The organism is Lentzea californiensis, assembly GCF_024648825.1.
GTDB classification, from domain to species: domain Bacteria; phylum Actinomycetota; class Actinomycetes; order Mycobacteriales; family Pseudonocardiaceae; genus Lentzea; species Lentzea californiensis.
This window is the reverse complement of record NZ_JANBBE010000020.1, coordinates 57672-115342: the sequence shown is the minus strand read 5'-3', so window position 1 is coordinate 115342 and position 57671 is coordinate 57672. Positions and strand designations below refer to the sequence as shown.

Genomic DNA, 57671 nt, shown 5'->3' with positions numbered 1-57671 from the left:
TCGTCGCCGAGACGGTGGTGCCGGCCCGCGCCTTCGAGAGCCAGTTGTTCATCGCCTACACCAACTGGACCGGCGGGGAACGTCGTCTGAAGTACTGCGGTCTCACCAGGGTGGTGGGACCGGACGGCCGGGTCGTCGCGATCGACGCCGAGACCTCGGACGGGCTTCTGGTGACCGATCTGGACCTGTCGCTGATCGCCGAGGTCCGCGCGGAGACCCCGTACCTCACCGACAGGCGTCCGGAGCTGTACTGAGGCTGTCCCAGGTCCTGGCCACGCCGGCGGCCACGACCTGGGACGCGTCTCAGATGACGACCGGCGCCAGCTCGTCGAAGAGGTCGCCGGGCCCGGGGTTGTCCGGGTGGGTCGCGCCGCCGAGATGACGCATCACGCCCCAGACCGCGTTCAACGCCGTTTCCACGGCGTTCTCCGCGAACCCTCCCAGCCATGAGATGTCGTCCCCAGCCATGAGGAAACCGCGGTGCTTCGCGTCGAACCCGTCCTGCATGAAGTTGGTGAACAACGCACGCTGGTACCGGTACTGCCCGGGGAGGCTGGACTTGAACGCGCCCATGAAGTTCGGCTCGGTCTCCCAGGTGACCGAGACCGGCGGCGCGACGATGTGCGAACGGATGTCGACGTCCGGGTAGATCTGGGCGAGCGACGCCAGGACCACCTCCAGCCTCTCTTCGGCGGTGAGGGTGGCGACCTTCAGGGAGTCGTCGTTCCACGTGTACGACAGGCACATCACGCCGGGTTCGTCGGGCCCGTCGTCGAACAGGTAGACGCCTCGCGGCAGCCGGTCGGTCAGCGTCATGCCCATGACGTCGCGGCCGGTCTTCTCGTCGCGGTCGCGCCAGAACGGGCGGTCGGTCAGCACGAAGAGCTTCGACGAACCCATGTAGTGGGTGCGCTCCACGGCGGTCCACAGATCGGACGGCAACAGGTCGGGGTCGCACTGGATCCGGGACAGCAGGTTCCAGCTCTGAGCCGTGAAGACGGCCACCGGGTACTCGCGCACACCACCGGACACGTCCTCGATCAGGTAGCCGGCGCCGGCGCGGCTGATCCTGCACACACCCGGCATCGGCTTCCCGTCGTGCAGTCGTGCCAGCGAGGTGCCCGAGGGCCAGTGCACGAGGTCGTCCGGCTCGTGACTCCACAACCCCGTCGGAACCTGCTGGCTGCCGCCGATGATGCGGTACTGCTTGTCACCGACCTCGGTGTAGACGACTCGCAGGACGTCGAGCACGGAATTGGTGAAGTCGGTGTCCCACCCACCGCACCCGAAGCCCACCTGGCCGAAGATCTCCCGTTGTTCGAAGGACGAGAACGCCGCCGTGGAGGTCAGGAAGCCGTAGAACGACTGGTTCTCCAGTTCGCGGACCGTGCGGTTCCACAAGGCTTTGATCACGGAGATGTCGCGGCGCTCCATCGCGCCCATCATGACCGGCAGGTCGGCCTTTTCGTGCAGCGCCTTGGACCACGCGTCGGAGACTTGCTGGAACGTCAGGGGGAGGTCCTCGGGTCCACGCGCCCAGTGCGTTTCCCCTCGCAGGTTGATGACGGTGCTGGGAGTGGCCTCGGCCAGCGGATTGGGGAACGGAACGGCTTTCAGACCCAGCTTGTTCACGTAGTGGAAGAGCGTGGCCGACGGCGAGAACCGCATCGACCCCAGTTCCGCCCTCGGTTCAGGGTGTCCCTCGAACCCGACGGTGCGCATCCGCCCGCCGAGTTCCTCGATCTCGTACACGACCGGTCGCAGTCCCAGCTTCATGAGCTCGTAGGCGGTCACCATGCCCGAGATCCCGCCGCCGATGACGGCCACCTCGGTGCCGTGCCGCTCTGCCGGCACGGCACCGAGTCCCGCCCGGTGGTTCAGCCATTCTTCGTAGACGAAGGGAAAATCCGGGGACAAACCCGCGGTCGGTGCCGGCTCGTCATCTGTGATAGTCGACGTGAATCCCATTTTGCAACCTCGATGATTCGTCGGATCTCAGCGGTGTGACGGAACTGCGGTCAGTGGTGAGCGCGCCGGAGAACGAGGCCTATCGGGAAGGACGGCGGGACTTCAGAGCGTCCTTCGGGCCGGCCGCCACTACTTCGAAGTTCTTCCTCAGGAGCCCCAGTCGGTGGATGAGGAAATCCGGGCCCGCCACGCAGATCCTGGTGAAGCCCTCTTTCACCAGCCGGTCGTGGACGTGCCCCCAGTGCACCGGGTTGACGGTGGAGGCATCGAGCATCGCGCCGACCTCGGCACCTCCGCTGACCAGCGAACCGTCCTGGTCCGAGATGATCGGCATCGTCGTCGCGGTGAACGAGAACTTCCCGAAGACCTCTTCCCGCATCCGGGCGCGCAATGGCGCCAGAACACGGGCATGCGCGGCGGGGCGCATCGTGGTCAGGGAGTAACCGCCGCGGTCGCTGATCTTCCGCTTGAACTCCGCGAGATGCTTCTCGTGCATCGTCACGAGGTGAACGCTGTCGTCGAAGTAGCCGGAGATCTCGTGCCACTCGTCGTTCTGCGACATGGCGGTCAGCACTTCGTCCAGCCGTTCCTGCGGCGTCCGCACGACCAGCTGGCTGATCAAATCCTGATGTTCATCCCGGAAGTAGTCCAGCTCGCACCGCGCCAGCTCGGCGGTGAGCCTGACGACCTCCGCGAACGGCATGGCTCCCGAATAGGCGACCGCGGCGCGCTCGCCGAAGCTGGATCCGACGCACATGTCCGGACGGAAGCCCAATGACTTCTCCATCCAGTCGGCCATCGCGACGGAGTTGACCAGGAACCCGATCTGCTGTGCCGCGCTGTACTCGTCGGGACCGGTTCGCAGCTCCTCGAGCAGCGAAAACCCGAGTGCTGCGTCCGCTTCGGCCAGCCTCCGCCGGGCGAACGGACTGACCGTCATGAACCTGCCGACATCGCCGAACTTCGACGGACCCATTCCCGGGAACACGACTGCTGTGCGGCTCATGGCGACGCCTCCAAACACATTTGGAACTACGTGGTCTCGGCCTGCGCCGCAGTGGCGAGAAGCTGTGTTTCGTGGCCAAGGGGAAATAGGAATGGATACTATGTTCGGGCGGGCACGCCGAGTAATGGAGCGCTTCCGCATCTCGGTCATCGCCAAGTAATCGCCCGCGCCCGCGGTGTCCGCGCTGCGCCGATCTGTCCGAGTGGATGGGGAGTTCTTCCCCGGTGGCCGGCGGGTGGAATCTTCACATCCCGCAGGCAATCGACCTGTGATTACGTTACTGCAGTTCTGCGTCCCGATGCGTTCGGCGGGATCGCCTTGCATTGTTGTTCGCCATCACTGACGTCCCACGGAGTAGTTGGGGAGTGCGCACTTGAGCGAGTTCGATGACCTCCGTCCTGCCACCGGCGAGGTGGTGGACCGGGGAAACGAGCTGCCCGCGGGAAACTCGGGCGAGGCGGCACACGCATTGCGCGATCTCGTCATGCGGGTGACCGCGGAAGTTCTCGCCGACATGGTGCCCGGCGCGCCACCGGTGGGCAGCGGCACCCGGTCGTTCCTCGACCTGGGGTTCGACTCACTGGCGTCGGTCGAGCTGCACGCGCGTCTCGTCGCGGCCACCGGCCTCGAACTGCCCGTGACCGTCGTCTACGACCACCCCAGCCCGATGGCACTGGCCACGCGCCTGGGAGCGGGTGACGACCATCTCGGGTCCGCGTCCGCCTTCCCGCTCGTCGAGCACGACGACGACGTGGTGATCGTGGGTGTCGGCTGCCGGTTCCCGGGACGGGTCGACTCGCCGGAAACGTTGTGGCGCCTGGTCGACGAGGGCGTCGACGCCGTGGCCGGCTTCCCCGCCGATCGCGGCTGGGACGTCGAGGGGATCTACGACGAGGACGCGGGCAAGGCGGGGAAGACCTACAGCCGGCACGGCGGGTTCCTGGACGCGGCGGGGGAGTTCGACGCCGAGTTCTTCGGGATCTCCCCGCGTGAAGCGACCGCCATGGACCCCCAGCAGCGTCTGGTGCTCGAGGTCTCCTGGGAGGCGCTGGAACGCGCGGGTGTGGACCCAAGCTCGTTGCGCGGCAGCCGTTCCGGTGTGTTCATCGGCGTGGAACCCCAGGAGTACGGTCCGCGACTGGCGGACGCTCCCGAAGGGTCCGAAGGGCATCTGCTGACGGGCAACGCGACGAGTGTTGTGTCCGGTCGCATCGCTTACGTCCTCGGCCTCGAAGGTCCCGCTCTAAGCGTGGACACCGCCTGCTCGGGCTCCCTCGTCGCACTGCACCTCGCCGCGCACTCGCTGAAGTCCGGCGAGTGCGACCTCGCGCTGGCCGGTGGCGTGGCGATCATGGCCACCCCCGGCAACTTCGTCGCATTCTCCCGTCAGCGAGGACTCGCACCCGACGGACGGTGCAAGTCCTTCGACGAGTCGGCCGACGGCACAGGCTGGGGCGAAGGCGTCGGAGTCCTTGCGCTGGAACGACTTTCCGATGCCAGGCGCAACGGCCACCCGGTGCTCGCGGTCGTGCGCGCGTCGGCCATCAACCAGGACGGCGCCTCCAACGGCCTGACCGCGCCGAACGGTCTCGCGCAGCAGCGCGTGATCCACCAGGCGCTGGCCAACGCCGGGCTCGCCGCCGCCGACGTCGACGCCGTCGAGGCCCACGGCACCGGCACCCGCCTGGGAGACCCGGTGGAGGCACAGGCGCTCCTCGCCACGTACGGCCGGGAACGCGAGGCGGACAAGCCCTTGTGGGTCGGTTCGATCAAGTCGAACATCGGCCACGCCCAGGCCGCCGCGGGCGCCGCCGGCGTGATCAAGATGATCATGGCGATGCGTCACGGCACCCTGCCGCGCTCGCTGCACCTCACCCGGCCGACGCCGCACGTGGACTGGTCGGCGGGCAACCTCTCGCTGCTCGGTGAGGCACAGCCGTGGCCGGAGACCGGCCGGCCGCGCCGTGCCGGGATCTCGTCGTTCGGCATCTCCGGCACCAACGCCCACGTGATCGTCGAAGAACCCCCGGCGGCCGAGACCGAGCTGACCGGCCACACTCCGGATCACATCGCCGTTCCCTGGGTGCTGTCAGGCAAGACGCAGGACGCCCTGCGCGCTCAGGCCGAACGGCTGAAAGCCTTCGTCTGCAACGATCCGGCGCTCAGTCCGGCCGACGTCGGCCTGTCGCTCGCCACCACCCGCGCCGCCCTCGACCACCGCGCCGCCGTCGTCGGCCGCGGTCGCGAGGAGCTGCTGGCGGGCCTCGACGCGGTGATCGACGAGACCACCCCGGCTCTCCGGGACGTCGCGGGTACCGGCCGTCTCGCCTTCCTGTTCGCGGGCCAGGGTTCTCAGCGCCGCGCGATGGGACTCGAACTGCACGAGCGCAACGAGGTCTTCGCCCGTGCGATCGACGACGCGTGCGGCTACCTGGACATCCAGCTGGACACCCCGTTGCTGGAGGTGCTGTTCGCCGAGGAGGGCAGCGAGAACGCCGCCCTGATCGACCAGACCTCCTACGCCCAGCCCGCGCTCTTCGCGATCGAGGTCGCGCTGTACCGGATGCTCGAGTCGCAGGGCCTGAAGCCCGACTACGTCAGCGGGCACTCTATCGGCGAGATCGCCGCGGCGCACGTGGCCGGGGTCCTCACCCTCGAGGACGCCGCGACCCTGGTGGCCGCCCGCGGGCGGCTGATGCAGGAGCTCGAGGTGCGCGGCGCGATGGTGTCGTTGCGCGCGACCGAAGACGAAGCGCTGAGCCTGCTGAGCGGACATGAGGACGCCGCGGGCATCGCGGCGGTCAACGGACCGCGCTCCGTCGTGCTCTCCGGCGCCGAGGACGTCGTCCTGGCGATCGCCGACCGGTGGCAGGCCCAGGGCGGCAAGGCGAAGCGCCTCAACGTCAGCCATGCCTTCCACTCACCGCTGATGCAGCCGATGCTGCACGAGTTCCGCGTGCTCCTCGAGTTCCTCTCCTTCTCCGCTCCGGCCATCCCGTTCGTCTCCACGGTCACGGGCCGCCTCGTGAGCCCCGAGGAACTGTCCACACCGGACTACTGGGTGGCACACGTCAGCGAGGCCGTGCGGTTCCACGACGCCGTGCGGGTCATCGAATCGGCTGGCGTCACGACGTGCCTGGAGCTGGGCCCCGACGGTGTGCTCTCCGCGATGGCCGCCGACTGCCTGACGGACGACGCCGACGTGCTGTTCCGGCCCGTGCTGCGCCGCGACCGCCCGGAGGAGATCGAGGCGCTCAGCGCGGTGAGCCACGCCTTCGTGCGCGGCGCGCGAGTCGACTGGGCCGCGGTGTTCCCCGCGTCCGCGACCACCGTCGAGCTGCCCACCTACGCCTTCCAGCGCGAGCACTTCTGGCTGGCCGGATCGGCCGCGGCCGACGCGGCCACGCTGGGCCTGGAGCCGTCCGACCACCCGTTGCTGGGCGCGACCGTCGCCCTGGCCGACGGGGAAGGTCGCGTGCTCACCGGACGGCTGTCCCTGGCGACACACCCGTGGCTGGCCGACCACGTCGTCTTCGGCCGCGTTGTCGTGCCAGGCGCGGTGATGCTGGACCTCGCGGTGCGGGCGGCCGAAGAAGCCGGGTGCGGCGCGGTCGAAGAGCTGACCCTGCAGGCGCCCCTGGTGCTCGCGGAGTCCGAGTCCGTGCAGTTGCAGGTGCGGTCCAGCCCCGTCGACTCCGCCGGCAGGGCCGCGATCAGCGTGCACTCCCGGCTTCCGGGGGCCGGCGAGTGGGTTCTGCACGCGTCCGGTTCGCTGGCCGTGAAGCCGTCGGCACCGCATCAGCTGTCCACGACGTCGTGGCCGCCCGCCGGAGCGCGGGAGGTCTCACTCGACGGCGTGTACGACGACTTGGCCGCCACCGGCCTGGCCTACGGCCCCGTCTTCCGCGGGTTGCACGGTGTGTGGGTCGCCGGGGACGAGGTGTTCGCCGAGGTCACCCTGCCCGAGTCGGCTGTTGTGGCCGCAGCGGAGTTCGCCGTGCACCCCGCCCTGCTCGACGCCTCGCTGCACGCGATCGGGTTCGGCGGAGCCGGTGACGACGGAGGGCGTGCACGGCTGCCGTTCTCGTGGTCCGGCGTGTCGGTGCACGCGGTCGGCGCGACGTCGCTCCGCGTGCGGATCACCGTCAAGAGCGCCGACGAGGTCAGCCTGCACGCCGTCGACCCGGCCGGTGCGCCGGTCTTCACGGTCGACTCGCTCGTGTCCCGCGCGCCGTCCGCGGCCGCGCAGAGCACTGCCCCCAGTCTGTACACGGTGGACTGGGTGTCCGTGCCCACCGACAACTCACCGGCGTGGACGACCTGGGGCGCGGTGGACGCCGTCCCCGGCGTGCTGGCGCTGTTCGTCTCGCCGGAGGACGACGGTCCGGCCGGCGCGCGTGAGGCCATCCGCACCGTGCTCGCGGCAGTGCAGGACTTCCTCGCCGACGTCCGGTACACGGACTCCCGTCTCGTCGTGGTGACCACCGGCGCGGCCGGTCCGGACGTGACCGCCGTCGCCTCCTCGGCGGTGTGCGGTCTGGTTCGCGCGGCGCAGGCCGAACACCCCGGGCGGTTCGTCCTCCTGGACGGCCCGCTGGAGTTCGTCGGTGCCGCCGCCGGGAGCGGTGAAGCTCAGCTGGCCGTGCGCGAAGGCGTGTTGCTCGCGCCCCGCGTCGTCCGCGCTCCGGCCGGCGCCGAGCGGGTCCTGCCCACCGACGGCACCGTCCTGATCACCGGTGGCACCGGTGGGCTCGGAGCGGCGCTGGCCAGGCACCTGGTCTCGGCCCACGGAGTCACGAGCCTGGTCCTGACCAGCCGCCGCGGCGCCGAGTCGCCGGGAGCCGCCGAGCTGAGCGCCGAACTCACCGAACTCGGCGCGCACGTCACGATCAGCGCGTGCGACGTGGCCGATCGAGCGGCCCTGGAATCCGTCCTCGGCGCCATCCCCGCGGATCGCCCGCTCATCGGCGTGGTGCACACCGCGGGCACACTCGCCGACGGCGTCGTCACGTCGCTCGACGAGGAGCGCATCGAGGGCGTGCTCCGCCCGAAGGTCGACGGCGCCTGGCACCTGCACGAACTGACGAGCCACCTCGACCTGTCGTTGTTCGCCCTGTACTCCTCCACGTCCGGACTCTTCGAAGGTGCCGGGCAGGGCAACTACGCCGCCGCCAACAGCTTCCTCGACGCGCTGGCGCTGCACCGCCGCGCGAACGGCCTGCCGGCCCAGTCCCTCGTGTGGGGGTTGTGGGAGCTGGGCATGGGCAGTGGTCTGAGCTCGGCGGAAGCCGATCGTGCGGCCGGGCAGGGCTTCCCGGCCCTGGCGGAGCACGAAGGCCTCGCGCTGTTCGACGCGGCGCTGGCCTCCGACCTGCCGCTCGCCGTCACGGCACGGCTCGACCTCGCCGCTCTGGAGGCACGGTCCCGCGACTCGCTCCTCCCGCCGCTGTTCGACCGGCTGGTCAGGACGAGGTCGCGGCGCGTCGCCGCCGCTGCCTCGCCGCAGGCCGGGACGAAGGCCGGCCGGAAGGCGCTGCTCGGCATGGTGCGCGCCCAGGTCGCCGCCGTGCTGGGGCACGCCTCCGCGGAGCGCGTCGACCAGGACAAGGCCTTCACCGACCTGGGCTTCGACTCGCTGACCGCGATCGAGCTGCGTAACAACCTGAGCGCCGCCGCCGGCGTGCGGCTTCCGGCCACGGTGGTCTTCGACCACCCGACGCCCGCCGCGCTCGCGACGTTCCTGCACGCCCAGCTCTCCGGCGACGAGCCCGACCCGGACGCTCCGGTCCTCACCTCGGCCGTGACGGACGAGCCGATCGCGATCGTCGGCATGGCGTGCCGCTTCCCGGGAGGTGTGGGCTCGCCGGAGGACCTGTGGAACGTCGTCGCGTCGGGCACGGACACCATCTCCGGCTTTCCGGCGAACCGCGGCTGGGACCTGGACAACCTGTTCCACCCCGACCCCGACCACCGCGGCACCTCCTACGCGACCGAGGGCGGGTTCCTGCACGACGCCGACGCGTTCGACGCCGAGTTCTTCGGCATCTCGCCGCGTGAGGCGCTGGCGATGGACCCGCAGCAGCGCCTGCTGCTGGAGGTCGTGTGGGAGTCGCTCGAGAACACCGGTCTCGACCCCCTGTCGTTGAAGGGCAGCAGGACCGGCGTCTTCGCCGGGGTCATGTACTACGACTACGCCCACAGCCTGGGGGCGATCCCCGAAGAGGTCGAGGGCTACATCGGCACCGGCACCTCGGCCAGCGTGCTGTCCGGCCGGGTGGCCTACACGCTGGGACTGGAGGGGCCGGCCGTCACGGTCGACACCGCCTGCTCGTCGTCGCTCGTCGCCCTGCACCTGGCCTCGCAGGCGTTGCGCTCAGGGGAGTGCACGCTGGCTCTCTCAGGCGGCGTCACGGTCATGGCGACGCCTGAGACCTTCGTGGACTTCTCCCGCCAGCGCGGCCTGGCCGCCGACGGGCGCAGCAAGTCCTTCGCGTCCGCCGCCGACGGGACCAGCTGGTCCGAGGGTGTGGGCGTGCTCGTGCTGGAACGGCTGTCGGACGCGCGGCGCAACGGCCACGAGGTGCTGGCGGTGGTCCGCGGTTCCGCGGTGAACCAGGACGGCGCGTCGAACGGCTTGACCGCGCCGAACGGTCCGTCGCAGCAGCGGGTGATCCGGCAGGCACTGGCCAACGCCGGTCTGTCCACTTCGGACGTGGACGCGGTGGAGGCGCACGGCACGGGCACCCGGCTCGGCGACCCGATCGAGGCGCAGGCACTGCTCAACACCTACGGCCAGGACCGTGCAGGACGGCCGCCGCTGTGGCTGGGCTCGGTCAAGTCCAACTTCGGGCACACGCAGGCCGCCGCCGGTGCCGCGGGCGTGATCAAGATGATCCTCGCCATGCGCAACGAGACGCTGCCCGCGACGTTGCACGTGGACGCTCCGACACCGCACGTCGAGTGGGACACCGGTGCGGTGTCGCTGCTGACCGAGCAGGTTCCCTGGCCCGCGGCCGACCGGCCGCGGCGGGCGGCCGTCTCCTCGTTCGGCATCTCCGGCACCAACGCGCACGTGATCCTCGAAGCTCCGGACCAAACGGACGTCCATGCCCGCGCGACGAGCGAGGACCACTCCGGCTCCCGGATCGCCTGGGTGCTGTCGGGCAGGACGCCGGAGGCGGTGCGGGAGCAGGCGCGGCGGCTGAGCGCCTTCGCCGGCGCCGGCGCGACCCTGTCCCCGGCGGATATCGGCTTCTCGCTGGCCACGACTCGCGCCGGACTGGAGGCGCGCGCCGCCGTGACCGGAGCGGACCGCCAGGAACTGCTGTCAGCCCTGGACGTTCTCGCCGACGGCGGGGCAGGCGCCGACGTGGTGGAAGGTTCTGTCCTCAGTGGACCGGTGGCGTTCCTGTTCGCCGGTCAGGGTTCGCAACGGCTGGGAATGGGACGCGGTTTGTACGACACGTACCCGGTCTTCGCGTCGGTCTTCGACGAGGTGTGCGAGCTGCTGCCGGGCGTGCGCGAGGTGGTGTTCGGCGCTGATGCAGAGGCGTTGAACCGGACCGCGGTGGCGCAACCGGCGTTGTTCGCCGTCGAGGTGGCGCTGTTCCGGCTCGTGGAGTCGTGGGGTGTCCGGCCGGAGTTCCTGGTGGGGCACTCGATCGGGGAGATCGCGGCCGCGCACGTGGCCGGTGTGCTGTCCCTGAGCGACGCGGCCCGGTTGGTCGTGGCGCGTGGACGCTTGATGCAGGAACTGCCGTCCGGCGGCGTGATGGTGGCCGTGCGGGCGAGTGAGGACGAGATCGAGGAGTTCCTGTCGGACGAGGTGTCGCCGGCCGCGGTCAACGGTGCCGGTTCGGTGGTGCTGTCCGGTGTGGAAGGTCCGGTTCTGGCGGCGGTCGAGGAGCTCACCGCGCGGGGCCGGAAGTGCACGCGGTTGTCGGTGTCGCACGCGTTCCACTCGGTGCTCATGGAGCCGATGCTGGACGAGTTCCGTGCGGTGGCGGAGTCGATCGAGTACCGCGAACCGGTGGTTCCGATGGTGTCCACGGTGACGGGTGCCCTGGCCGGGCCGGGTGAGGTCACGTCGCCGGAGTACTGGGTCCGGCACGCGCGGCAGCCCGTGCGGTTCGCCGACGCGGTGGCCGCGTGCGCGGAGCTCGGGGTGACGCGGTTCGTCGAGCTGGGCCCGGACAGCTCCTTGTCCGGACTGGGCGCGGAGAGCGCGGAGGAGGAGAGCGTCTTCATCCCGTTGCTGCGCAAGAAGCACGACGAGGTCAAGTCGTTCACCACGGCGCTCGCGCGGTTGCACGCACACGGCGTGCCCGTCGCCTGGGACGCCATGTTCCCCGGTGCCCGGCGGGTGCCGTTGCCGACGTACGCCTTCCAGCACGGGAGGTACTGGCTGAAGGCGCCGCGCACGCAGGCCGGCACGACCGGGCTCGGCCTCGCCCCCGCCGAGCACCCCCTGCTCGGTGCGGCCGTCGAGTTCGCGGAAGGGGACGGGTTCCTCTTCACCGGCTGCCTCTCCCGTGCCAGCCACGGCTGGCTCACCGACCACGTCGTGCTGGACCAGGTGATCGTCCCTGGGGCGTGCCTGGTCGAACTGGCCGTTCGCGCGGCGGACGAGGTCCGCTGCGGCACCGTGGAGGAGCTGACCCTCCAGACCCCGCTGGTGCTGCCGGAGTCGGGCGCGGTGGACATCCGGGTGCAGGTCGGTCCGGCCGCCGCGGACGACCGCCGGTCCATCAGCGTGCATTCGCGCCCGGCGAGCTCGCTCACCGGAGATCCCTGGACGCGGCACGCCACAGGCTCCCTCGTGCCCGCCGCGCCCGCATCGGACTTCGACCTCCGGGAGTGGCCCCCGGCCGGAGCCGAGCCGGTGGCGGTCACCGGCCGCTACGAGGAGCTCGCCCGCACCGGTCTCTCCTACGGCCCCGCGTTCCAGGGCTTGGCCGCCGCCTGGCGGTTGGGTGACGACGTCTTCGCCGAGGTCACGATCCCGGACGACACGAGCCACCCGGACTACGGACTGCACCCGGCACTGCTGGACGCCTCGCTGCACGCGATCGGCCTGGCCGAGGACACGCCGTTGTCGCTGCCGTTCGTGTGGAACGGCGTCACCCTGCACGCGTCCGGTGCCGGCGCACTGCGGGTCAGGCTGCGCGAGGAGAGCGGTGGCACCTGGTCGATCCGGGTGGCGGACAGCGCCGGTGAGCCGGTGATGACCGTGGAGTCCCTGGTGCTCAAGGAGATCTCCGCCGAAGGACTGCAGTCGCAACGGCAGAACGACTGGTCGTTGCGCGTGGAGTGGGCACCGGCGGTGCTCGGCGACGCCGTCGAGTGGACGGACTACGAGGCGATCGGCGGCCGGACTCCCGCGCACGTCGTCCTGCACGTGCCGGTGGACCACGACGCGGACGTGCCCGAGGCGGCGCGCAGGCTGTCCCACCGGACGCTCGGCGTCCTGCAGCGCTGGGTGGCGGACGACCGGTTCGCCGGCTCTCAGCTCGTCGTGGCGACGCAGGGCGCGGTCGCAGTCGACTCCACAGTGGACACTCCGGCGACCGCAGTCGTCTGGGGTCTCGTCCGCACCGCGCAGCAGGAGTACCCCGGCCGTTTCCTGCTCGTCGACGCCGAACCCGGCGCGGCGATCGGGCACGAGCTGATGGGCAGGCTGATCGGGTCGGGGGAACAACAGCTGGCGGTGCGCGGCGACCAGGTCTTCGCGCCCCGGATCGTGCCCGCGGCCAAGGACCGGCTGTCACCCCCGGCGGGAACGGACGCGTGGCGGCTCGGGATGTCGGGCAAGGGCACGCTCGACCACCTGGTCCTGACGCCCCACCCCGGTGTGCTGGAGCCGATCGCGCCGGGCGACGTGCGCATCGGCGTCCGTGCCGCCGGGCTGAACTTCCGCGACGTGCTGACCGTGCTCGACATGTACCCGGGAGACGCCGGGACGATCGGCAACGAGGCCGCCGGCGTGGTGCTCGAAGTCGGCTCGCAGGTGACCGACCTGCGTCCGGGCGACCGGGTGATGGGACTGGTCATCGGCGGGATCGGACCCGTCGCCGACGCCGACCGCCGGCTGGTCACCCGGATGCCGCGGGGGTGGACGTTCGAACAGGCCTCCGCGGTGCCGCTGGTGTTCCTGACGGCGTACTACGGCCTTCTCGACCTCGGCCGGCTCGAGAAGGGCCAGTCGGTCCTGATCCACGCCGCCGCGGGAGGGGTCGGCATGGCCGCGACCCAGATCGCGCACCACCTCGGTGCGGAGGTCTTCGCCACCGCGAGCACCGGCAAGCAGGACGTCCTGCGCGAGGCCGGGCTGGACGACCTGCACATCGCGTCGTCGCGTGACCTCGACTTCGAGGACGTCTTCTGCGCGGCGACCGTCGGACGCGGTGTCGACGTCGTGCTCAACGCGCTGTCGGGCGACTTCGTAGACGCGTCGCTGCGCCTGGTCACCCACGGCGGCCACTTCGTGGAGATGGGCAAGACCGACGTCCGCGACCCCGCCGAGGTGGGCGAGCGGCACCGTCACGTGACCTACCGGGCGTTCGACCTGATCGACGCCGGACCGGACCGGATCGCCGAGATCTGGGCGGAGCTGGACGCGCTGTTCGAACGCGGGGAGCTCACCCCGTTGCCCACCCGTACCTGGAACGTCTTCCAGGCGCAGGACGCGTTCCGGTTCATCAGCCAGGCCAGACACGTCGGCAAGGTGGCGCTCACCCTGCCCAGGCCGATGGACCAGGACGGAACGGTCCTGGTCACCGGCGGTACCGGTGCGCTCGGCAGCGCGGTCGCACGTCATCTCGTGGCCGAGCACGGCATCCGCCACCTCCTGCTGCTCAGCCGGCGTGGAGCGGAAGCGCCGGGCGCCGAGCAGCTGCGTGCCGAACTGGCCGGGCTCGGAGCAACCGTGACCGTCGCCGCCTGCGACACCGCCGACCGCGAGGCGCTGGGCGGCGTGCTGGACGGCATCCCGGGGGACCGGCCGCTGACCGCCGTCGTGCACACCGCCGGTGTGCTCGACGACGGACTGCTCGGATCGCTCACGCCCGCGCGGCTGGACGCGGTGCAGCGCGCGAAGGTGGACGCGGTCTGGCACCTGCACGACCTCACCCGGCACCTCGACCTGGCGCGGTTCGTCCTGTTCTCCTCGATCAGCAGCATCACCGGCACCGAGGGACAGGCCAACTACGCCGCGGCCAACGCCTTCGTCAACGCCGTCGCCGAGCACCGCCGCGGCAGCGGCCACGTCGGCCAGGCCCACGCGTGGGGCCTGTGGGAGGACGGCATGGGAGCCGCGCTGACCCAGGCCGACCTGGACGCGATGAACCAGGAGGGCTTCGGCGCACTGGCCACGGCCGAGGGCATGGCCCTGTTCGACGACGCGCTCCGCGCGGACGAGCCCCTCGCCGTCCCGGTGAAGCTCGACCGCGCCGCACTGCGCAAGTTCGCCAAGCACAACGAGATCAACCAGATCTGGCACGAGCTCGGCCGGGCCGCACCCCGCCGGGTCACCGAGGCGGCCCAGTCGTCCTCGCTGGCGGACCGGCTCGCCTCCCTGACCGAGACGGAGCAGAACGCCCTCCTGGTCGACCTCGTCCGCGGGCACGCCGCCGCCGTCCTCGGCCACAGCGACGTGGCGGCGATGGAGACGACCAAGCCGTTCACGGACATCGGCCTCGACTCGCTGACGGCGGTCGAGCTGCGCAACCGGCTCAACGCCGCCGCGGAGGTCCGGCTGTCCGCGACGGCCGTCTTCGACCACCCGACGACGGTCGCGCTCGCGGCTCACCTGAAGCAGCTGCTGGCTCCGCAGGGAGCCGCCAAGGTGTCCGCGGCCGCCGTGCTCGCCGAGCTCGACCGCCTGGAGACGAGCTTGCTCGCGGTCGACGGCGACGGCCACCTGACGATCGTGCTGCGACTCGAGGAGCTGCTGTCGACGTTCTCGGCGACGGCGGCCGGGCCGGGTGACGCCGCGGGCGGCGACCTGGCGGACGCGTCGGCCGACGAGCTCGTCGACTTCCTGGAACGAGAGTTCGGCCTGTCCTGAGGCAAGCCATTAGCACCCCCTGTCCTGGTCAACATTCCTTTTGAGGTTGTGAGATGGCGGATCAAGAAAAGCTGGTCGGCCTGCTGAAGAAGCTCACCGCGGACCTTCAGCAGACCAGGACGCGCCTGCGCCAGGCCGAGTCCCGCGACAGGGAACCGATCGCGATCGTCGGGATGGCCTGCCGCTATCCCGGTGACGTCGAGAGTCCCGAGGACCTGTGGCGACTGGTCGACGAGGAACGGGAAGGGATCTCCTCGTTCCCGACCAACCGCGGGTGGGACCTGGACGGGTTGTTCGACGCCGATCCGGAGGCCTCCGGCAGCAGCTACGCGACCACCGGTGGCTTCGTGCACACGGCGGACCAGTTCGACGCGGACTTCTTCGGCATCTCCCCGCGTGAGGCACTGGCGATGGACCCGCAGCAACGCCTGCTGCTGCAGGTCACGTGGGAGACGATCGAGCGGGCGGGCATCGCCCCCGGCTCGCTGGCCGGCACCAAGACGGGCGTGTACGCCGGCGTCTCGTCGCAGGAGTACGGGCCGCGGCTGCACGAACAGGCCCTGAACGTGGAGGGGTACCTCCTCACCGGCACCACGTGCTCCGTGCACTCCGGCCGGATCGCCTACAGCCTCGGGCTCGAAGGCCCCGCCGTCTCGGTGGACACCGCCTGCTCGTCGTCGCTCGTGGCGATGCACTTGGCCGTGCAGGCGCTGCGCAGCGGTGAGTGCGACCTCGCTCTGGCGGGTGGCGCGAACATCATGGGCGGGCCCGGCGTCTTCGTCGAGTTCTCGCGTCAGCGCGGTCTGTCGCCCGACGGGCGGTGCAAGTCGTTCGCCGAAGCCGCCGACGGCACCGGCTGGTCCGAGGGCGTCGGCATGGTGATGCTCGAAAGGCTCTCCGACGCCCGGCGCAACGGCCGCAAGGTGCTCGCGGTCGTCAGGGGTTCGGCGATCAACCAGGACGGTGCGTCGAACGGGCTCACCGCACCCAGCGGACCCGCGCAGAAGAACGTCATCGCGCAGGCGCTCGCCGACGCCCGGCTGTCGACCAGGGACGTCGACGTGGTCGAGGCGCACGGCACCGGCACCCGGCTCGGAGATCCGATCGAGGCAGAGGCGGTCCTCGCGACCTACGGGCAGGACCGCCCCGGTGACCGGCCGCTGTGGCTGGGCTCGCTGAAGTCCAACATCGGCCACACGCAGTGCGCCGCGGGCGTCGGCAGCGTCATCAAGATGGTGATGGCGTTGCAACACGACACGCTGCCCAAGACCCTGCACGTCGACACCCCGACGCCGTTCGTGGACTGGGAGTCGGGTTCCGTCGAGCTGCTGACACAGGCCCAGGCGTGGCCTCGGCACGACCAGCCGCGCCGCGCCGGCGTGTCGTCCTTCGGCATCTCGGGAACCAACGCCCACCTGATCCTCGAAGAGGTGCCCGCCGAAGTGGCCGCCGAGGACCGCTCCGGCGACCATCCGCCCGTTCCCGTCGTGCTGTCCGGGACGAACCGCGAGGCGCTGGCGGCGCAGGCCAGGCGCCTTCGGTCCACAGTGGACGCCGATCCCGCCGCGAGCCCGCTCGACATCGCGTACTCGCTCGCCACCGGCCGGACCGCGCTCGCCGAGCGGGGAGTCGTTCTCGCCGGCGACCGGCGCGGCCTCCTCGACGGCCTGGCCGTCCTCGCCGAGGGCGGCAGGAGCGACCAGGTCCTGCACGGCAGCGCGAGCAACGGCAAGACCGCCTTCCTGTTCACCGGCGGAGGGGCGCAGTACCTGGGCATGGGCCGCAGCCTGTGCGCGGCGCACCCCTCGTTCGCCGCCATCTTCGACGCCGTGGCGGGGGAGTTCGACGCCCACCTCCCACAGCCGCTGCGCGACGTGATGTTCGCGGAGGACTCCGCCCTGCTCGACCGGATCGACTACATGCTGCCCGCGTTGTTCGCCGTCGAGGTCTCGGTGGCACGGCTGCTGGAGTCCTTCGGTGTCGCCCCGGACTTCGTGGCGGGGCACTCCATCGGTGAGTTCGCCGCGGCACACGTCGCCGGCGTCTGGTCGCTGGCCGACGCCGCGCGCATCGTCGCGATCCGCGGCCGGTTGATGAACTCGCTGCCGCCGGGCGGCGCGATGGTGGCGATCCAGGCCTCGGAGGAGGAGGTCGCGCCCGAGCTGACCGGCCTGGTGGGGTTCGCGGCGCTGAACGGACCGACCTCGGTGGTGATCTCCGGTGACGAGGAGACCGCCATGGCCATCGCCCAGCGGTTCAAGGACAGGGGCCGCAAGGCCAAGAAGCTCGCTGTCAGCCACGCGTCGCACTCGGCGCTGATGGACGGCATCCTCGACGAGTTCGGCCGGGCGACCGCGGAGCTGACGTACTCCGCGCCGCGCGTCCCGATCATCTCCACCCTCACGGGCAAGCAGGTCAGCGCGGCCGAGGTGAGCGATCCGCAGTACTGGGTCCGGCACATCCGCCGGCCCGTCCGGTTCACCGACGCCGTGAGCCTGCTCGAACGGGAAGGCGTCACCCGCTACGTCGAGGTGGGGCCCAACGGAGTGCTGACCGCGGCCGCGATGGAGATCGTGGAGCGGCCGGACGCCGCCGAGTTCGTCTCGTCCCTGCGCAAGGACCACGCCGAGGACCTGGACCTGGCCACGATGGTGGCGCGGCTGCACATCAGCGGAGCGCGGATCGACTGGACCGCTTTCTTCGGCGCCACGGGGGCTCGTCGCGTCGACGTACCCACCTACGCGTTCCAGAACAGCCCGTACTGGCTCGCGAACGACGACGCTCCCGCCGACCTGACCTCGATCGGGCTGGTCTCTGCGGAGCACCCGGTGCTCGAGGCGGCGATCCTGCCCGCGGACGGCGACGGGGCGTTGTTCGCCGGACGGGTGTCGCTCTCCTCCCACACGTGGCTGGCCGACCACGCCGTCATGGGCACGGTGATCGTGCCGGGGGCGGCGCTGGTCGAGCTGGCGATCCGCGCCGGTGACGAGGTCGGGTGCCGGACGGTCGAGGAACTGACCCTGCACGCGCCGGTGCTGCTGAGCTCGGACGCTTCCCTGGCACTTCAGGTGGTCGTCGGTGACGCCGACGAGGACGGCCGCCGGCCGATCTCCGTCCACAGCCGGCCCCCCGCGGGGCAGACGTGGACCCGTCACGCGGACGGATGGCTGCGGCCCACCGCCACCACCACCGACTGGGCACCGGGGGAGTGGCCGCCCAGAGGTGCCGCTCCCGTCGCCCTTGACGGCTTCTACCCCCGCCTGGCCGACTCCGGGTTCGACTACGGTCCCGTGTTCCAGGGACTGCGGGCGGTGTGGCGGCGGGACGGCGAGATCTTCGCCGAGGTGGCCCTGCCGGACGCCGGTGCCGACGGCTTCACGATCCACCCGGCCCTGCTCGACGCGGCGCTGCACACCCTGTTCCTGGCTCCCGGCGCGGACGAGACCGCCGCACTCCCGTTCTCCTGGGGCGGCGTCTCGTTGCACGCCACCGGTGCGCGCACGCTGAGGGTGCGGCTGACGGGCGCGGACGGGAGCTCGGGAGCGCTTTCCGCGGTGGACGACGCCGGGCAGCCGGTGATCTCCGTCGAGTCGATCGCCGTCCGGCCCGTCACCGCGGAACAACTGCGCGGCTCGGACGCGCGGGAGAACCTGTACGCGGTCGAATGGCAGGGCACGCGGGCTCAGAACGCCCAGCCCTGGACGGACTACTCCGACGTGCCTGCCGACGGCGCCGTCGAAGGGCACGTCGTGTACCCGGCGCTGTCCGGCGACGACCCGGTCGACGACACCCACCGGCTCACCGCGACCGTGCTGGGCGTCCTGCACCGCTGGCTGGAGGACGACCGGTTCGCCGCGGCGACCCTGGTCGTGCGGACCAGCGGCGCGACCGATCCCGGCGCACCGTGCCCGGCCTCCGCCGCGGTGTGGGGCCTGGTCCGCTCAGCCCAGTCGGAGAACCCCGGCAGGTTCGTCCTCTTCGACGGTCCGGCCGAGGCGGTCGGCGAGGCCGTTGCCACCGGTGAGCCCCAGGTCGCCGCACGCGGTGGCGAACTGGTCGTGCCGCGTCTCGTTCCCGTGACCGCCGCCGCCGACCCGGCGACGTGGGACCCGGACGGCACCGTGCTGATCAGCGGTGGCACCGGCGACCTGGGAGCGCTGGCCGCCCGGCACCTGGTGACCGAGCACGGCGTCCGGCACCTGGTCCTGACCAGCCGCCGCGGGCTCGACGCGCCAGGAGCGGTGGAGCTGTGCGACGAACTGACGGCTCTGGGCGCACAGGTCGTCGTGGAGCGCTGCGACGCCGCCGATCGGCAGGACGTCGCCGCCGTGCTCGGCCGCATCCCGGCCGGGCACCCGCTGACCGGCGTGGTCCACGTCGCGGGTGTGCTCGACGACGGTGTCGTCACCGCGATCACCCCGGAACGACTCGAAGGAGTGCTCGTCCCGAAGGTCGACGCGGCGTGGCACCTCCACGAGCTCACGAAGGACTTGGGCCTTCAGCACTTCGTCCTGTACTCCTCGGCCGCCGGCGTCCTCGGTTCTCCCGGCCAGGGCAGCTACGCCGCGGCCAACTGCTTCCTGGACGCGCTGGCCGCCTACCGCCGCGCCCGCGGGCTCGCCGCGCGGTCACTGGCCTGGGGACCGTGGCAGCAGGAGCGGGGTCTGACGGTTCACCTCGACGAAGCCCAGACGGATCGCCTCGGCCGCGACGGCTTCGGCTCACTGGACCGCGCGGAAGGCATGCGCGCCTTCGACGCCGCACTGGCGTCGGACGAAGCACTGGCAGTCCCGGTGAAGATCGATTTCACCGTGCTGAACCGCCTGGCGCGCACCACCGAGGTCCCGGCCGTCCTGCGCGGCCTGGTGCGCACGGCCGTACGGCGCAACGCGACCTCGCGCGAGGCGCGGGACCTCTCCCTCGTCGAACGCCTGGCTGCACTGCCTGCGGCAGAACGGCAGGACACGGTCCTGGAAGCCGTGCTGGACCAGGTCGCCGACGTGCTGGGGCACAGCTCCGGAGCGCTGATCGACCCGGAACGCGCGTTCACCGAGCTGGGCTTCGACTCGCTCAGCTCCGTGAACCTGCGCAACAGGCTCAACTCGATGTTCGGCCTGCGCCTGGCCGCCACGGTCGTCTTCGACCACCCGTCGCCGCGCGCGGTCGCCGTCTTCGTCCTCTCGCTGCTGCCGGGACTCGCCGAGCCGGACGCCGAGCCGGACGACCTGGTCGCCGCCGAGGTGTCCCCCGAGGCCGGCCTGATCGACGAGATGGACGCCGACGAACTGGTGAAGCGCGTCATGGCGGCCGCCCAAGACGAGTTCGTGTCACTCACCCCTGGTTCGGAGAACTCCTGATGCCCTCCAACGAAGAACTGGTCGCAGCACTGCGGGAGTCGGTCAAGGAGAGCACCAGGCTGGCCGCGCGCAACCGGAAGCTGGCCGACGACGCCCACGCGCCGGTCGCGATCATCGGCATGGCCTGCCGGTATCCCGGCGGCGTCGACTCGCCGGAAGCGCTGTGGGACCTGGTCGCGAACGGCACCGACGCGGTGTCGGGGTTTCCGGCCGACCGCGGCTGGAACCTCGGCGAGCTGTTCCACCCCGATCCCGACCACCGCGGCACCTCGTACTCCCGCGAGGGGAGCTTCCTGCACGACGCAGGCGACTTCGACCCGGCCTTCTTCGGGATCTCGCCGCGTGAGGCGTTGGCCATGGATCCGCAGCAACGGCTCATGCTGCAGGTCAGCTGGGAGGCCGTGGAGCACGCGCGCATCGACCCGACGACGCTCAAGGGCAGCGCGACCGGAGTGTTCGCGGGGCTCATGTACAGCGACTACGGCGTCGGCGTCGGGGAGCTGCCCGAAGGCGTCGAGGGCTTCCTGGGCAACGGGACCCAGGGCAGCGTCCTGTCCGGTCGCGTGGCCTACACCCTGGGCCTGGAGGGCCCGGCGCTGACGGTCGACACCGCCTGCTCGTCGTCGCTGGTCGCCGTCCACCTGGCCGTTCAGGCGCTGCGCACGGGCGAGTGCTCGATGGCCCTCGCCGGCGGTGTGTGCGTCATGGCCGTCGCCGACACCTACGTCGAGTTCTCCCGGCAGCGCGCGCTTTCCCCGGACGGCCGCTGCAAGTCCTTCTCCGCCTCCGCCGACGGCACCGGCTTCGGCGAGGGCGCCGGAATCCTGCTGCTGGAGAAGCTCGAGGACGCCGAGCGCAACGGTCACCACGTGCTCGCGGTGATCCAGGGCTCCGCGGTCAACCAGGACGGTGCGTCCAACGGTCTCACCGCGCCCAACGGCCCGTCGCAGCAGCGCGTCATCCGTGCCGCGCTCGCCGACGCCCGGTTGCCCGCCGGCGAGGTGGACGTCATCGAGGCGCACGGCACCGGCACCGAGCTCGGCGACCCGATCGAGGCCGACGCCCTGCTGGCCACCTACGGCCAGGACCGCGAGAAGCCGTTCTGGCTCGGCTCGATCAAGTCCAACATCGGTCACACCCAGTCCGCCGCCGGAGCCGCCGGGATCATCAAGATGGTCGAGGCGCTGCGCCGCGGCGAGCTGCCGCGCACGCTGCACGTCACCGAGCGCTCGCCGGCCATCTCGTGGGACTCGGGCAACGGGCGCCTGCTCACCGAGCACCGCGACTGGCCCGCCGCCGGACACCCCCGCACCGCGGCGGTGTCGTCGTTCGGCATCAGCGGCACCAACTCCCACGTCATCCTCCGCGAGGCACCGGCGCGAACGGCCCCCGTGCGCGCCGCCGAACCGCCGCCCCGCGTCCCCTGGGTGCTCTCGGGGACCACCGCCGAGGCCGTACGCCGGCAAGCGGAGCGCCTGGCGCGCCGGGTGCCCGGTCTCGACCCCGTGGACGTCGCCTTCACCCTCGCCACCGGCCGCGCCGCGCTCGCGCACCGCGCGGTGGTCTTCGGGGAGGAGGGGCTGGCCGCGCTGGCGTCGGGTGCACCGGCGCCCGAGGTGGTCACCGGCACACGGACCACCGGAAAGGTCGCGTTCCTGTGCACCGGCCAGGGAGCGCAGCGGCTCGGCATGGGACGCGAGCTGTCCGCCTACCCGGTGTTCGCGGAGAAGCTCGCCGAGGTGGCGGCACACCTCGACAAGCACACCGGCTTCTCCCTGCTGGACGTCGTGCACGGCACCGAGCAGGAAGCCCTCGACCAGACGGCGGTGACCCAGCCCGCCCTGTTCGCGTTCGAGGTCGCGCTCGCGGAGCTCGTGACGTCGTGGGGCGTGCGGCCCGACTACCTGCTCGGCCACTCCATCGGCGAGCTGACCGCCGCGCACCTCGCGGGCGTGTGGTCGCTGGAGGACGCCGCGAGGCTGGTCGCCGCCCGCGGCAAGCTCATGCAGGCGCTGCCGGCGGGCGGCGCGATGGTCGCGGTCAGGGCCGCGGAGTCCGAGATCGAGCTGCTGCCGGGCGTGAGCATCGCGGCGGTCAACGGCCCTCGGTCGCTCGTGCTGTCGGGTGACGAGGAGACCGTCGCCGAGATGGCCGGCCGGTTCGAGCGCTCCAAGCGGCTCGCGGTGAGCCACGCCTTTCACTCGCACCTCATGGACGGCATGCTCGCCGGGTTCCGGGAGATCGCCCGTGACGTCGAGTACGCCGCGCCGCGCATCCCGCTGATCTCCAACCTCACCGGCGCGGTCGCCACCGCGGACCAGGTCACCGACCCGGAGTACTGGGTGCGGCACGTCCGCGGCACCGTCCGCTTCGCCGAGGGCATGGCCACCCTGCACGCCGCGGGTGTCCGCCGCTTCGTGGAGATCGGCCCGGACGCGGCACTGTCCGCGCTGGGCGCCGACTGCGTGCCCGATGGGCTTTTCCTGCCCGTGCAGCGCAAGAACCGCGACGAGGTCACCACCGCCGCGCAGGCGCAGGCCACCCTGTTCGCCCACGGCGTCAAGCTCGACTGGCACGGCATCTTCGCGGGCACCGGTGCCGAACCGGTCGACCTCCCGACCTACCCGTTCGAGCGGGAACGGTTCTGGCTCGCGCCCGAACCGGTCGAGCGACCGAGCGGCTGGCGCCACCGCATCCGGTGGACACCCGTCCCGGCCACGGCAGGCACGCCGGCCGGACCGTGGACCGTCGTGGCGGACCAGGACGACACCTGGGCGCAGGCCGCCGCGGAAGCACTGGGGACCACCGTCGTCAGCGCCGCCGACGCCCGCGAGGGCAACGTCCTCGCCTTTCCCTGCAACGGCAGGGCGGCCGCGGCGTTGCTGCGGGAGAACACCCGGCTGTGGTGTGCCACAAGGGGAGCGGTCGCGGTCGGCGGGCAGGAGCGTGTCGCCTCGCCCCAGCAGGCCGAGGTGTGGGGTGTCGGCCGGGTCGCGGTGATCGAGCAACCCCGTTCCTGGGGTGGCTGCGTCGACCTGCCGGAGGTTCCGGACGCCCGCTCCGTCGCACGGCTGCTGGAGGTCCTGTCCGGCGGCGAGGACGAGGTCGCGATCCGCACGTCCGGTGTGCACGCCCGGCGCCTCGTGCCAGCCGATCCCGCTGTGCCCGATTCGGGAACCTGGACCACGAGCGGTACCGCGCTGGTCACCGGTGGCACGGGTGCGCTCGGCGCGGTGATCGCCAGGCGGCTGGTCGAGGCGGGCACGCAGCGCCTGGTCCTGTTGTCCCGCCGCGGAGAGGACGCTCCCGGAGCACGGGAGCTCGCCGCGGAACTCACCGAACTCGGTGCGCGGGTGAGCATTCACGCCTGTGACGCGGCCGACCGCGAGGCGTTGGCCCCGATCGTGTCGGAGCTGGACGACCTGCGGGTCGTCGTGCACACCGCCGGAGTGCTGGACGACGGTCTGATCGCGGGTCTCACGCCGGAGAGGTTCGACGCCGTCTCCAGGCCCAAGGTCGACACCGCCCACCACCTCGCCGACCTCACCCAACACCTCGACCTGGACGCGTTCGTCCTGTACTCCTCCGTCGCCGGAGTGCTCGGCAACGGCGGCCAGGCCGCCTATGCCGCCGCCAACGCGCACCTCGACGCACTGGCCGAACAGCGCCGTTTCGACGGGTTGCCCGCCACGGCGGTGGCGTGGGGGCCGTGGGCCGAGGGCGGCATGGCCGGTGTGGTCGACGAAGGCGTGCGCCGGATGGGACTGCGGCCGATGGCTCCGCGGGCCGCCGTCGACGCGCTGTTCGAGTCGCTGGCCGCGGGCGACGTCGCGGTGACCGTGGCGGACTTCGACTGGCCCGCCTACCTGGACACCGCGCGACCGGCACCGGTCCTCGCGGAGATCCCCCGCAGGCAGGCGGAGGGTCCCGCCAATGCCGTGGGACCCGACCTGCGCGAACGGCTCGCCGGGCTCATCGAGCCCGAGCAGCGCCGGGTGCTGCTCGACCTGGTCCGCGAGGTCGTCGCCAAGGTCCTGGGACACCCGAGCGGCACGACGATCGAACCGGACCGCGCCTTCAGCGAGCTCGGTTTCGACTCGCTGACCGCGGTCGAACTGCGCAACCGCCTGGACGCGTCGGCGTCGTTGTCGGTGCCGTCGACCCTGATCTTCGACCACCCGACACCGCTGGCGCTCGCGGACTACCTGTGGGCGGAGGTGGCGGGCCCCGAGCGCGCGGCGGACGCCTTGCTGCGCGACCTCGACAGGGCCGGCGACCTGCTCGGCGGTCTCGACGCCGGCAGCGAGGCGCGCGCCGCCGTCCTGGAGCGCCTGCACGCGCTCGTCGCGGAGTTCGGCACCGCACCAACGCCTTCTCGCGGAGCTGTGGCGCGGACCGACCTCACCGAGGCGTCCGACGACGAGCTCTTCGCCTTCATCGACCAACAGCTCGGCACCTGAGCCGGCGCTCGTGATCTTGACCAATGAGTGGGGCAACAATGGATGAGAACGCCAAGCTGCGCGACTACCTGACCCGGGTCACCGGTGAGCTGCAGCGCACCCGGAACCGCCTGGCCGAGGTCGAGGACCGGGAAGCCGAGCCGATCGCGGTCGTGGGAATCGGCTGCCGCTTCCCCGGCGGCGTGCGCACACCCGAGCAGTTCTGGGACCTGCTGGTCACCGGCCGGCACGGGATCACCGAGTTCCCGGTCAACCGGGGCTGGGACGTCGACGGCCTGTTCGACCCCGACCCCGACCACCTGGGCACGAGCTACGTGCGGCTCGGCGGCTTCGTGCACGACGCCGACGAGTTCGACCCGGAGTTCTTCGGTGTCTCCCCGCGCGAAGCGGTGTCGATGGACCCGCAGCAGCGCCTGCTGCTGGAGACCTCGTGGGAGGCACTGGAGCGGGCGGGCGTCGACCCGACCTCGCTCAAGGGCAGCCGCGCCGGCGTGTTCATGGGCACGAACGGCGTGGACTACGCGCGCGACATCCCCAGGGGTGTCGAAGGAGTCGAGGGCTACCTGGGCACCGGCACCGCGGGCAGCGTCCTGTCCGGCCGGATCTCCTACGTGCTGGGGCTGGAAGGCCCGTCGGTCACCGTCGACACGGCGTGTTCGGCATCGCTGGTGACGCTGCACCTCGCGGTCCGGTCGCTGCGCGCGGGCGAGTCCGACCTGGCGCTGTCCGGCGGCGCCACGGTGATGTCGGACCCCGGCGCCTTCGTCGAGTTCTCCCGCCAGCGAGGACTGTCCCGGGACGGCCTGGTCAAGGCGTTCGCCGCCGCTTCCGACGGCACCGGGTGGGGCGAGGGCGCGGGTGTGGTCGTGCTCGAGCGGCTGTCCGACGCCCAGCGCAACGGCCACCGGGTCCTCGCGGTCATCCGCGGCACGGCGGTCAACTCCGATGGCGCGTCCAACGGCCTCACCGCGCCCAACGGCCCGTCGCAGCAGCGCGTCATCCGCGCCGCGCTCACCGACGCACACCTGTCCGCGAAGGACGTCGACGCCGTCGAGGCGCACGGCACCGGCACCACCCTCGGCGACCCCATCGAGGTGCAGGCGCTGCAGGCCACCTACGGCCGCAGCCGGGAGCCGGGCCGTCCGCTGCACCTCGGCTCGGTCAAGTCCAACATCGGTCACACGCAGGCCGCCGCCGGCGTCGCGAGCGTGATCAAGATGATCCTCGCGCTGCGCAACGGTGTGCTGCCCGCGAGCCTGCACGTCGACGCCCCCACCCCGCAGGTCGACTGGTCGTCCGGCGCGATCTCGCTGCTCACCGAGAACCGCACCTGGCCGGATGATCGCGTCCGCCGCGCGGGTGTGTCGTCGTTCGGCATCAGCGGCACCAACGCCCACGTCATCCTGGAGCAGGCACCGGAGCCGGTGGAGCTGCCCGACCGCGGGCCCGCGCCCGCGCTGATCCCCTGGGTGCTGTCCGGCAGGACCGACGCCGCTCTGCGGGCACAGGCCGAGGCGCTGCTGCCGGTCGACGAGGACCCGGCCGACATCGGCTACTCGCTGGCCGCGACGCGGGCGACCGCTCAGCGCCGCGCGGTCGTCACCGGTACCGACCTGGACTCGCTGCGCGCGGGTCTGCGCGCCGTCGCCCAGGGTGCCGGCGCGCCCGGCGTCACCACCGGCGAGGCCGTGGGCGGCCAGCTCGCCGTCATGTTCACTGGACAGGGTTCCCAGCGGCTGGGCATGGGCCGTGAGTTGTACGCGGCGTTCCCCGTTTTCGCTCAGGCGTATGACGAGATCGCGGCGTTGTTGCCCGGTGTCCGGGAGATCGACGACGCCGATGTGCTCAACCAGACGGGCAACGCCCAGCCCGCGTTGTTCGCGCTCGAGGTCGCGTTGTACCGGCTGGTCGAGTCGTGGGGTGTGCGACCGGACTTCCTGATCGGCCACTCGGTCGGTGAGCTGGCCGCGGCACACGTCGCCGGCGTCTGGTCGCTGCAGGACGCGGCGAAGCTCGTGCAGGCCCGCGGCAGGCTCATGCAGGCGCTGCCCCGCGGCGGGGGCATGGCCGCGATCCAGGCCGACGAGGAGGAGGTCAGGGCCGCGCTGCGCGACGGTGTCGACATCGCCGCGGTCAACGGTCCCGAGGCTGTCGTGATCTCGGGAGACGCGGACGCCGTCGCCGGGATGACCGCGCGGTTCGCCGCCTCCGGCCGCAAGACCAAGGCGCTCGCGGTCTCGCACGCGTTCCACTCCTCGCTGATGGACGGCATGCTCGCGGAGTTCGCCGAGGTCGCGCGCGAGGTGACATACCAGACCCCGAAGATCGCCCTGGTCTCCAACGTCACCGGTCAGCTGGCCCGCACCGAGGAGATCTGCGACCCCGGCTACTGGGTCCGGCACGTCCGCGAGGCCGTCCGGTTCGCCGACGGCGTCAGGACCCTGGCGGCGGCCGGTGTCACGCGGTACCTGGAGCTGGGTCCGGACGGCGTGCTCTCCGCCGCCGGGCAGGACTGCGCGGACGGCCGGTTCGTCGCCGCGCTGCGCCGGGACCGCGACGAGGTCGCGACGATCCTGTCCGCTCTCGCCGACCTGCACGTCCACGGCGGCCGGGTCGACTGGGCCGCGTACTTCTCCGGTGCCCGTGTGGTCGGCCTGCCCACCTACCCGTTCCAGCGCGACCGCTACTGGCTGCCCGTCACCGCGCCCGCGGGCGACGCGTCCGGGCTCGGCCTCAGCTCGCTGGACCACCCGCTGCTCGGCGCCGCCGTCTCGGTCGCCGACGCCGACGGGTTCCTGTTCACCGGCATCCTGTCCACCAGGACCCACCCGTGGCTGGCCGACCACGTCGTGATGGGAGCGGTGGTCGTGCCCGGCACGGCGCTGGTCGAACTGGCCGTGCGCGCGGCCGACGAGACAGGCCTCACCGGCATCGAGGAGCTCACCCTCCAGGCACCGCTGGTGCTGCCCGAGAACGCCGGCGTGCACGTCCAGCTGTGGGTCGGCGCGCCGGACGAGGCAGGCCGCCGCCCGCTGACCCTGCACTCGCGCCCCAGCAGCGCCGCGGTCGACGGCACGTGGACGCTGCACGCTTCCGGTTCACTGGCCGCAGCGAGCCACGGCACGTCCTGGGACCTCGCCGAGTGGCCACCGCCCGGCGCCGAGGCGGTCGGACTCGACGGCCACTACCAGGAACTCGCCGCACTGGGCCTGGACTACGGCGAGACGTTCCAAGGTCTGCGAGCGGTGTGGCGGCGGGGCGACGACACCTTCGCCGAGGTCGCGCTGCCCGACCGGGCGCGGGACCAGGCGGGCCGGTTCGGCCTGCACCCGGCGCTGCTCGACGCCGCCCTGCACTCCCTGGCACTGGGCGACGGCCAAGCACGACTGCCGTTCTCCTGGGAGGACGTGACCCTGCACGCCTCCGGTGCTGCCGACCTGCGGGTGAAGTTGTCCCCGGCGGGCACCGACGCGATCACCCTGAGGGTCGCCGACGGTGAGGGTGCGCCGATCGCCACGGTCGGTTCGCTGGCCGTGCGGCCGGTGTCGGCCGAACAGATCCGCACGTCCGCCGACCGGAACGGGCTTTACGAGCTCGCTTGGAACCCGGTCACCTCCACGGTCGCTGACGCACCCGGCTGGGTGTGGTGGGACGAGCTGGGCGAAGAAGTCCCCCCGGTCGTGGTGTACCGCGCCGGCGGCGAGGACGTGCACAAAACGGTCACCGCCACGCTCGGCGTGCTCCAGCAGTGGCTGGCCGATGAGCGGTTCGAGACCGCGAAGCTCCTCGTCCAGACCGTCGGCGCCGTCTCGACCGGAGCGGACGACGCCGTCGTCGACCCGGCCATCGCTGCCGTCTGGGGCTTGGTGCGCTCCGCGCAGTCCGAGCACCCCGACCGCTTCGCGCTGGTGGACGCCGCCGAGATCACCGACGCCGTGCTCGCGTGCGACGAGCCGCAACTGGCCGTGCGCGACGGTGAGCTCCTGGTGCCGCGCCTGGTAGCCACGGAGACCACCGGCCGCCTGGTCCCGCCCATGGGCGACTGGCGGCTCGGCATGTCGGGCAAGGGCACCGTCGACCACCTGGTGCTGGAGCCGGCTGCGGCGCAGCCGCTCGAGCCGACCGGGGTCCGCGTAGCCGTGCGCGCGGCGGGCCTGAACTTCCGGGACGTGCTGAACGTCCTGGGCATGTACCGCGGCGAGGCCGGCCTGCTCGTCAGCGAGTTCGCCGGTGTCGTGACCGAGGTGGGCGCGTCCGTGACCGACCTCGCACCCGGTGACGAGGTGATGGGCCTGGTCGCCGGTGGCGGTGGCCCATCGGCGGTCGTGGAACGTCAGATGATCACCCGCAAGCCCGCGGGGTGGACGTTCGAGCAGGCCGCGACCGTGCCGCTGGTGTTCCTCACCGCCTACTACGCGTTGTGCGACCTGGGCGAGCTGAAGGCGGGGGAGTCGATCCTGATCCACTCCGCCGCCGGCGGTGTGGGCATGGCCGCGACGCAGCTCGCGAACCACCTCGGTGCCGTCGTCCACGGCACGGCGAGCGAGAGCAAGCAGCACGTGCTGCGGGAGGCGGGCATCGCCGACGAGCGCATCGCCTCGTCCCGCACGCTCGACTTCGAGCAGCGGTTCGGCCGGGTCGACGTCGTGCTCAACGCGCTGGCGGGCGACTTCGTGGACGCGTCGCTGCGCACGGTGGCGCCGGGCGGCCGCTTCCTGGAGATGGGCAAGGCCGACGTCCGCGACGTGGCCACCCTTCGCCAGGACGTGCGCTACCAGGCGTTCGACCTGAGCGAGGCCGGGCCCGAGCGCACGGCGCAGATGTGGACCGCCCTGGTCGAGCTGTTCGACCAGGGGGTGCTCGAACCCCTCCCGGTGAAGGTGTGGGACGTGCGCCAGGCACGGGCGGCGTTCCGCTTCCTGAGCCAGGCCAAGCACATCGGCAAGGTCGCGCTGTCGATGCCGCGCGCGGCGGAGCCGGACAAGACCGTGCTGGTGACCGGTGGCACCGGAGGCCTGGGCGCCGTGGTGGCCAAGCACCTCGTCACCGGCCACGGTGTGCGCAAGCTCCTGCTCACCAGCCGCCGCGGGCTCGCCGCCCCCGGAGCGGCTGCGCTGGTCGAGGAACTCACCGCGCTGGGCGCGGAGGTGTCGGCCGTGGCCTGCGACGTGGCGGACCGCGCCGCGCTGGCCGCACTGCTCGACGGCGTCGAGCTGACCGGCGTGGTGCACGCGGCGGGCGTGCTCGACGACGGCACGATCGACTCGCTCACTCCGCAGCGGGTGGCGGGCGTGCTGGGCCCGAAGGCCGACGCCGCCCGGTACCTGCACGAGCTGACCGCGCACCACGACCTGGCCCTGTTCGTCACCTTCTCCTCGGCCGCCGGCGTGCTCGGCGCGCCGGGGCAGGGCAGCTACGCCGCCGCGAACGCCTACCTCGACGCGCTCGCCGAGCACCGGCGGGCCCTCGGCCTGGCGGGCCAGTCGATGGCGTGGGGTCTGTGGGCGGCCGGCATGGGGGAGACGCTCGGCGACGCCGACCTCGCCCGGTTGCGCAACGGCGGTACTCCCGCGCTCACCGTGCCGGAGGGGCTGGCGCTGTTCGACGCCGCGATCGCGGCCGACGCGCCCGTCGCCGTCCCGATCAAGCTGGACCTGCCCGCGCTCCGCGCCTCCGCGCGGAGCACCTCGCTGCCGGCCGTGCTCGGCGGTCTCGTGCGCACGCCGGGCAGGCGCGTCGCGCAGTCCGGTGCTGGGCGGGGCTCCTCGCTCGCGCGCCGCCTCGCCTCGCTCACCGAGGCCGAGCAGGACCACGAGCTGCTGGACCTGGTCCGCACCGAGGTCGGGATGGTGCTGGGCCACGTGACGCCGGGCGGCATCGAGCCCGGCCGCGGGTTCCTGGACCTGGGCTTCGACTCGCTGACCTCCGTCGAACTGCGCAACCGCCTGAGCTCGGCGACCGGCCTGCGGCTGCCGTCGACGGTGACCTTCGACCACCCGACCCCCGTCGCGCTGGCGGGTTTCCTGCGCGCCGAGCTGCTGGGCGAGCTGGGGGTGGCGGGCACGCCTGCCGTGCGGGCGCAGGTCGCAGCCTCCGACGACCCCATCGCGATCGTCGCCATGAGCTGCCGGTTCCCCGGCGGGGTGCGGTCGCCGGAGGACCTCTGGTCGCTGGTGGCCGAGGGCCGCGAGGGGATCTCCCCCTTCCCGGACGACCGCGGCTGGGACCTGGCGTCACTGTTCGACACCACGCCGGGCAAGCAGGGCGTCTCCAACACGAGGGTCGGTGGCTTCCTGGAGGACGCCGGTGACTTCGACCCGGAGTTCTTCCGCATCTCGCCGCGCGAGGCGCTGGCGATGGACCCGCAGCAGCGGGTGCTGCTGGAGGTCTCCTGGGAGGCGTTCGAGCGTGCCGGCCTCAAGCCGGCGGACCTGCGCGGCAGCGCGACCGGTGTGTTCGCGGGCGCCATCTACCACGACTACGCCTCGCAGCTGCGGACGATCCCCGACGACGTCGAGGGGTTCCTCGGCACCGGGACCTCGGGCTCGATGATGTCCGGGCGGATCGCCTACACCTTCGGTTTCGAGGGTCCGGCCGTGTCCGTCGACACCGCCTGCTCGTCGTCGTTGGTGGCGTTGCACATGGCGGCCCACTCGCTGCGGTCGGGCGAGTGCGAACTGGCACTCGCCGGTGGTGTGACCGTGATGTCCACCCCCGGTCCGTTCATCGACTTCAGCAAGCAGCAGGCCATGGCGCTCGACGGCCGCTGCAAGGCCTTCGCCGACGGCGCCGACGGCGTCAGCTGGGGCGAGGGCGTCGGCATGGTGTTGCTGGAACGCCTGTCGGACGCGCGCCGCAACGGCCACCCGGTGCTGGCCCTGCTCAAGGGGTCCGCGGTCAACCAGGACGGCGCGTCCAGCGGTCTGACCGCACCGAACGGTCCGTCGCAGCAACGGGTGATCCGGCAGGCACTGGCCAACGCCGGTCTGTCCACTTCGGACGTGGACGCGGTGGAGGCGCACGGCACGGGCACCCGGCTCGGCGACCCGATCGAGGCGCAGGCACTGCTCGCGACCTACGGCCAGGACCGGCGCGAGCCGTTGTGGCTGGGGTCGGTGAAGTCGAACATCGGCCACACGCAGGCAGCGGCGGGCATCGCCGGTGTCATCAAGATGGTGGAGGCGATGAACAGGGGCGTGCTGCCGCGCACCCTGCACATCGACGAGCCGTCCGGCCAGGTCGACTGGGACCGGGGCGCGATCCGGCTGCTCACCGAGCAGGTCGGCTGGCCGGAGACCGGTGCGCCGCGCCGGGCGAGCGTCTCGTCGTTCGGCTTCAGCGGGACCAACGCGCACGTCGTGCTCGAGCACGTCCCCGCGCTCACCGCCACGGAGACGCAGACGAACCCGCCCGCGGTCGTGCCGCTGGTGCTGTCGGCCCGCTCCGAGGAGGCCCTGCGCGACCAGGCGAGCAGGCTCGCCGCCGGTACGGACTCGCAGTCCCTGCTGGACATCGGCTACTCGCTCGTCACGACCCGCCAGTCGCACGAACGGCGCGCCGTCGTGGTCGGCGCCGACCACGAGAGCGTGCTCGCCGGGCTGTCGGCGTTCGCCGCCACCGGCCAGGCCGCAGGCGTGGTCACCGGTCTGGCCGCTCCCGGCAGGCTCGCGTTCCTGTTCACCGGCCAGGGTTCTCAGCGGCTGGGCATGGGCGCCGGGCTGTACGAGGCGTTCCCGGTCTTCGCTCGGGCTTACGACGAGGTGTGCGAATTCCTGCCCGGCATCAAGGGCATCACTGACGCGGACGTGCTCGGTCAGACCAGCAACGCCCAGCCCGCGATCTTCGCGCTGGAAGTGGCGCTGTTCCGCCTCGTCCGGTCGTGGGGTGTGACGCCGGACTTCCTGGCAGGGCACTCGATCGGTGAGATCGCGGCGGCGCACGTCGCCGGGGTGCTGTCGTTGCAGGACGCGGCGAAGCTGGTGTCCGCGCGGGGTCGTCTGATGCAGGCGTTGCCCGCCGGCGGTGCGATGGTCGCCGTCCAGGCGACCGAGGACGAGGTGCGGGGACACCTGTCCGACGAGGTTTCCCTGGCCGCGGTCAACGGTCCGAACGCCGTGGTGTTGTCCGGTGCGGCGTCGCCGGTTCTGGAGGTCGCCGAGAAGTTCGAGGAACTCGGCCGCCGCACCAAGCGGCTGGCGGTGTCGCACGCGTTCCACTCGGCGCTCATGGAGCCGATGCTGGACGAGTTCCGCGCGGTGGCGGAGTCGATCGAGTACCGCGAACCGACCGTTCCGATGGTGTCCACCGTGACCGGTGCCCTGGTCGGGCCGGGTGAGGTGACGTCGCCGGAGTACTGGGTCGAGCACGTGCGCAAGCCGGTGCGGTTCGCCGACGGCCTGACGACGCTGACCGGCCTGGACGTCACCCGGTTCCTGGAGATCGGTCCCGACGCCGCCCTGTCCGGGCTCGGACAGGACACCGCGGAGGCCGTGTTCGTCCCGTCCCTGCGCAGGGACCGCGACGAGACGACCTCGCTGGTGACCGCGCTGGGCACGTTGTACAGCCACGGCGTCGACGTCGGCTGGCAGGAGTACTTCGCCGGCAGCGGCGCGAAGGCCGTCGCCCTGCCGACCTACCCCTTCCGGCAGCAGCGGTTCTGGCTGCACTCCGCGCCAGGGGTGGGTGACGCCCCGAGCCTGGGTCTCGGCGCGCTGGACCACCCGCTGCTCGGCGCCACCGTCACGCTCCCGGACAGCGGGGGACTCGTGCTGACGGGCCGGCTCTCGCTGGACGCACAGCCGTGGCTGGCCGGGCACCGGGTGATGGGCACGGTCCTGCTGCCCGGCACCGCGTTCGCCGAACTGGCCGTCCGGGCGGGCGACGAGGTCGGCTGCGACACGGTCGAGGAGCTCGTCCTCCAGGCGCCACTGGTGCTCGGCACCGCGGCCCTGCAGCTCCGGGTCTCCCTCTCGGAGTCCGAAGCAGACGGTCGTCGATCGGTGACCGTCCACTCGCGACCCGAGAACGTCGACGACGAATGGACCCTGCACGCCTTCGGAACGCTGGTCCGCGGCGGCGACGAGCCGGGAGAGCCGCAGACCGTGTGGCCGCCGGAGAACGCCGCACCGGTCGACCTCGACGGCTTCTACCCGAACCTCGCCGAGGCCGGACTGGACTACGGCGGGCTGTTCCGCGGCCTGCGCGCCGCGTGGCGCCGGGGCGAGGAGACGTTCGCCGAGGTCGAGCTGCCCGCGGACACCGACGTCAGCCGGTTCGGCCTGCACCCGGCCCTGCTGGACGCCGCGTTGCACGCCGTCGGGCTCTCCGGCGGCCAGGCGAGGCTGCCGTTCTCGCTGGCCGGCCTGACGCTGCACGCGGCCGGTGCGACCGCGTTGCGGGTGCGGCTCGCTCCGGCGGGATCGGGCGCGCTGTCGCTGCGGGTCGCCGACGTGACCGGCGCGCCCGTGCTCTCGGTCGACCGGCTCGCGCTGAGGGAGATCAGCGAGGAGCAGCTGCGCCCGGTCAACTCGGCAAAGCGCGACGCCCTGTTCACCGTGGACTGGGCGCTGGTCACTCCTGGCGCTCCGGCCGATGTCCTGCCGTACGGCCAGGAGGCCGCCGCGGACGCGTTCGTCCACGCTGTTCCCGAGGGTGCGGCCGACGTCCTGACCGTGGAGGTCCTGGGGCTGCTGCAGTCGTGGCTGGCCGAGGACCGCGAGGCCAAGCTGGTCGTGCGCACGGTCCCGGGCGTTCCCGCGCATGCCGCGGTGAGCGGGCTCGTGCGCAGCGCTCAGGCCGAGCACCCCGACCGGTTCGTGCTGGTGCACGGCGACGGTGACGTCGCCGCGGCGGTCGGCACGGGTGAGCCGGAGGTCCTGCTCACCGACGGCGAGCTGAGGGTCCCCCGGCTGGTCCGGGCCAAGACGACCAGCCGCGACGACTGGTCTCTGGACGGGACCGTTCTGGTCACCGGCGGTACGGGCGGTCTGGGCGCACTGGTCGCCCGCCGCCTCGTCGAGAACCACGGCGTGCGCCACTTGGTGCTCGTCAGCCGTTCCGGCGGCGACAGCCCCGGCGCACCCCGGCTGGTGCAGGAGCTGACCGCGCTCGGCGCCGAGGTGACGGTCGCCGCGTGCGACGTCTCCGACCGCGCCCAGCTCGAGGCCGCGCTCGCTCTCGTTCCCGCGGACCAGCCGCTGCGCGGAATCGTGCACGCGGCCGGTGTGCTCGACGACGGCGTGCTCGACGCGATGACCCGAGAGCGCGTCGAAGCCGTGCTGCGGCCGAAGGCCGAGGCCGCCTGGCACCTGCACGAACTGACCACCGATCTCGACCTGTTCGTCACGTTCTCCTCGATCGCGGGCACGCTCGGCGCGCCGGGGCAGGCCAACTACGCCGCGGCGAACGGCTTCCTCGACGGGCTGGCCATTCACCGCCGCGCGCTGGGACTGCCGGCGACCTCGATCGCCTACGGCCTGTGGGACGAGGGCATGGGCCACGGCCAGGCCGCCGGCCCCGCCGGTTTCGCGGCCTTGTCTGCCGAGGACGGCTTGGCGCTGTTCGACCTGCTCGCGCTGGGCGACGACGCGAACCCGGTCGCGACGGCGCTGGACGTCGCCGCGGTCAGGGACGCCGCGAAGGCCACCGGTGTGGTCCCGCACGTCCTGCGAAGCCTCGTCAGGGTGCGTCCGCGCCGCACCGCGCGCACGGAGGAAGGTGCCGGTCTGCGCCAGCGGCTGGGCGCGCTTCCCCCTGCCGAACGGCTGCGGCAGCTGCTCGAACTGATCCGCACCGAGGTCGCGCTGGTGCTGGGCCACACCAGCCCGGACGCGGTCGAGACCGACCGCGCGTTCGGCGACCTGGGCTTCGACTCGCTCACCGCGGTCGAGCTCCGCAACCGCCTCGACGCGGCCACGGGTCTGCGGTTGCCCGCCACCCTCATCTTCGACTACCCCACGCCCCTGGTGCTGGCCGAGTTCGTCCAGGCCGAGTTCCTCGACGAGCTGGCCGATCCGGAGACGCCGGTGTTCGCCCCCGTGGCACTGGCCGACGACCCGATCGCCATCGTGGGCATGGCCTGCCGCTACCCCGGTGGCGTCGGGTCGCCGGAGGACCTGTGGGACCTGGTCACCCACGGCCGCGACGGCGTCACCCGCTTCCCGGAGGACCGCGGGTGGGACGTCGACGGCATCTACCATCCCGACCCCGACGCGCAGGGCAAGACGTACACGCGTGAGGGCGGGTTCCTGCACGACGCCGGCGACTTCGACCCGGAGTTCTTCGGGATCTCGCCGCGCGAGGCACTGGCGATGGACCCGCAGCAGCGGTTGCTGCTGGAGGTCTCGTGGGAGGCGCTGGAGCACGCACGGGTCGATCCGACGGGTCTCAAGGGCTCGCAGACCGGCGTGTTCGCCGGGTTGATGTACCACGACTACGGCGCGCGCCTCGGCGTGCTGCCCGACGGTGTCGAGGGTTTCATCGGCACCGGCACGTCCGGCAGCGTGCTGTCCGGGCGCGTGGCCTACACCCTGGGCCTGGAGGGCCCCGCCGTCACGGTCGACACGGCCTGCTCGTCCTCGCTGGTCGCCATGCACTGGGCGATGCAGGCGCTGCGCACCGGTGAGTGCTCGATGGCACTGGCGGGCGGTGTCACCGTCATGGCCTCGCCGGACACCTTCATCGGCTTCTCCCGGCAGCGCGGCCTCGCCGTCGACGGCCGGTGCAAGTCCTTCTCGGCCGACGCCGACGGCACCGGCTGGTCCGAGGGCGTCGGTGTGCTGGCGCTGGAGCGGTTGTCCGACGCCCAGCGCAACGGTCACCGCGTCCTGGCCGTGGTCAGGGGTTCGGCGGTGAACCAGGACGGTGCGTCGAACGGCCTGACCGCTCCGAACGGTCCGTCGCAGCAGCGGGTGATCCGCCAGGCGCTGGCCAGCGCGGGCATCGTCTCGTCCACTGTGGACGTCGTCGAGGCGCACGGGACCGGCACCCCGCTGGGCGACCCGATCGAGGCCCAGGCGCTGCTCGCCACCTACGGCCAGGAGCGTGACGAGGAACCGCTCTACCTCGGTTCGATCAAGTCGAACATCGGCCACACCCAGGCCTCGGCCGGTGTCGCCGGTGTCATCAAGATGGTGCAGGCGCTGCGGCACGGCGTGCTCCCCGCGACGCTGCACCTGCAGGAACCGACCCCGCACGTCGACTGGGCGTCCGGTGACGTCAGCCTGCTCACCGAACAGCGCGCCTGGCCCGAGGTCGACCGGCCGCGCCGTGCCGCCGTGTCGTCCTTCGGCATCAGCGGCACCAACGCGCACGTGATCCTCGAACAGGCTCCGGACGTGCCCGTGCCGCCGCGCGAGGACGCGGAGCTCCCCGCCGTGCCCTGGGTGCTCTCCGGGCGCAGCGAGGAGGCACTGCGCGAGCAGGCCGTCCGGCTGCTCGCGGCCGGCGGTCAGCACGCCGACCTCGGCCTCTCGCTGGCCACCACGCGCACCTCGCACGACCACAGGGCCGTCGTGGTCGGCTCCACCGCGCAGGAACTGCGTGCCGGTCTGACGGCGCTGTCTGCCGGCGAGACCGCAGCGTCGGTCACGACCGGCAAAGTCCTTTCCGGACGGACGGCGGTGCTGTTCACCGGCCAGGGTTCGCAACGGCTGGGCATGGGTTCCGGGTTGTACAAGGCTTTCCCCGTCTTCGCTCAGGCCTACGACGAGGTGTGCGCCTTCCTGCCCGGTATCAGGGACATCGCCGACGCGGACGTGCTCGACCTGACGGGCAACGCCCAGCCTGCGATCTTCGCGCTGGAAGTGGCGCTGTTCCGCTTGGTCCGGTCGTGGGGTGTGACGCCGGACTTCGTTGCGGGGCACTCGATCGGTGAGATCGCGGCGGCGCACGTGGCCGGGGTCCTGTCGCTGGAGGACGCGGCGAAGCTGGTGTCCGCGCGGGGCCGTCTGATGCAGGCGTTGCCCGCCGGCGGCGCGATGGTCGCCGTCCAGGCGACCGAGGACGAGGTCCGGGAACACCTGTCTCCCAAAGTCTCCCTGGCCGCGGTCAACGGCCCGAACGCCGTGGTGCTGTCCGGCGCCGCGTCGCAGACCCTCAAGGTCGCCAAGAAGTTCGAGAAGCTCGGCCGCCGCACCAAGCGGCTGGCGGTCTCGCACGCGTTCCACTCGGTGCTCATGGAGCCGATGCTGGACGAGTTCCGCGCGGTGGCGGAGTCGCTGACCTACGCGGCACCGTCGATCCCGGTCGTCTCCACGGTCACCGGGCAGCTCGTCACCGACCGGCTGACCGACCCCGCTCACTGGGTCGAGCACGTCCGGGCGACCGTGCGCTTCGCCGACACCGTCTCCTGGCTGCACGACAAGGGCGTCACCCGGTTCCTCGAGGCCGGTCCGGACGGCGTGCTGTCGGCGATGGGCGCCGACAGCGCCGACGGTCTCTTCACCTCGTTCCTGCGCAAGGACCGCGACGAGGCCACGTCCGCGCTGACCGGGCTGGCCGCCGCGTACACCAGGGGTGAGCAGGTCGACTGGTCCGCGGTGTTCGCGGGCAGCGACGCGCGGATCGTGGACCTCCCGACCTCGGCCTTCCAGCACCAGCGGTTCTGGCTCGCCTCCGCCGGTGCGGGCGCGGACGTCTCCGCCGTCGGTCTCGTGCCCACCGAGCACCCGCTGCTCGGTGCCGCCGTGCCCTTCGCCGACGGCGACGGATGGGTGCTCACGGGCCGGCTGTCCCTGGCCACCCACCCGTGGCTCGCGGACCACGCCGCGCTGGGCACCGTGCTCATGCCGGGAACCGGGCTGCTGGAACTGGTCGTGCGCGCCGGCGACGAAGCCGGCTGCGGCACGGTCGAGGAGCTGACGGTCCAGGCACCGCTGCTGCTGCCGGCGTCCGGTTCGCTGGACGTCCAGGTGCTCGTCGGCGCGGCGGACGGTGCCGGTCGGCGACCGGTGTCGGTGCACTCCCGCGGTGCGCACGGGTCATGGACCGAGCACGCGGCGGGCACGTTGTCGCCTGCCACGGCCGCCCCGGCGTTCGACCTGGCGGCCTGGCCCCCTGCGGGCGAGGCCGTGGAGCTCGACGGGGTGTACGAGGACTTCGAGGCGGCAGGACTGGTCTACGGACCGGTGTTCCGCGGCCTGCGGGCCGCCTGGCGCGCCGGCGACGACGTCTGGGCCGAGGTCGCGCTGCCCGAGGAGGAGCACGACCAGGCGGGCCGGTTCGGCCTGCACCCGGCGCTGCTCGACGCGGCGTTGCACACCATCGGGTTCACCGAGGGGGAGGGGACCCGTCTTCCGTTCTCGTTCGGCTCGGTGACCCTGCACGCGACCGGTGCGACCACGTTGCGCGTGCGGGTCACCTCGACCGGCACCGACAGGGTCTCGGTCCTCGTCGCCGACAGCACCGGCGCTCCGGTCGCGACGATCGGCTCGCTGGTCGTCCGCGCCGCCTCCGCCGAGCAGGTGCGCTCGACCGACGAGCCGCTGTACGAGCTGTCCTGGGTTCCCGTGCTCGCACAGGGGACGCCGGTCGAGCACCTGCCGCTGCAGGAGGTCGGCGACGACGTTCCCGCGGCGCTGGTCCTGGACGTCGCGGCGGGTGAACCCCGGGACGTCCTGCACAGCACCCTGGCGGCGATCCAGGGGTTCCTCGCCGAGGAACGGTTCGCCGACGCGCGTCTGGTCGTCGTGACCGACCAGTCGCTGTCCGGTGCGGCGGTGCGCGGTCTGGTCCGCAGCGCGGAGTCGGAGAACCCCGGCCGGTTCGTCAACGTCCAGGGCGACGACGTCACCGCGGCACTGGCGACCGGCGAGCCGCAGGTCCGCGTCCACGACGGCGTGACGCTGGCCCCCCGGCTCGTCCGGGCGCGCACCGCCGACCCGGCCGCGTGGGGCGAGGGCACCGTCCTCGTCACCGGTGGCACGGGTGGGATCGGCGCCGCGATCGCCCGGCACCTCGTGAAGGCGCACGGCGTCACCAAGCTGGTCCTGACCAGCCGCCGCGGCCTGGAAGCGCCCGGCGCGGCCGAACTCGCCGCCGAGCTGGGCGCGCAGGTCGAGGCGTGCGACGTCGCGGACAGGGACGCCCTGGCGGCGTTGCTGGACTCGATCCCTGACCTGACCGGGATCGTGCACGCCGCCGGTGTGCTCGACGACGGCGTGGTCACGGCACTGACGCCCGAGCGGATGGACACCGTGCTGCGCCCGAAGGCCGAAGCGGCCGTGACGCTGCACGAGCTGACCCGCGACCGTCCGCTGAGCCAGTTCGTCCTGCTGTCCTCGGTCTCCGGCGTCCTCGGTGGTCCCGGGCAGGCGAACTACGCCGCGGCGAACGCGGTCCTCGACGCACTGGCCGAGCTGCGAGTCGCCGAAGGGCTGCCCGCCCGGTCCCTCGCCTACGGGCTGTGGGCGGACGGCATGGGCGACGGGTCCGACGTGGACCGGTTGAGCCGTGACGGCTTCGGCGCACTGTCCGTGCAGGAGGGTCTGGCGCTGTTCGACGCCGCGCTCGCCGCGCGGACGGCGGTGCCGGTGCCGGTGAAGCTGGACCTCGCGACGTTGCAGGTCCACGCCCGCACCTCGCCGATCCCGGCGGTGCTGCGTGGCCTGGTGCGGGTTCCACGCCTGCGCAGCGCCGTGAACGCCCAGGCGGTGTCCGCACTGCTGGAGACGCTGTCGAGGCTCTCCGACGCCGACCAGCGCACGCACGTGACGGACCTGGTCCGGGCGCGCGTCGCCGAGGTCCTGGGCCACAGCGCGACGGCCGCGGTGGAGGTGGGCCGTGCGTTCACCGAGCTGGGCTTCGACTCGCTCACGGCGGTCGAGCTGCGCAACCGGCTCGGTGAGGCGACCGGCCTGCGGCTGCCGGCGACGCTGATCTTCGACTACCCGACGCCCCTGGCGCTGGCCGAGCACGTCCGCACCGAGCTGCTGGGTGCGACGGCCACCGCGGTGGTCCCGGCGGCGCGCTCCGCCGCCTCGGACGAGCCTGTCGCGATCATCGCGATGAGCTGCCGCTACCCCGGTGGCGTCCGCTCGCCGGAAGACCTGTGGCGGTTGGTCGCCGAGGGCACCGACGCGATCACGCCGTTCCCGGCCGACCGCGGCTGGGACCTCGAAGACCTGTACGACCCGGACCCCGACCGCACCGGGAAGAGCTACGCCCGCGAGGGCGGGTTCCTGCACGACGCGGCGGACTTCGACGCCGAGTTCTTCGGCATCTCGCCCCGCGAGGCGATGACCGTCGACCCGCAGCAGCGCCTGCTGCTGGAGACCGCGCAGGAGGCCTTCGAGCGCGCGGGGATCGACCCGGCGGTGCTCAAGGGCAGCCCCACCGGTGTGTTCGCCGGCGTGATGTACAACGACTACGCGTCCCGCCTGACGAGCGCTCCCGACGGGTTCGAGGGCCTGCTCGGCACCGGCAGCGCGAACAGCGTCCTGTCCGGCCGGGTCGCCTACACCTTCGGGCTCGAAGGTCCCGCGGTGTCGGTGGACACCGCGTGCTCGTCGTCGCTGGTCGCACTGCACCTCGCGGCACAGGCGCTGCGGTCGGGCGACTGCGACCTGGCGCTGGCGGGCGGTGCGACCGTGATGGCCACGCCGAACCCGTTCATCGAGTTCTCCCGGCAGCGCGGTCTGGCCGCCGACGGCCGGTGCAAGCCCTTCGCCGCGGCGGCGGACGGCACCGGCTGGTCGGAGGGCGCCGGCTTCCTGCTCCTGGAGCGGTTGTCCGACGCCCAGCGCAACGGTCACCGCGTCCTGGCCGTGGTCAGGGGTTCGGCGGTGAACCAGGACGGTGCTTCGAACGGCCTGACCGCTCCGAACGGCCCGTCCCAGGTGCGCGTGATCCGACAGGCCCTGGCGAGCGCCGGACTGTCCACTGTGGATGTCGACGCGCTCGAGGCGCACGGAACCGGCACCGCGCTGGGCGACCCAATCGAGGCGCAGGCGGTGCTGGCCACCTACGGCCAGGACCGGGACGTGCCGCTGGTGCTCGGCTCGGTCAAGTCGAACATCGGCCACACCCAGGCCGCGGCCGGTGTCGCCGGGATCATCAAGATGGTCGAGGCGATGCGGCACGGGGTCATCCCCGCCAGCCTGCACATCGACTCGCCGTCCCCGCACGTGGACTGGACCGAGGGTGCGGTCGAGCTGGCGACCGAGGCCCGCCCGTGGGCGTGGCGGGACCGCCCCCGTCGTGCGGCCGTGTCGGCTTTCGGCATCAGCGGCACCAACGCCCACGTCATCCTCGAGCAGGGACCGGACACCCCGGTGGCCGCGCGAGAGGTCAAGGCACCGGCGCTGCTCCCGTACGTCCTTTCCGGACGGACGGAGAACGCCCTGCGGGCGCAGGCGGAGCGTCTGCTCAACGCCGAGCTCGCGGAACCGGTGGACGTCGCGTACTCCTTGGTCACGAGCCGCACCGTGCACGAACGGCGAGCCGTCGTGACGGGTGGCCCCGCGGACCTGCGTGCCGGGCTCGCCGCCTTCGCGGACGGGCAACCCGCGGCGAACGTGACGACCGGTCGTGCCATGGGCGGCAAGCTCGCCGTCCTGTTCACGGGACAGGGCTCGCAGCGGCTGGGCATGGGACGTGAGCTGTACGCGGCGTTCCCCGTCTTCGCCGAGGCCTATGACGAGATCGCGGCGTTGCTGCCGGGTCTCCGGGAGATCGACGACGCCGACGCGCTCAATCAGACCGACAACGCCCAGCCCGCGTTGTTCGCACTGGAAGTCGCGTTGTACCGGCTGGTCGAGTCGTGGGGTGTGCGACCGGACTTCCTGGCCGGCCACTCCATCGGCGAGCTGAGCGCGGCACACGTCGCCGGGGTGTTGTCCCTGCGGGACGCGGCCACGCTCGTCGAGGCGCGCGGACGGCTGATGCAGGCACTGCCCGCCGACGGCGCCATGGTGGCCGTGGAGGCCACCGAGGACGAGGTGCGCGAGCACCTCACCGCCGAGGTCGGTCTGGCCGCCGTCAACGGTCCGTCCGCCGTGGTGCTGTCCGGTGTGGAGGCCCCGACGCTGGCCGTGGCCGAGAGCTTCCGCGCTCAAGGCCGCCGGACCAAGCGACTTCCGGTCTCGCACGCCTTCCACTCGGTGCTGATGGACCCGATGCTCGCCGAGTTCGAGGAGGTCGCACGCTCACTGGACTACCGGGAGCCCGCGATCCCGGTCATGTCGAACGTGACCGGCCGGCCGGCGACCGAGCTGACCGACCCGCGGTACTGGGTCCGGCACGTGCGCGACACCGTTCGCTTCGCCGACGGCGTCCGCGAGCTGGAAGCCGCGGGCGTCACCAGGTTCGTCGAGCTGGGTCCGGACGGTGTCCTGTCCGCGATGGGCCACGACTGCGCGAGCGACGCGGCGGTGTTCATTCCTTTGCTGCGCAAGGACCGCGCCGAGCGGCAGTCCGCGGAAGCCGCCTTCGGCAGGTTGGTGGCGGCGGGGGTGACCGTGGACTGGGAGGCGTTCTTCGCCGGCACCGGTGCCCGGCGCACCGAGCTCCCGACCTACGCCTTCCAGCGTGAGCGCTATTGGCTCGAGAGCGGTCCGGTGACCGGCGACGCCGCCGGGCTCGGACTGACGACGACCGAGCACCCGTTGCTCGGTGCGACCGTGTCGACGCCGGACGGAGACGGGCTGATCTGCTTCGGCAGGCTGTCCCGCGCCGCCCAGCCGTGGCTCGTGGACCACACCGTGCTCGGTGCGGTTCTGGTGCCCGGCGCGGCTCTGGTCGAGATGGCCGTCCGGGCGGGCGACGAGCTCGGCTGTCCGAGGGTGGCGGAGCTGACCCTGGCGGCGCCGATGGTGCTGCCCGACCAGGGCGGGCTGGCCGTCCAGGTCGTCGTCGGAGCAACGGCGGAGGACGGCGGGCGCGAGGTCGCGGTGTACTCGAGGCGAGCGGACGCCGCCGTGGAGGAACCGTGGACGCAGCACGCGACGGGTGTGCTCACGCCGGACGAGAGCCGGCCCCCAGTGGCGGGCGAATGGCCGCCCGCGGATGCCGAAGTCCTCGACCTCGAAGGCCTCTACTCCGACCTGGAGGTCACGGGCCTGAGCTACGGCCCGGTGTTCCAGGGCCTCACCTCGGCCTGGCTGCGGGACGCGGAGATCTTCGCCGACGTGGTGCTGCCGGACGCGGCGCACGGTGACGTGCCCCGCTTCGGCATCCACCCGGCGTTGCTCGACGCGGCCCTGCACCCCATCGGGCTGCTCGGCTTCGACGGGGAGGCGACCGCGCGTCTGCCGTTCCTGTGGCGCGACGTCTCGCTGCACGCCACGAACGCGACCGCGGTACGCGTGACGGTCACCCCCACCGGCGCCGACTCGGTCCGGCTGGAACTCACCGACACCGCGGGCGCACCGGTGCTCACCGTCGGATCCCTGCTGCTGCGCGAAGTGTCGAAGGAACAGCTCGGTCAGCCGTCCACTTCGGACTGGCTGTTCCGGGCGGACTGGGTCCCGGTCGCGGGTGGCGGTGCCCCGGTCGCCTGGGCCTACCACGACGAGGCCGGGCAGACCGAGCCACCGGTGACGGTGCTCAGGGTGCAACCGCCCGCGGAGGCGGTTCCCCACGCCGTGCACGACGTGCTGGCGAGCACGCTCGCCACCGTCCAGGCGTGGCTGGCGGACGAGCGCGACGCGGGCGGCAAGCTCGTCGTGCTCACCCACCACGCGGTGCGGGTGCGCGACGGCGACGAGGTCAGCCCGGTCACGGCCTCCACCTGGGGCCTCATCCGCAGTGCCCAGTCGGAGAACCCCGGCCGCTTGGTGCTGCTGGACGCCTCCGAGCAGGACGTGGAACTGGCGGTCGCGAACCTCGGCGACGAGACGCAGCTGGCCGTGCGCGACGGCGTCGTGCACGCCTGCCGCCTGCTTCGTGCGAGCAGCGCGCCGGAACTGGTCCCGCCGCCGGGCGAGCGTGCCTGGCGGTTGGGCTCACCGAGCGGGGACGGCCTGGAGGAGTTCACGTTCCAGCCCTTCCCGGAAGCCGCCGCACCACTGGCCGCGCACGAGGTCCGGATCGGCGTCCGTGCCGCGGGCGTCAGCTCCGGTGACGCCGGGATGCTCGGCCTCGAAGCCGCGGGCATCGTCGTGGAGGTGGGGCAGGGCATTACTGACCTCCGCGCCGGCGATGCGGTGATGGGCTTGGTGCGCAACGGTTTCGGCCCGCTGGTCCGCACCGATCGCGCGCTCGTCACCAAGGTTCCCCACTGGTGGACGTTCGAGCAGGCGGCCTCCGTGCCCAGGGCGTTCCTCACCGCCTGGTACGCGCTGAACGACCTGGCCGGTCTGTCCGCGGGGGAGGCGGTGCTGATCAACGCCGCGGCCGGCGACGTCGGCATGGCCGCCACCCAGATCGCCCGCCACCTCGGCGCGGAGGTCTACGGCACGGCCGGTGAAGGACAGCACGACGTCCTGCGCTCGGCGGGCCTGCCCGACAGCCGCATCGCCTCCGCGCTGACCCCCGGCTTCGAGGAGCGGTTCCTTGCCTCCAGCAACGGCCGCGGCGTCGACGTGGTCCTCAACGCGCTCCCCGGTGAGGCCGCCGACCCGTCGGCACGGCTGTTGCCGCGCGGTGGGCGATGGGTGGAAATGGGGAAGCCCGATCTTCGCCCGGAGAGCGATTTCGCAGGGCAGTATCCAGGTGTGACTTACCGGGTGTGCGACGTCGAAGACGCTGGCACCGAACGGATCGCGGCGATGTGGGAGGAGCTGATCACGATGTTCGAGTCGGGCTTGCTCAACCCCTTGCCGGTCCGCTCCTGGGACATCCGCGAGGCTCCCGAGGCGGCTCGCTTCCTCGGTCGCGCCGAGCGCTCCGGCAAGGTCGTGCTGACCGTGCCGCGAGTGCTCGACACGAACGGAACGGTCCTCGTGACCGGCGGTACCGGTGGCCTCGGCGCTGTTCTGGCCCGGCACCTGGTCACCGCGCTCGGCGTGCGGGACCTCGTTCTCGCAGGCCGGCGCGGTGTGGACGCGCCGGGTGCGGCGGAACTGGTCCGCGAACTGACCGGGCTGGGCGCCGAGGTCCGCGTCGCCGCGTGCGACGCGGCCGACCGGTCCGAACTGGAACTCCTGCTGGACAGCATCCCGGTGCTGACCGGTGTCGTCCACGCGGCCGGCGTGCTCGACGACGGCCTGTTCACCTCGTTGACGCCGGACCGGCTGGACAAGGTCCTGCGCCCCAAGGTGAACGCGGCCTGGAACCTGCACGAGCTGACCCTGGGACGAGATCTGACGATGTTCGTCCTGTTCTCCTCGGCCGCGGGCGTCCTGGGCACGCCGGGTCAGGCGAACTACGCCGCGGCGAACACCTTCCTGGACGCGCTCGCCGAACACCGGCGCTCACTGGGCCTGCCCGCCTCGTCCCTGGCCTACGGTCTCTGGGCCGACGGCATGGGTTCGGCGACGGACGCCGGCCGGATGGCACGAGAGGGTTTCGGTGCGCTCACCGCGACCGAGGGCTTGGCGCTGTTCGACCTGGCCACGTCCGTGGTGGCACCGGCGACGGTGCCGATGAAGCTCGACGTGGCCAGGCTCAGGACGCTCGCCGAGACCGCCTCGCTGCCGCCACTGCTGCGGGTGCTGGTGCCGCCGCAGCGCGCCCGCCGGTCGGCTTCGGCCGACACCGCGGGACAGGCTGACGAGCTGAAGCGGCGTCTGGCCGGGCTGTCCCAGGCCGATGCCCGGCAGGCGTTGCTCGCCGTGGTCCGCCGCCAGGCGGCAGCGGTGCTCGGTCATGCGGGGCCGGACACGATCGAGCCGGACAGGGCGTTCACCGACCTGGGCTTCGACTCGCTGACCGCGGTCGAGCTGCGCAACCAGCTCGGCGAGGTGACCGGCCTGCGCCTGCCCGCGACGCTGATCTTCGACTACCCGACTCCGGACGCCATGTCGGAGTTCCTCCAGGCCGAAGTGGTACCTGCGGCCACCGCCGAAGTCTCCGGTGTGGACAACGAGATCACCCACCTGGAGGCGGCGCTGTCGGCGCTCGACCCGGCGGCCACCGACGGGGCCCGCGTGGAAACGAGGCTGCGCCAGCTCGTCGCGCTGTGGCGGGACAAGACCCGGGCCGGCTCGGACGACCGCGCGGACCTCGAGGCGGCCACCTTGGACGACATGTTCTCCCTGCTCGACAACGAACTCTGACCCGTTTCGACCTTTCCGTTCGTGGCAGCGTCCACACAGGACGCTGCCACAAGGAGGAATCGGCATGACCAGCGACGACCGGACGCTCGACTACTTGAAGCGGTTGACCACCGAACTCCGCGACACCAGGCGTCGCCTGGACGAGGTCCAGGAGAGCGCGTCCGAGTCGCTGGCCGTCATCGGGATGGCCTGCCGGTACCCCGGCGGGATCGCCTCGCCGGAGGACCTGTGGCGGCTGGTGGCGCAGGGAGGTGACGGCGTGACGAGCTTCCCGGGCAACCGGGGCTGGGACGCCGCCGCGCTCCACCACCCCGACCCGGACCACCGCGGCACCACCTACACCACCTCGGGCGGGTTCCTGCACGACGCGGACCGGTTCGACGCGGAACTGTTCGGGATCTCGCCACGTGAGGCGCTGGCCATGGATCCGCAGCAGCGCCTGCTGCTCGAGGTCACGTGGGAAGCGCTGGAACGCGCCGGAATCGCCCCCGCCTCGCTGAGGGGGAGCGCTACCGGTGTGTTCGCCGGAGCGATGCGCACGGAGTACGTGTCCGGGTTGACGTCGGTGTCCGAGGACGTCGAGGGTTTCGTGGGCACCGGCTCGTCCAACAGCGTGCTGTCGGGCCGGGTGTCCTACACGTTCGGCCTGGAAGGGCCGGCGGTGACCATCGACACCGCGTGTTCGTCCTCTTTGGTCGCACTGCACCTGGCCGGGCACGCCCTGCGCACCGGTGAGTGTTCGCTGGCCCTGGTCGGCGGGGTCACGGTGATGTCCACGCCGGAGACGTTCGTCGAGTTCTCCCGCCAGCGCGGGCTGGCCGTCGACGGGCGGTGCAAGGCGTTCGCGGCCGCGGCCGACGGCACGGGGTGGTCCGAGGGCGCCGGTGTGCTGCTGCTGGAACGGTTGTCCGACGCCCGCCGCAACGGGCACCGCGTGCTCGCGATCGTCCGCGGTTCGGCGGTCAACCAGGACGGGGCCTCCAACGGGCTCACCGCTCCCAGCGGCCCTTCGCAGCAACGGGTGATCCGCCAGGCGCTGGCGAACGCTCGACTGTCCACATCGGACGTCGACCTCGTCGAGGCGCACGGCACGGGCACCCGGCTCGGTGATCCGATCGAGGCGCAGGCGTTGCTGGCCACCTACGGCCAGGACCGGGACGAGCCGCTGTACCTGGGTTCCATCAAGTCCAACATCGGTCATTCCCAGGCGGCCGCCGGAGTCGCCGGAATCATCAAGGTCGTCGAGGCCATGAGGCACGGAGTGCTGCCGCGCACGCTCCACGTCGACGAGCCGTCGCCCCACGTCGACTGGACGGCGGGCGCCGTGGAACTGCTCACCGGCGAGCGCCCCTGGCCCGCTGTCGACCGGCCCCGCCGCGCCGCGGTGTCGTCGTTCGGCCTGAGCGGCACCAACGCCCACGTCATCCTCGAACAGGTCGTGGAGGACGAGGAGACCGTCGAACGAACGCCTCCGGCTGTGTTGCCGTGGGTGTTGTCGGCCAAGAACGAGAACGGCCTGCGGGCCCAGGCGTCCCGCGTGCTCGACGCCGTGGGCGGAGCCGATCCGCTCGACGTCGCCTGCTCGCTCGCCACCGGCCGGTCGACGCTCGACCGGCGGGCCGCGGTGATCGGCTCGACCCGGGACGACCTCGTGGCCGGACTGACCGCGCTGGCGCAGGGTTCTCCCTCGCCCGCCGTCGTCACCGGCACCCCGCTGATCGGGCGCACGGCGTTCCTGTTCACCGGGCAGAGCAGCCAGCGCTGCGGCATGGGTCGCGAGCTCTACCAAGCCTTCCCCGTTTACACCGAGGCGTTCGACGCGGTGGTGACGGCGCTGGACGAGCACCTGGACAGGTCGCTCGCCGGCGTGGTCTTCGGCGACGACCCGGACCTGCTCGACCGGATGGGCTACCTGCAACCGGCCCTGTTCGCCGTCGAGGTCGCGCTGTTCCGGCTGCTGGAGTCCTGGGGCGTGCGTCCCGACTTCGTCGCCGGCCACTCCATCGGTGAGCTCACGGCCGCGCACGTGGCCGGTGTCTGGACACTGGCGGACGCGGCGAAGATGGTCGCCGCCCGCGGCAGGCTCATGGAGGCGCTGCCCTCCGGCGGTGCCATGGTCAGCGTTCAGGCCTCGGAGGAAGAGGTGCGCGCCGCGCTCGTCGACGGCGTCGAGATCGGTGCTGTCAACGGCCCGGACGCGGTGGTGTTGTCCGGCGACGAGAACGCGGTCCTCGCGGTGGCGGAGTCGTTCGCCGAGCGGGGCCGCAAGACCAAGCGGCTGCGCATGACGCACGCGTGTCATTCGGCGCGCATGGACGGCATGCTCGCCGAGTTCACCGTGGTCGCCCGAAGCGTCTCCTACGGTGCCGCGCGCATCCCGGTGGTGTCCAACGTGACCGGCAAGCTGGCCGGTGTCGACGAGGTCACCGTGCCGGGGTACTGGCCGCGGCACGTCCGGCAGTCCGTCCGGTTCGCGGACTCGATCACCTGGCTCCGCTCCGAGGGCGTCTCGAGGTTCGTCGAACTGGGACCCGACTCGGTGCTGACCGCCATGCTCGCCCGCGTTCTGCCCGACGAGGACGTGCTCGCCGTACCGATGTTGCGCGGCGGCCGTTCCGAGCCGGTGACGGCGACGACCGCCCTCGCCGCACTGCACGTGCGCGGCGGGCGCGTGGACTGGCGGACGTTCTACGAACGCACCGGCGCTCGTGCGGTCGAGTTGCCCACCTACGCGTTCCAGCACGACAGCTACTGGCTGAAGTCCGCGGGCAGCGCCGGAGATCCGGCCGGGCTGGGCCTGGCCGACGCCCGTCACCCGCTGCTGGGTGCGTCGGTGGCACTGGCCGACGAGTCCGGGATCGTCCTCACCGGCCGGGTCTCGCTCTCCACCCACCCGTGGCTCGCGGACCACGTCGTCGCGGGAACCACGATCCTGCCGGGAGCGGCGCTGGTCGAACTGGCGCTCCGCGCGGGCGACGAGGCCGGGTGCCCGCACCTGGAGGAGCTCACCCTGCACGAGCCGGTGTTCCTGGACGGTCCGCGCGACCTGCAGGTCGTGCTGGCCGCGCCGGACGACTCGGGCCGCCGGCCGGTGTCCCTGCACTCCCGCGCAGGCGTTGGCAGCTGGGTCCAGCACGCCTCCGGCACGCTGACCCCCTCCGTCACGGCGCCCGACTTCGACCTCGCCGAGTGGCCCCCGCGTGGCGCCACCACCGTCGACCTGGGTGACGTGTACGAAGCCTTCGCCCGCAACGGCCTGGAGTACGGGACGGTGTTCCGCGGCCTGCGGGCCGCCTGGCGCCTCGGCGACGAGGTCTACGCGGAGCTGCGGCTGCCCGAGGAAGGCGAGGCGCAGAAGGACGCGGAGAAGTTCGGCCTGCACCCGGCGCTGCTCGACGCCTGCCTGCACGCCATCGGTCTCACGGCGGACGAGGACTCCGGTCCTCGGGTGCCCTACCTGTGGCAGGACGTCGCCCTGCACGCGATCGGCGCCACCACGCTGCGGTTGCGGCTGACCCCCGGCAAGTCGGACGCGGTCACGCTCCGGGTCGCGGACGGCGTCGGCGCGCCGGTGGTCACCATCGGTGCGCTCCTGCTGCGCCAGATCAGCGCCGACCAGTTCAAGACGGCCGAACCGGGTGGACTCGACTCGTTGTTCCACCTCGACTGGGCACCGCTCTCCGTCTCCGGTGAGCACGACGTCGAGTGGGCCTTCGCCGACGACCTGGACGACGACGTCCCGCCCCCGCCGGTCGTCGTGCTCCCGGTTCGCGCGGGAGCCGCCGACGTGGCGGGCACCGCACTGGCGGAGACCAACCGGGTCCTCGCCGTGCTCCAGCGCTGGAACGCCGACGAGCGCCTGCAGGCCACCACCCTGGTGGTGCTCACCCGCGACGCGGCCGGCACGGACCAGGCCGACCCCGCGGCCGCCGCGGTCTGGGGCCTGGTGCGCTCGGCCCAGTCCGAGTACCCCGGTCGGTACGTGCTGATCGACACCGACACCGACGCCGAGCCGGCCTCCGCACAACTGGCGGCGGCCCTGTCCACCGGCGAGCCGCAGCTGCTCCTCCGCGGCGGTGAGTTCGCCGCGCCGCGCCTGGCCCCACTGCCTGCGGCGGACGAGCTCGTCGTTCCGGCCGGCCCGGCCTGGCGACTGGGCATGACCGGCCGCGGCACCGTGGACAACCTGCGCCTGGAGCCGTACCCGCAGGCACTGGAACCGCTGGCGGCCGACGACGTCCGGATCGCCGTCGCCGCGGCGGGCCTGAACTTCCGCGACGTGCTCAACGTGCTCGGCATGTTCGACGGCGAGCCAGGCCCCCTCGGCAACGAGGTGGCGGGCGTGGTGGTCGAGGTCGGGTCCGGCGTGACGGACCTGGCGGTCGGCGAGGCCGTGATGGGCGTCGCGGCCGGCGGCGTCGGCACGGTCACCGTCGCGCCCCGCGCCTACGTGACGCGGGTTCCCGACGGCTGGTCGTTCGAGACCGCGGCCTCGGTCCCGCTGGTGTTCCTGACCGCCTACTACGGGCTCAAGGAACTGGCCGGGCTCAGCGCCGGCGAGTCGGTGCTGATCCACGCGGGCGCCGGCGGCGTCGGCATGGCCGCCGTGCAGATCGCCCGGCACCTCGGCGCGGAGGTCTACGCCACCGCGAGCGCCGGCAAGCAGCACGTGCTGCGCGAGGCCGGGCTCGACGACGGCCACATCGCCGACTCCCGCACGCTCGACTTCGAGCAGCACTTCACGTCCACCAGCGGCGGGCGCGGCGTCGACGTCGTGCTGGACGCGCTGACCGGTGAGTTCGTCGACGCCTCGCTGCGGCTGCTGCCGCGCGGCGGCCGGTTCATGGAGATGGGCAAGGCCGGGCTGCGCGACCCGGACGAGGTCGCCGCGGCGCATCCCGGAGTCCTCTACCGGCCCTTCGACCTGATCGAGGCCGAACTGGAGCTGCTCACCCGGATGTGGTCCGAGGTGGTCGAGCTGTTCGACCGCGGTGTGCTCACGCCGTTGCCGACCCGCGTCTGGGACGTGCGGCGCGCTCCGGAGGCGTTCCGCTTCCTCAGCCAGGCCAAGCACATCGGCAAGCTGGTGCTGACGATCCCGGCCGGTCCCGAGCCGGACGGCACCGTGCTGATCACCGGCGGTACCGGCGACCTCGGCGGCCTGCTCGCCAGGCACCTGGTGACCGAGCACGGTGTCCGGCACCTGGTCCTGACCAGCCGTCGCGGCCCGGACGCGCCGGGTGCCACCGAACTGGTCGCCGACCTGTCCGGTCTGGGTGCCGAGGTCACCGTCGTCGCCTGCGACCTCGCCTCCCGCGGCGCCGTGGCGGACCTGCTGGGCGCCATCCCTGACCGGCACCCGCTGACCGGTGTCGTGCACGCGGCGGGCGTTCTCGACGACGGCCTGGTCGACGCGCTCACCCCGGAGCGGGTGGACCGCGTCTTCGCACCCAAGGTCCATGCCGCCACCCACCTGCACGAGCTGACCCGGCACCTGCCGCTGCGCTGGTTCGTCCTGTTCTCCTCGGCCGCCGGTGTGCTGGGCAACGCGGGGCAGGCCAACTACGCCGCGGCCAACAGCTTCCTCGACGCCCTGGCCGTCCGACGCCGCGCCGACGGCCTGGCCGCCCACTCGATCGCGTGGGGCCTGTGGGCGGGCGGCATGGGCGACCGGCTCGGCGAGGAGGGCGAGGAACGCCTGCGCCGCGCTGGTTTCCCGCCCATCACCTCCGCCGAGGGCATGGCGATGTTCGACATCGCCGTCGGCACCGCGCACCCGGTCCTGCTCGCACTGCGGGTCGACCGCGCCACGGTCCGCGCCAACGCCTCGGACGCGTCCATGTCCCCGTTGCTGCGCAGTCTGGTCGGCTCTCCCGGCCGTGTGCGGGCCAAAGCGGCAGCCGCGCAACAGGACGGCGAACTGCTCCGCAAGCTCGCCGAGCTGACCGCGGCCCAGCGGGACGAGTTCCTGCTCGACCTGGTCCGGCGAGAGGCCGCACTGGTGCTCGGCAGGGCGGGCGCGGACAGCGTCGAACCCGCCCGCGGTTTCAGCGACCTCGGGTTCGACTCGCTGACGTCGGTCGAGTTCCGCAACCGCCTGAGCGCCGCCACGGGACTGCGCCTGTCCTCCACGCTGGTCTTCGACTACCCCAGCCCGGCCGCGCTGTCCGCGTTCCTGCACACCGAACTGGCCGGTGACGCCGCACCGGCGAGCACCGCGCTGATCGAACAGATAGGCCGGCTGGAGGCGATGCTCGCCGGCACCGATCCGGACGACACCGAGGTCGACCGGCGTCTGCAGCGCCTGCTGTCCGACTGGACGGCCAAGCGCTCGGACTCCTCCGGAAGCGATCTCGACACCGCGACCCCGGACACCATCCTCGCGCTGATCGACCACGAGTTCGGCACGCGCTGACCAGCCCCGGCCGTCATAGGAGCCATCACCGATGCCCACCGAAGAGCAGTACGTCGACTACCTCAAGCGAATGGCGGCTGACCTGCGGGAGAGCCGTCGGCAGCTGCGGGAGTCCGAGGAACGCCAGACCGAGCCGATCGCGATCATCGCGATGAGCTGCCGCTATCCCGGTGAAGTCCGTTCGCCGCGGCAGCTGTGGGACCTCGTCAGCTCCGAGGGCGACGCCGTCTCGCCGTTCCCCACCAACCGCGGCTGGGACCTGGACGGGCTCTACGACCCGGACCCGGAGCGGCAGGGCACGACCTACGTCCGCGAGAGCGGCTTCCTGCACGACGCCGACGAGTTCGACGCCGAGCTGTTCGGCATCTCGCCGCGCGAGGCCGAGGCGACCGACCCGCAGCAGCGGCTGCTGCTGGAGACCGCGTGGGAGGCCGTCGAGAGCGCCGGCATCGACCCGGCCTCGCTCAAGGGCAGCGCGACCGGCGTGTTCGCCGGTGTCACGAACACCGAGTACGCCACCCGGCTCACCGAGGTGCCGGGGGAGTACGAGGGGTACCTCGCCACCGGGACCCTGGGCAGCGTGGTGTCCGGCCGGATCTCCTACGTGCTGGGCCTGCAGGGGCCGTCGGTGTCGATCGACACGGCCTGCTCGTCCTCACTGGTGGCGCTGCACCTGGCCGCCCACTCGCTGCGGACGGGGGAGTCCACCCTGGCCCTCGCGGGCGGGGTGACGGTCATGGCCAGCCCCGGCCCGTTCGTCGACTTCTCCCGCCAGCGCGGGCTGGCCGCCAACGGCCGGTGCAAGCCGTTCGCCGACGGCGCCGACGGCACGAACTGGGCCGAAGGCGCCGGCGTGCTGGTGCTGGAGCGGTTGTCCGACGCCCGGCGCAACGGCCACCCGGTGCTGGCCGTGATCCGCGGCAGCGCGGTCAACTCCGACGGCGCGTCCCACGGCCTGACCGCCCCGAACGGCCCGTCACAGCAGCGGGTGATCCGCCAGGCGCTGGCCGCCGCGAGGCTGTCACCGGCGGACGTGGACGCGGTCGAGGCGCACGGCACCGGCACGAAGCTCGGTGACCCCATCGAGGCACAGGCCCTGCTGGCCACCTACGGCCAGGACCGCACCGAGCCGCTGTGGATCGGGTCGGTCAAGTCCAACATCGGGCACACGCAGTGCGCCGCGGGCGTCGCCGGGGTCATCAAGATGGTCGAGGCGATGCGGCACGGCGTCCTCCCGGCGAGCCTGCACGTCGACCGGCCGTCCGGGCACATCGACTGGTCGGCCGGAACGATCTCGCTGCTCTCCGAACGGCGGCCGTGGCCGCAGGTGGACAGGCCTCGCCGCGCGGGGGTGTCCTCGTTCGGCATCAGCGGCACCAATGCCCACGTCATCCTGGAGCAGGCACCCGAAGAGCCGCTGCAGGCTCGTGAGGTCCAGGCACCGGCCGTGGTGCCCTACGTCCTTTCGGGCGCGTCTCCCGCCGCGGTGCGCGCCCAGGCCGCGGCGCTGCTGTCCAGTGTGGACGAAGTCCCGGACGAGCCCGTGGACATCGCGCTGTCGCTGGCCACCACCCGCGCGGCGATGGACCACCGTGCCGTCGTCGTGGGTGCCGGCCCCGAGGAACTGGCCGCCGGACTGCGCGCCGTGGCTGACGGCGACGCCGGGGCCATCGCCGGGTTCGCCACCTCCGGAAAACTGGCCGTGTTGTTCAGCGGCCAGGGTTCGCAGCGGATCGGCATGGGCCGCGAGCTGCACGGCGCCTTCCCGGTCTTCGCCACCGCGTTCGACGAGGTCTGCGAGTACCTGCCGGGCGTGCGCGAGGTGGTGTTCGGCGATGACGCCGAGTTGCTGAACCGCACCGAGTTCGCCCAGCCCGCCCTGTTCGCCTTCGAGGTGGCGCTGTTCCGCCTGGTCACCTCGTGGGGTGTGGTCCCCGACCTCCTCGCGGGGCACTCGATCGGAGAGTTCGCCGCCGCCCACGTCGCGGGTGTGTTCTCCCTTGCCGACGCGGCACGGCTGGTGCTGGCCCGAGGCCGCCTGATGCAGGCGTTGCCGGCCGGTGGAGCGATGGTCGCGGTCGAGGCGACCGAGGACGAGGTCCGCCCCCACCTCAGCGACGACGTGTGCCTGGCCGCGGTCAACGGCCCCCGCGCGGTGGTCCTGTCCGGAGCCGAGAAGGCCACTCTCGCCGTGGCGGAGCGGTTCGCCGACCGCCGCACGACGCGGCTGAAGGTCTCGCACGCCTTCCACTCCAGCCTGATGGACCCCGTGCTGGCGGAGTTCGCGGAGATCGCCCGTGACGTCACCTACGGCGAGCCCACCATCCCGGTGGTCTCCACGCTGACCGGTGAGCTCGCCGAGCGGCTGACCGACCCGGCGTACTGGGTCGAGCACGCCCGCGAGGCGGTTCGGTTCGCCGACGCCCTCGAGACCTTGCGCAAGCGCGGTGCGACCACGTTCCTGGAGCTGGGACCGGACGCTCCGCTGACCGCGATGGGCCGTTCCGCCCTGGCCGACAGCGCGGTCTTCGCCGCCGCGCAGCGCAAGGACCGCGATTCGATCGAGACGCTCGTCCGCGCGCTCGCCGCGTTGCACGTCAACGGCTTCGTCGTCGACTGGGCCGCCTACCTCGGCGGCACCGGTGCTCGCACCGTCTCCCTGCCGACGTACCCGTTCCAACGCCGGCGCTACTGGCTGGAGGACGCCGGGGACGGCACGGCCGGCACCGGTGGCGACGACGCCCGTTTCTGGTCCGTCGTGGCGAGCGGTGACGTCGAGGAGCTGGCCGCCGAGCTGGATCTGCCGGACACGCAGGTCGCACTCGGCGACGTCCTCCCGGCACTGGCGCGCTGGCGCACCTCCCGTGCGAACGAGTCCGAAGTGGACGCTCTGGGACATCACGTGCGGTGGAAGCCGTTCACGCCGGAACCGGCGGTGGCGTCCGGACGGTGGCTGCTGGTGTTCTCGTCGCGGTCCGGCGACTGGACCGATGCCGCCGCGTCGGCACTGCGAGGAGCCGAGGTCGAACGCGTGGTGCTCGACGCACCCGACCGGGCCTCCGTGGCCGTCGCATTGGACGGTGTCCAGGAGTTCGACGGTGTGCTCTCTCTGGTCGCGCTCGACGAGCACGAGAGCGACGGCCTGTCCTTCGGTGCTGAAGCGACCCTGTCGCTGGTGCAGGAACTGGCATCCCGTGAACTCAAAACTCCTTTGTGGACGTTGACCCGGCAGGCCGTGGCGACCGGCCCGCACGAGGCGCCTGCCTCCGCGGTCCAGGCGCAGCTCTGGGGATTCGGCAGGGCTGCCGCGCTGGAACACCCGCGGTTGTGGGGTGGACTGGTCGACGTTCCGGCTGAGCCGTCCGACCGTGTCAGCGCACTTCTCGGTGCCGTGGTCACGGGACCGCGCGGCGAGGACCAGGTCGCAATTCGCACGGCGGGCGCGTTCGGCCGTCGCCTGGCGCACGCCGACAACGCCGAGCCGGCGCGCTCGTGGAAGCCGCGGGGCACCGTCCTGGTGACCGGCGGCACCGGCGGCCTCGGTGGAGTGGTCGCCCGCTGGCTGGTCGAAGCGGGCGCGGACCACGTGGTGCTGGTCTCCCGGACCGGTGGGAACGCGCCTGGCGCGGAGTCCCTGCGGGAAGACCTGGGCGCCAAGGTCTCCATCGTCGCCTGCGACGTCGCCGACCGCGACGCGCTCGAGAACGTCGTCGGTGGGTTCCGCGACGACCTGCGTGCTGTGTTCCACCTCGCGGGAGTCCTCGAGATCGGGCAGATCGAGACGATCGGCCGCACGTCCTACACGGACGCGTTGCGCGCCAAGGTCTCCGGCACCCGGAACCTCGAAGAGCTCACCGACGGGCTCGACCTGGACGCCTTCGTGTTGTTCTCCTCGATCGCCGCGTCCGTCGGCAACCCCGCGCAGAGCGTGTACGGCGCCGCGAACGCCTACCTGGAAGCCGTCGCCCAGCAGCGCCGGTTCCGCGGCCTGCCCGCCACCTCCGTCGCCTGGGGTCGCTGGGGCCAGGTCGGCATGGGCGTCAGCGGACAGGCCGACCAGTTGCTCAGCGACCTCGGCGTGCCCGCCATGGCACCGGAACTGGGCGTCACCGCGTTGCGGCGCGCGCTCGGCCGCGAGGAGACCGCGCTGACCGTGGCGGCGTTCGAGTGGCCGAAGTTCGCACCACCCTTCGCCGCGCTGCGACCGAGCCCTCTGCTCGCCGACCTGCCCGAGGTCGTGGCGATCG

General features: G+C 72.3%; 8 protein-coding genes and 2 pseudogenes (2 of these 10 cut by a window edge). 8 read left to right on the top strand and 2 right to left on the bottom strand.

The features are described from left to right. Positions 1-254 carry the end of a carbon-nitrogen hydrolase family protein gene (locus LX88_RS41420; protein ID WP_258953218.1) on the top strand. The gene continues 529 nt to the left of window position 1, outside the view, so only the last 254 of its 783 coding nucleotides appear in the window; the start codon falls outside the window, past its left edge; it ends in the stop codon at positions 252-254. Positions 255-303: 49 nt separating this feature from the next. On the opposite strand, the gene LX88_RS41415 is transcribed toward LX88_RS41420, so the two are convergent. Further along, positions 304-1968 (bottom strand): flavin monoamine oxidase family protein, encoded by a 1665-nt coding sequence (locus tag LX88_RS41415; RefSeq protein ID WP_258953217.1) that lies wholly within the window; start codon positions 1966-1968, stop codon positions 304-306. 79 nt (positions 1969-2047) lie between these two features. Continuing rightward, a complete protein-coding gene (locus tag LX88_RS41410) occupies positions 2048-2974 on the bottom strand; it encodes an ACP S-malonyltransferase (RefSeq protein ID WP_258953216.1) in 927 nt (308 codons plus the stop codon). 373 nt (positions 2975-3347) lie between these two features. On the opposite strand from LX88_RS41410, the gene LX88_RS41405 reads away from it, so the two are divergent. From LX88_RS41405 to LX88_RS41380, 7 genes and pseudogenes are all read left to right on the top strand, one after another. Continuing rightward, positions 3348-15038 carry a type I polyketide synthase gene (locus tag LX88_RS41405; protein ID WP_258953215.1) on the top strand — a complete coding sequence of 3897 codons (11691 nt, stop codon included), beginning with the start codon at positions 3348-3350 and terminating at the stop codon, positions 15036-15038. A 53-nt stretch (positions 15039-15091) separates the two neighbouring features. After that, positions 15092-20395: pseudogene (locus LX88_RS41400) on the top strand (type I polyketide synthase); the annotation flags it as partial. After that, positions 20392-24117 (top strand): annotated as a pseudogene (locus LX88_RS41395) (type I polyketide synthase); the annotation flags it as partial. The pseudogenes LX88_RS41400 and LX88_RS41395, both read left to right, overlap by 4 nt. A gap of 3 nt (positions 24118-24120) precedes the next feature. Further along, positions 24121-24855 carry an acyl carrier protein gene (locus tag LX88_RS44800; RefSeq protein WP_443674886.1) on the top strand — a complete coding sequence of 245 codons (735 nt, stop codon included), beginning with the start codon at positions 24121-24123 and terminating at the stop codon, positions 24853-24855. A 38-nt stretch (positions 24856-24893) separates the two neighbouring features. Beyond that, positions 24894-47009: a type I polyketide synthase gene (locus LX88_RS41390; protein WP_258953212.1), complete on the top strand. Its 22116-nt coding sequence runs from the start codon at positions 24894-24896 to the stop codon at positions 47007-47009. A gap of 94 nt (positions 47010-47103) precedes the next feature. Continuing rightward, positions 47104-53424 (top strand): type I polyketide synthase, encoded by a 6321-nt coding sequence (locus LX88_RS41385; protein ID WP_443674885.1) that lies wholly within the window; start codon positions 47104-47106, stop codon positions 53422-53424. Positions 53425-53455: 31 nt separating this feature from the next. After that, positions 53456-57671 carry the start of a type I polyketide synthase gene (locus LX88_RS41380; RefSeq protein ID WP_258953210.1) on the top strand. The gene runs 4565 nt beyond the window's last position, so 4216 of the gene's 8781 nt are visible here — the first part of the coding sequence; its start codon is at positions 53456-53458; its stop codon lies beyond the right edge, outside the window.

Coding starts and splice junctions, on each gene's coding strand:
- LX88_RS41410 (WP_258953216.1), bottom strand. CDS start 2,974: ATGAGCCGCACAGCAGTCGTGTTCCCGGGAATGGGTCCGTCGAAGTTC.
- LX88_RS44800 (WP_443674886.1), top strand. CDS start 24,121: ATGGCCGGTGTGGTCGACGAAGGCGTGCGCCGGATGGGACTGCGGCCG.
- LX88_RS41390 (WP_258953212.1), top strand. CDS start 24,894: ATGGATGAGAACGCCAAGCTGCGCGACTACCTGACCCGGGTCACCGGT.
- LX88_RS41415 (WP_258953217.1), bottom strand. CDS start 1,968: ATGGGATTCACGTCGACTATCACAGATGACGAGCCGGCACCGACCGCG.